Raw genomic sequence first — 41,748 nt, 5'->3', positions numbered from 1 at the left:
TCTGCGTGGGGTCGTCGCGGCGGATCCGGCGCACGATCAGCCGGGCGGTCACCGCGTGGCGGGTGCCGGCGAACGCGGTGTAGACGGTTTCGGCGATCTGCGCGTCGGAGATCCACCGCTGCTGGTCTTCGTCGAAGACGGCCCGCGGATACTTGATGTCGAGCCACTGATCGTCGCTGATGCTGTCGCACGCGGTACGGATCTTCGCGTCGATCCGGGTGGTGACCGAGAACCGCACGTCACGACGCCAGCAGGTGGTAATCACCGTTTTGGTGTAGAACGCCGAGTCCGCCCGGACCACGATCTCACCCGACGCGCCGCACGAGCGGGCGGTCGTGATCGCTTCGGCGATCATGCTGGCGGCGCCGCGGGCGGAGCCGGCGTTACCCGAACGTAGCCTCGTGGCGGCGATGACCGGCGCCGACAGCGGTGTGGAGATGGTGGTGATCAGCGGGTTGTATCCGCGTAGGTAGACGTTGTAGCCGCCGACCTTGGCGTGGCCGAACCCGATGCCCTGTTTCTGTTTGCCGTAGACGCGGCGCAGCATCGAGTCGATGTCCACAAAGCACAGCGTGTCGGCGCCGTCCAGTAGCGGCACCCGGCCGGCCAGGCCGATCAAGGTGTCGCGGGCGGCGGCCTGCAACTGCCGCACGTGGCCGTGGGTGAACGTGCGCAGGAACGATCCGAGCGTCGAGGGCGCGTACACGCTGGTGAACAGCGACCGCATGCCACCGTGTCGGGCGATGTCGAGGTCGTCGATGCTGTCCGCGCCGGCGAGCATCGCCGCGACGATCGTGGCGAGCTTGCCCGCGGGGTTCGACCCCTTGTCCGTCGGCAGCCGGACCCGGCCGGCGACCGCGTCGTGCAGGCCGACCTGATCGGCCAGGCGCATCACCGGCACGAGCCCGGCGCACGACACGAGATTCGGATCGTCGAACGTTGCGCGCACGACTGGCGTGTCTTGGCGTAATCTCACCTGCGAGGTGCCCTCTCGAACCGGTGGAATAGAAGCGTCGTAACTCCTATCCTCCCAGTTCAGAGGGCACTTTCTATATCGGCACGCCGCCACCCATCAACATTCATCGGTGGATCGAGGCTGAGTGAGTGGCTAGACCGGCTGGACAGCTGTCCGTTGACACCAGACCCTGGCCCAATCGCCCCTGCTCTGACCAGGTCGGATCAGATTGGATGTCAACGTAGGAAGCGCTCGCTGGCGTGGTCCGGGCGACAACCGCGGCCCACAAGCTGCCGACGACGGGCTCTTGACCAGCGGCGGTGCAACTTCGGTGGCAAGAAACGGCTGTGGAACATCTTCGGTGGCACGGAGGTCACCTGCTTTGGCGACGGACAACAGCGGGCTCGGGGATTCCAGCAATCCGGGGTCGAACTCCGCGAACATCGACATCTGCAAAATCTCGGTGATTCTCTGACCCAGCAATATTCGCGTCCTGAGTCGCGGACAAGGCCACGGCGCCTTGCCCCCTGGTCAACAGTGCGGGGTGCGCTCGTCGGCATCGACTTGGCGGGACTCACTTCGGTCGAGGCGCTGCACCTCCTCACAGGGCTCATGCTTGCCAAGACTTGTTGGCCAACATATCTTGGCTAAATGGCATCCCCATACCGGAAGCAGGTCACCGACCCGCAGGCCCTGCGTGCGCTCGCCCACCCGATCCGGCTCAAACTGCTCGAACTACTCACCGTCGATGGTCCAGCGACCGGCAAGACGCTGGCCGACCTGACCGGCGAATCGACGGCATCGGTCAGCTACCACGTCGGCCAGTTGGCGAAATGGGGCCTGGTGGAACCGGCCGTCGATCTGGCGCGCGGCCGGGAGCGGCCGTGGCAGGCCACCAGCCGGGGGATCACCTGGACCGCGACCGGGGACGGCTCGCCGGAGTTCACCGCCGCGTCCCGGGCGCTGCGGGAGCAGTTCATCGCCCGGCGGCTGGCCGCGCTCGACGAGTACCAGCGTCACGAAGACGAGTTCGACCTCACGTGGCAGGAGGCGGCCTGGCTCGGCGAGGACACGGGCTACCTCGATCCCGGCGAACTCACCGAGGCGACCGAGCGGATCAAGGCCGTCATCGCGGAGTACACAAACACCGCCCGGCCCCGCAAACAAGGCGCCCGCCGAGTCGCGTTCTTCGCCTACGCCGTACCCACCTACAACGGTCCGAACTGATGCTGCGCACGCCGGGCCTGCTCGCCCTGTTCACCGCGAAACTGCTGTCCACATTCGGGTCCTGGCTCACCCTGCTGGCATTGCCGTGGTTCGTGCTGGTCACCACCGGCTCGCCGGTGAAGATGAGCCTCGTCCTGACCGCCGAGTTCGCCGGCGTTGTGATCGTGGGACTGTCCAGCGGCAAGCTGGTCGCCAGACTCGGCACGCGGCGAACCATGCTGATCGGCGACGCGGCCAGGGCGCCGCTGATGGCGTCCATCCCGCTGCTACACCTGGCCGACGGACTGAACCTGCCGATCCTGCTCGCCGTGTCGTTCGGGCTCGGAGCGTTCACAACCCCGTACGTCTCCTCCCAGCGGCTGATCCTGCCCGAGCTGCTGGGCCCCGTGCGGGGCACCGACGAAAAGCTCGTCGGCCGCGCCAACAGCCTCATCGACGCCGCGACCAGGATCGCCGCGCTCGCCGGACCCGCCCTCGGCGGCGTCCTCATCGCGCTACTCGGCCCGGCCGAGATCCTCTGGATCGACGCCGGAACGTACTTCGTCTCGTTCCTGATCGTGCTCGCCTTCGTGCGACCGCCCGCAAACGCTCCTGCGACCCGCTTCACCGACCATCCTCCGAGAGGGGACGGCGTCCGTAACGTACTGAGCGACCCCCCGCTGCGGCTCTTCGGCGTCGCCCTCGTCCTGGTGACGCTCACGGTCCCTGCGATCTTTCTCTGCCTACCGGTGCTGGTTCTGCACGAACTCGGCGGAAACCCCCGCACGCTGGGCCTGCTCACTGCGGCAAACGGCGCCGGCCTCGCGCTCGGCAGCCTGGCCGCGGTCACCACGCTGAGCCGGATGGGCACCAACGCCCTAACCGCAGCCGCGATCCTTCTGTGCGCGCCGCTGTGGCTACTGCTCATCGAACGGCCGATCGTCATAGCCCTCGGCTTGTTCCTCACCGGGCTGGCCACGCCAGTGCTCGCAGCGACACTCATCACGCGCTTCACATTGCGCACCCCGCCAGAGCACAGGCCGCACGTCATGGCCGCGGTAACCACCACCGAAAACCTGGCCGCGTTCATCGGCTCCGTAACCGCGGGCCCGGCGCTGCAGTTCGCCGGCTCACGCCCGGTCTTCGCCACCATCGCGGTCCTCGCCAGCGCCGGGGCCGCAACGTTCGTCCTGGGGCTGCGAGTGACACCGAACGTCTCCTTCGCTTCCACGTAAGCCCCACCGCGTGCTCAGCAGACAACAGATGACCCTGTCCACGCGAACACGACGGACCCCCCGAACGCCATCACACGAGCCAGATCGGCAACATAGGCGCGGTGGTACCGACGCACCCGACCGACCGCGCCCGCAAGACCCTCGACCGCCATCCCAACTACATCCTCGCCGCGTACATGGCTTCCGGAACGTAGCGGTCCACGCGCGGCTTTGCCGAATTGAGGACGTTGTCACGCCCCGAGGATCCTCAGACCTGCTGCCGACGCGTGAACCTCAGTCGGCCCTGCTGCCCATTAGGCAACCGCTTGCCGTCGTAGGTGCGGATGAGATCCCGACCCAGGCGATCGCAATTGGCGATCACCTGCTCTCCGACGTTCGCCAGAACCACGCCGAAGCCGGTCCCGGGTGTCGTCCCGACGCCGAGATCGCCGTTCATGCCCTGGCCTGTTTCGTCCGTGACAAGCACATCCAAGCAGGTCAGTGGCCTAGAGGTACGCTGAGCGATCTCCGCGAGTGCCCACGCCTGCTCCACCGGGCTGTCGAACCCGTACCAATACACCAGCACCGACCCGGATTCGGACACCTGCCCTGCGAGTTGAACTGCCGACAGGCCACCTGGTTGAGCAGCGAACGGGTCGAACGGGTCGATATGGACGACACGACGACTACCGGCGCAAGTGTCGAGCCACTCGGCTACCGCGGTCATGCCGTCGCGCTCGACGACCTGACATCGCGACAGCTCGAGCTTCCGCCCCCAGCGTCGTAAGTCGTCCGCGCTTACCGGGTCCATGTCACAGAACAGATACTCGGAGGCATCACCGAGCAACGTCATCGCCTGGAGCGCTGATCCTGGGTAACGCGCTCGTCCGGTCGAGGTGAACCTGTGCAGCGCATGAGCGTATGCGGACGCGCCAAGTGTTTCGATTACCGAGGACACCTCGAGAAAGTGATCCACGCCGTAGTTCCGCTCATCGTCGTGCACGAGGTCGTAGGCGCCGCTGCCCGCATGGCTCTCGGCGTAGTGCGTCGGTTCGAGAGCCGCAAGCACCTCACACAACATGAGGTGCTTCCACACGTCGCCTGCCTTGCCGAAGTGTCGGTTGGCCATCCCGCGACAATGCCAGGCGCTTCCCGCGCTCACCACCTCATTCCCCGGCAAGACCGAAGTAGAGCGACTGTCAAGCCGAAACGTCTGAAAATGCCGCGATCCGCGCGCTACCCGGCGTCACGGCGAGGCGCGCGGCGACGCACGGACATAGCCGATGTCAGTGCATCCGTTGGGGTGAACGTTCCGCACCGCAACGCGGATTCATCGCGATTTCGGAATGCGCAACTCGGAGGTAGATGATCCGCCGTCTCGCCGTTTCTTGCTCGGTTGTCCGGCCGTGGCCGGACAACCGTCGCTTCGTCAAGCTCGGGTGCGCTGCCGCAGTCTGGTCGAGACGACCGTGCCGGCTGTTACGAGGACAGCGACGACCAGGGATGGCAGGGCGTCTGGCCGGTGCCACAGTTCACTCACCGAAGTGTCGTCCAGTTGGCCCGCCCGTAGCAGGCTGTACAGAATGTCCAGTTGATGCAGCGTGCCCAGCAGGAAGGTGGGGATGACCGCGACCAGCAGCCGCTGGTCGGCCGCGGCCACCCACAGGAAGGCGGCTGCCCCGCAGGTCACCATGGCGGCGGCAAGAATCCGAGAACTCATGTCGACGTTGCGGAAGCCTTCCACCGGGATCAGGTGCAGGGCGACCATGCCGGCGGTGACCAGGACGGCGTTGGCGCGGGGCGCGGGCGACACGTCCGCAGGACGCCATAGGCCTACCACGATGAGAGGTGCGGCCACGACCGGTGCCCACCATTGCGGCAGGCCGTTGGAGAACAGATACGTGGAGAACGCGGTCGGGACCACCGCCGCGGCCACCGTCAGGACGGCGGCGGTACGGGCGCGGCCCGCGACGAGCGCCACCAGTGCCGCGCCCACCATGACCTCGTGAATTCCCTGGTCCCGCAGGACGGCCAGGGGATCGGAGAATCCGCCGAACTGGAACGCCTCGACGAGGTCGTCCAGGCCGATGAGCGCACCGAGTGCCAGCACCGCCATGGCGCCCAGGTGGATTCCCTGCCAGAGCAGCACGGCGGTGGGCCGGGCCGCGGTGCTGCCGCCGTACACCCGCAGGGCACCGCGGATCAGCGAGGCCGCCTGCCGGAGGGTGGGCCATCGGCGGGTGGTCGGTTCGTCGCCGAGCAACGTGTCGATCAGTTCGTCGGCACGTTCGCGGCGGTACTCGGCCGGATAAGCGCGCAGCAGCATGCGGTAGCGCTTCTCCAGAACGTCGGAACTCATGCTGGTCTGATCCTCGCGGTAGAAGGGTTGCCTGTGCTTCCCTGCGGGAAGCCGTGGTGCGGCAGGCGGTCCATGACCACCCGGGCCGCGCGGGCGAGCCGGTCGGCTTCCTCGGCGAGTACGCGGTGCCCCTCGTCGGTGAGCCGGTAGTAGCGGCGGGCACGACCGTTGACGATCTCTTCACCGTCGGCGGTGATGAGTCCTTCGCCGAGCAGCCGGTCGATCACCGAGTACAGCGAGCCGGCGGCGAGTGTCACCCGCTCGTCGGACAGCTCGGCCACCCGCTTGATCACGGCATAGCCGTGCAGCGGCCCGTCGAGCAGGCCAGCAAGGACGAAGTACGACGGTTCCCGCAGCGCGGGACGCGAAGTCGGTCGCATGGCGCCGAATATACAAGTAGAGTAAGTATCTTGCCAAGGTGACCATGACTGATGGCCGGCTCACCTGACGGCCTCAGAAGGCATGCAGGCGCTGCGCGACTATCCCGTGTTGCCCGCCCGGGTGCGCGGTATGCCGATGAGCGCGTACGTGGCCTTGGCTGAGTGTGTCTGTCCGTCAGCTATCGGCACAGGCCGCAAGCCGCCGACGCACGCCGACCCGGCGTGCGGACAGGGGGCAAACGCACTCGAAGGGACAACCGCATGTCACGATTCCCCAGCATGGCGAGGACAGTGGTCATCACGACCGTGTTTCTGCTCGTCGGCGTATTCGTCGGCAGCACGCCCGCGTTCGCCGGCAGCTTCACGAACAACTACGACGGTCAGGACTCGTACATTGGTAGCGGCTCGACCGCGCTGAACTACTCCAACGGTCACGCCGCGTTCAACGAGACCATCTGGACCGACGCCGGAACGAACGTGGGCTCGCGGCCGAACTGGCCGTACACGATCCGCATGTACAACGTGTCCGGCACGCAGGTGTGGAGCGCCTCGAACCAGACATCCCGCACGTACTACACCGGCAGCAATGTCACGAAGATCGTGGTCGTGCCCAATGGCGGCTACGTCGGAGTTGCCGTCAACTGGCGAAGGGCGTAGGACCGCCCGGCCGGCGGTTGGCAGATCAATGGCGGCAGTTCAACTGCTCCTGAGGGCCTCCGGCGCCCCAGAACCCCGGGCACCTCTGGATAGGATTGGCCATCCTGTGCGGCCTGCCCTACGGGCACCGGAGGCCACCAGAGCCCGCCGACGGGCTCTACGAGTCGCTCCGCTGGCAGGGCTGGGCCGACCAGGTCGCAACGTGCCGACTCGACCACGCCATCAACGTGCTCCGTCCGCTCTGGACCCGGGATGGCAAGGACCTCGACGCGGCATCCCGCCGCCCGATCCCAATGTCCGAGGCGATACACCTGATCGACGTGTCTTCTGACGGGCTGCCCCCGTCATGAGGCTGTCGGCGATGCCTCGGTCGATAGCTGGTTGGATCGCTGATCGGGTGCCCGGTCATGCCGCGTTGAAGGGCGCCGGCGACCGAGGTCGTCATCACGTTCGGTAAAGAACCTGGATTGCCCGGCCGCGACGCTCACGGCACGGTGGCGACCCTGACTCCTGCGAGCGCTGGACGAGCACACGTTCAGCGACGGTGCACACCATCCCCGATCGCCCGGTCTCTCTCGCCGGTGCGGTCCGGGTAAGCCGGGCACAGCGCGCCGCCCGATCGCTGCGGGGCACGTGCAACAGGCGGTCCGGAAGCACGGGCGGCCCCGCGCCGCCGGACCGCCGTTATTTGATGCGCCGGGCTCAGCGCCAGCGCTGCCGGTTGTTGGCCGTGTTGCACGGCTGCATGCGGACGTACGCCGGGTTGCCGTTTGCTTGGAGGCAGAGGTGTAGTCCCTGATTGACCCAGGCACCCCAGCTCTTGAACACGAAGTAGGTCCCGCCGCTGTCCGGGACCTTGAACAGCTCCCAGTTCTCGTAGTTGCTGGCGCAGGGTTTCGTCCAGGCGGTCTCGCCGGCGGTCGAGCCACCGCTGCTGATGCATTGGTTCGTCAGGTAGCTCTTGAGCTTGATGATCGGCTTTTCGGACGGGCTCAACCCGGCGCCGATCGTATGCCAGCGCGCGTATTCGTAGCAGCCGGCGGCGCAGCTTTCGGACAGGAGGATGGTGCTGGACCGGCTCGCGTCGATGGAGCCGTAGTAGTAGGCGTCCTCGTAGCGGGCGCCCCATGGCGGCGGGTCGTCCGCCTGAGCCGGCGAGGCGAAACCCGCGACAATGGCGACCATCAGGAGTGCGGCGGCCAATGCCTTCCGCGCCCCCCTTCGAACCTTCAATGGCATAGCAGTCCTTACCGTTGATGGACCTCGGTCGAGGCCCGACGGAAACGCTATGTCGAAGATCGCGGCACGTGTGCCCCGCTTCACCTGTCCGATTAACCGGACATGACGTTGACTGTCCACAAGCGGCTGACGGCGGTCACGACTCGAGCGGACTGCGGGTGCGTAACCCGACCGAGTTTCCGTCATCTCACCCGAAGATCACGAACTTCCAGGCCACCCGGCGTGTCAAACCCATCGCCGACCCGCCACCCAAACTGCGGAAACTCAAGGGTGGCAAACGAGCAGCAGGTCGGGGCGGGGACGCGAGGGCTTCACGGCGGTTTCTCCTGGTGAGGTGAAGGGTGTGACAGGGCAGGTCAGAACAGGCGTAGTCGTAGGCCGTTGTTCGCCGGGACCATGCGGGTGGGGCGACGGTGATGGGCGGGATCGGTGCGCTGGAGGTTGTCGACGTGGACGCGGTAGCGCGGGCCGCCGTGCCGGCGCAGAGCTCCGGCGTCGACGTGACGGACGACGGCGGCAGCGCGGCTGGAACCGCGGTGCGAGCTCCAGCCGCCGGGTAGGGCGAGATTGTCAGAGCCGAGCCACGGCCTTTCTGCCCAGCTCGCGGCTTGCCGAGTCGCTGCGGCCCGGCTTGCTGAAGATCTCGGTCAGCACGCCGCCCTTGCGCACCAGCACGGTCTTGGCGATATTGCCGGCGCCGTGGTCGAAGACCACCAGAACCGAGTCGTCACCGGCGAAACCCTGGGCCGCGATGCGCACCGACTGCCCCGAGGCCGGCTCGCAGGCGGACACCCGTGTCCTGACATCGGCCAGATACTTCGTGACCTTGGCCTCGGTGGACAGGAGGGTGTGCTGGAGCACGAAGGTCTCGTCCTGCGGCTGGCCCTTGCGCAGCTCGCGCTCGCGCTCCGCGACCCGAGCCGGCCTGGCGCTCCGGGAGCAGCCGAGCGCCGAGAGGCCGAACTCGAAGGTCCAGTCGAAATCGAACGTGAAGTCGCCGCCCGACACGGTGTAGCCGGAACCGACGTCCCGCGGCTGCAACATCATCGCGGAGGTGAGGTCGGTGACCGTCGAGGTGGACGGGCTGGACGGGCTGGACGGGCTGGCAGGGCTGGACGGGGTGGACGGCGGAGGCGTCGGCGAGGCGGTGGCCGCAGGCGGCGTCACGGGCGGCTGGCGGTGCTGTGCCACGGCGACGCCGCCGGAGACGAGTGCCACGGCGACAACGCCGGCCACCACCGCGGCCTGGCCGATGGTGCGGCGGCGAGCGCGTGCGCGTACCTGGTTCATGGAGTCCCACCGGATGTTCTCGGTCTCGGCGAAGAGGGAGTGGAAGGCCTGTTCAGGCATGGGCATACTCCTCGGGTGCGTCCTCGTCGAGGAGGCCGGCGAGTGCCCGGCGACCGCGCGCCAGCCGGGTCTTGATCGTGTTGACCGGGACCCCGGTCTGTGCCGCCACCTCGGCGACGGAGAGGTCCATGAGGTGATGCATGGCGACGGCCTGACGCTCGGCCACGGAGAGCTGCTTGAGCGCGCTGATCAGCGCGACGGTGTTCTCGCTCGGTGGATCGGCGTCCGGACCGGTTCCGTGCCGGAGATAGGCGCCGATGCGGTTCCTCGCCTTGCGCCAGTGGTTCAGGCACAGGCGCTGTCCGACGGTGCGGACCCAGGCCTCGGGATTGTCGTAACTGGACACGGTGGACCAACGCTGCCAGGCCCGAACGTAGGCCTCCTGCGCGGCATCCTGCGCTTCCGCCCGGTCGCCGGTCATGGCGTACAGGTACATGATCAGCCGATGTCGCGTGCCGGTGTAGAACTCTTCGAAGCCGCTGTGTTCGGCCACGCCGTGTCCCCCTTCGGTGTTGTCACTGACAGACACCCGCCAGGGAGCCCCGGGGTTTCACCGACTCAGGATTGGCGCTCTGTTCTGCACCGGTTCGATGGAGTCATCGAAACCTGGGAGGAACACCATCGACAACGAGGCCGGGTCACGATCGCCGCCGCCGGCGGAGGCCCCCGATCCCACCGGGGGCCTCCGCCGTCAGTCGGGAACGCCGACCGACAACCTCAACCAGCCACGGTGAACGCCGCCACCGAGCCCGCGGCACAAGCCTCGTGCGGCGCGCTGACAAACGACGTACTCCTGTCCTCCGGCGCCGTGATCTGGAAGCCGGGCACCCGTACCGTCGTCTCGCAGGTCTTGGTGGCCGGTCGGACCGCGGCCCGGACGTGGTCGCCCGGCGCGAGCAGCATGGCCGGCGCTGCCGCGCCGGCGGGGGTGAACGCACCGGCCGCGGTCTTGACGCCGGGGTGTCCCCGCAGCGAGCAGGCGTGCCCGGTGATGTTCTCGAAGAGCAGGGATCCGGCGTCGCCGGTGATGCGAAGCTCGCCGGTGCGGCACCGCGAGGGTGGCTCGCCCGTTGCGGGATCCACATAGTCCGCGCCCTCGTCGGGCAGCACCAGCGTGTATGCCGTGGCGGAGACCGCCGCGAGGTCCAGCACCCCGGTGTTGCTCGCCGCGAAGGTGCCGGCCGTGGCCCCGGAGGGCGCCGCCGCGAGCGTGAGCCCCAGCGCGCCGGCCGCCAGCAGTGTTCCCCGACCGATGTTGCGCATCCGTTGCTCCCCGAGGTCGTGCTTCCGTGTCCTGGTAGACGCTAGGGGGGTCGACGATGACCTTGCTCCCCCTTCCGTGCCACATGGGCCGGCTTCGTCCTCATCGGACAGGATCCCGGTTTCGCCGTAGGTATGACGTGCCGCGGCGACAGCCCCGGCCCCACATTCACGCGGAGCGCGTGAATGTGGGGCCGCCTTGAGCGGGGCTGAAACCTGCGTGGTGCGGTGCGGTCAGCGAGCCGCCGCATCCGCAGGCCGCCGAACGGCCTGCGCCGGATGCTCGCGCGGGCCCAGGTGTCCCTGCTTGCCCAGAGCCGCGATCCCGGTCGCGCAGGCCAGGCCGGTCGCGACCAGTACGACCCAGGGCAGCCACGGCATGCCCTGGGCGCGGCCGGTGTCCAGGGCGAGCCCGGTGAGCAGGTTGCCCGCGGCGATGCCGATCCCGGCCAGGGTGTTGTAGAAGCCGTAGTAGGTGCCCACGGTCCGTTCGCCGGCGAGGCTGACGATGGTGGCCATCTCGAACGGGTACACGATCATGGTGGCGAGCGTCAGCAACGCGCCGCTGGCCAGCACCGGCGCGACGGCCAGCGCGGAGGACCACCATCGCCACGGCCCGGCTGCGGCAGGTGCGGCGGTGGAGGCCAAAGCCAATGGTACGAAGGCAGCCGCCATCACGAGCAGGCCTCTGGTGATGGCCTGGGCGGGTGTCCACCGTGCTGTCACCCAGCCGGTGAGGCGCACCTGACCCAGCACGGTCAGCAACCCGGAGACGGCGAACAGGATCGCCACGCCGGTCTCACCGCCGGTGACCCGCCGCACCTCGATGGGCAGCCCGAGATAGACCTGGAAGTTCAGCACGTAGGAGCCGATCATCGCCACCGAGAACAGCAGGAACGAGCGGTGGCCGAGCACCTGGCGCCAGTCGGCCAGCATGGACTGCGAGGGCCGGCCCCGGTCGTCGCCGCGGCGGGCGGGCAATGCCCGGGACTGCATGATCAGCAGCAGCAGGAACAGCACCGCGGCGACCAGGCACACCCACTGGAACGCGACGCCGAGCAGGGCCAGGCCGATCAGCGGGCCGACCAGGATCCCCGTCTGGTAGAAGACGTTGAACAGGGCGAACGCCTCGACCTTGCGCTCACCGGCCTCGGCGGCCAGATAGGCGCGTACCGCCGGGTTGAACAGCGCGCCGGCCAGTCCGGTCAGCGCCGAGGCGACGATCAGCCCGGGCAGGGAGTCGACCAGGCCCAGCATCGCGAAGCCGACGACCCGTAGCCCGAGGCCGGCCAGGATCATCGGCTTGTAGCCGATCCGGTCGGCGAGGCTGCCGCCGAGCAGGAACATGCCCTGCTGGCTGAGGTTGCGCATGCCCAGCACCAGCCCGACCATCCAGGCCGCCATCGCCAACTCGGCTGACAGATAGCCGGCCAGGTACGGCATCAGCATGTAGAAGCCGATGTTGATGGTGAGCTGGTTGATCAGTAGCAGCTGCACGGGCCGGTTGAACGAGGCGATCTGTGCGATGGTCGTTCTCATGCCGCCTCCCGCACGGGGGCCTCGGCTGTCGGGTCGACCACGGTCGTGCACCGCGTCCAGCGGGTCACCTCGCGCTGGCGTGGGTTGTCGATGCGGTCCGGTTCGCGGGCGGGTGGCCGGTCCAGCAGGTCACGCGGGCGGCAGTAGTCGTCGCTGTAGACCGTCTCGGCGTAGCGGTGCGGGCCGTCCGGGAACACCGTGGCGATACGGGTGTCGTCGGGCAGGGTGTCGGCCAGCCAGGACGACACCAGCGCGACCGCGCCGACGCTCCAGCCACCGCTGACGTAGCGGGCGGCGGCCAGTTGGCGGCACGCCCACACCGACTCGGCTGGTGCGACCCAGTGGACCTCGTCGAAGGCGTCGTAGTCGACGTTGCGCGGATGGATGCTGCTGCCCAGCCCGCGCATCACCCGGGTGCGGGCGGGTTGGCCGAAGATGGTCGAACCGATGGTGTCGACCCCGACCAGGCGCAGTCGTGGGAAGAACTCGCGCAGGACCCGTGACACGCCGGCGCTGTGCCCGCCGGTGCCGACGCTGCAGACCAGCACGTCGATGCGGCCGAGCTGTGCGGCGAGTTCCAGCGCCAGGCCCTGGTAGGCGTCGACGTTGTCCGGGTTGTTGTACTGATCCGGGCAGTACGCGCCGGGATGCTCGCGCAGCAACTCGGCGACCCGGTCGCGGCGGGCCTGCTGCCACCCACCGACCGGGTGCGGACTGTGCACCACGTCGACACGTGCGCCGTAGGCACGCAACAGGTTGAGCATCAACGGTTCCATGCCCGGATCGGTGACCAGGGTGACGGGATGCCCGTACGCCCGGCTGGCCAGGGCGAGGCCCAGGCCGAGGGTCCCGGAGGTGGACTCCACCACTGGTGCGCCCGGGGCGAGCTCGCCGCGTTCCCGGGCCCGGGTGATCAGGTGCAGGCCCGGGCGGTCCTTGATGCCGCCGGGGTTGTGGCCCTCGAGTTTGGCCCAGAATCCGCGCGGCGAGCCGCCGCGGATGTCCGGCGTCCACAGCACCGGGGTGTTACCGACAAGTTGATCGATGTCATGACAGGTGGAGCTGGAGATCAGCTGGCTGGGGGTGGGTAGGCCAGCGGGACGGGAGAAAGCAAGGTCGACCACGATGGGTCCTTTCCGCAACGTGACAAGGGCCCGCGCGACCCGCGCCCGGTGACAGGCGGCAGGGCCGGCCCGTCAGGGGCAGCGCCGGTGAGGTGCGCATCCCGTGCGCCGCCCTGCTGAGCGCAGGGGAGCGTGGAGGGAGCGCAGTCAGACATCGGGTCCAGGCCTCAGAGCAGCCTGGATCCGATCACGAAGCGTGGACCTGTCACGTACGGCTGACGCATTGCAGCAACAACAAGCTGCGTCCCGACCAGTAGGCCGGGGTGGCAATCGGCGGTTCACCGCGGCCGCCGTGGTCGGCGGGGGACGCCGTCTTGCTCAGGGCCGGAGCGGCGAGAGAGTGCGACTTGTCCGCAGCCCATGCCGTGCCGCACGCATGGTGCTCCGGCTGGTGAGTGTCCCGCGCCGCATGGTGGGTGCTCGACGGGGAGACCTCGTCGACAGCCACGCGGAAAGCGCCGTGGCCGGCTGTCACGCTGCCGACGCCCGAGGCCGTGTGGTGCGGGACGGACGTCACCGTCGACGCGGACTCGGCATCCTGCGCGTGCCATCCGTGCCCGAACACGCCGCAGACCAGCAGGGCCAGCACGAGGGTCGCTCTGACGAACGGCCAGCGCATCGCGGTCCTTTCGTCGGTCGTCCCTTGCCGGAGGGCGTGCCGACTGTATCCGGATCAATGACCTGAACCCAAGTCTTTGCGGATGAAAAGAACATGCGTATCAAGTGTTTCAATTGTATGGCCGGGCTGCGGGGCCGCGCCTCGCGTCGGCGGATATCGCGGACCCGCTCGGCTCGAGCCATTCTCGGCCAGGAGGGTCAGCCGATACCTGGGGAGCGGCGGCTCGCGCGCTGAGCAAGCTCGTCCTCGTCCACCAGGGTGAGCATCGGTTTGCCGGGTTCGCAGAGCATGGTGACGGTGTAACGCACCGCGATGTCGTCGCGATTGTTGCCGTCCTGGTAGTGGATGACATCGCCGCCCGGCTCCCAGAACGCCTCCCCGGCGCGGACGACGCGCGGCGGTGCGCCTTCGAGTTCGAATACCATCTCGCCGTCCAGCACATAGCCGAAGGCCGGGCCGGGGTGCCGGTGCGGTGGGGTGCCGGGGTCACCCGGAGGGAACTCGACGACGATTGTCGCCGCGTGTGCGCCTGCCGGGATGAAGGGAGGCTCGGCCTCCTGCACCATGGTGACCGCCGTCTGCCACGCGTTCGATTGTGGCTTCTGCCTGGTGGTCGTCGACTCGGCGTCCGACATCAGTGGCCTCCCTAGGAATGCGGATCCGGAGGATCCGCTCACCTTCAAGGACCGGACAACCGCGTGGACTGTGACAGTTTCCATCCCCTTGATTCCGCGCCTGGCCCACAGTCCGGCCGCACGTTCCAGGCTCTGACTCCGGTGCCGGTGGTGGAACCGGAGGACAGGACCACCGCTCCTGGAGACCTTGAGCCCGGCCTGCCCGGAACAGCTCGGGTGCGACGGGTCGTTGCCCGTCTGGCACCCGAGCCACGAGCCGCCCGAGTCGGCCCGGCTCTTCAGCTGGAAGTTCCTCCTGGCCGGACCCTGGCCCGCCGCGTCGCACCCGTCATCGTCATGTGGACCCCCAGTCGAGAGGACGCCACCTGCCGCACCCGCCCCGGCCCCCGATGCCTACCGTGCGGCTGCGCGCATCAGGAGTCTTCCGGGCACTGGCGGCCATGCGCATCACCACAACGGGGTAGTCGATCTTTCACCACTACCCCCGAACGGGTATCCACGATGGTGAGCACCTTCGATGGGGGTAACCTGCGCTGGTGACCACGCCTGATCATGAGACTGCGTCGGGTTTCGGGCCGTTCGTCGGGCGCGGAGAACTGCTGGGCACTGCCATCCGGATGCTCGACGACAGTGTGCGCTGGCTGACCCTGCACGGGCCCGGAGGTGTCGGCAAGACCAGCCTCGCGGCCCGGATCGCCGCCGTCTGGCAGAGGTCTTCCGGGGGCAGGGCGTGGACCATCAGCTTGGAGGCACTGAGCCACGAGTCCGGTGTGTTCAGCGAACACCTCTACGCCCTCGTGGCGAAGGCGGTCGGTCTGCGCAGCAACGGCACCATCACCGCCACGACGGTGCGCGACCACTTCGACCACCTGGAGCTCGCCGAGGTACTGCTGGTCTTCGACCGGTGCGACGACATCCTGCTCCCGCTGCGGCCGCTGCTGGCGGACCTGCTCAGGACCATCCCCCGGCTGAAGATCATCGCGACCTCGCGCGAACGGTTCCGCCGCGACACCTGCCACGTCCTGGACGTGACGCCGCTGACGTTGGGCGAGTCGGTAGCCCTGTTCAGCGCCCTGGTGACCCGGGCTGGCTCGGGTGACGCCCTGACCGACAAAGCCGCGGTCAAACAGCTGTGCGAGAAACTCGACGGTCTTCCCCTGGCCATCGAACTGGCCGCCAGGTGGGTGCCCGGCGGGTTGTCCGTCGAGGACCTGATCGAGCAGCTGGGGAAGGACCGGTTCCGCCTGCTGACCGATCCGGAGCAGGACGAGGAGTTCGACGCCTCCTCGGGCCACGGCCTCGCCGCGGAGCCGGCGCTGTCGTCCGGGCTGGAGCGGGCCGTCGCGTTCTCCTACGGCCGGTGTTCCGCCGAGGAACGCACGACGTGGCGGCAACTGACGGTCTTCCGGCACGGCTTCGACATGAAGGCCGTCGAGGCGGTCACCGGCCTCGACGGCATGGCCATCAGGGAGATGATCGCCGCACTGGCCTACAAGTCGATCATCAAGAAGGACCCCGACCCGAACACCGCGAGCACCCGGTGGCTGATGATGGACACTCTGCGCGACTACGGCCTGCGGGAACTCGGCCCCGCCGGCGCCGCCCAAGCCCGGCTGCTGCACCGCCACCACTTCGCTGGCATCGCCGAGCAGGCCGCCAGCAGCTGGTACGGCCCCCACGAGATCGACGTCATGCACAACCTCCATCAGCAGCTGAACGACGTCTTCGCCGCGATCGACTACTGCCTCGACGAAGGCGACATGGTCGGCGCCGCCATGATCGCCTTCAACGTCGTGCGGTCCCGCACCCCGCACTTCTACGGGGTACTGGACATGGTGGCGCAGGTGCTGCGGCGGGTGATCGAGGCCTTCGGGGTCCCGGACACCGACGAGAAGGCCACGGTGCTGGCCACCATCGCCGGCGCGCTGGGATGGGTGGTGGTCACCCAGGGCCGCGCCGACGAGGCGGCCGCCATGGCCCAGTTCGCCAAGGATCAACTCGCCCGCCGCGACATGCCCATCCCCGCGACGCTGATGTATCCCCTCGGCGCGATCGAAGCCCTGCGCAGCGGAAGCCGGGCCGCCATCGGTTTGCTGGCAGCCGCCCGCATGGCGACCCCGCTGGTGCCGGCGACGATGGGTGACCGGCACATGATGACGATGGTCGAGACCATGAGCAGGTCATGGTCCGACACCCCCGACGAGGCCCTGGCGATCGCCGCCGAGTACCTGCGCCAGGCAAAGGAATCCGGGGGGCCGTGGTCGATCGCTTGGGCGCTGTGGGGCAGCGCCCTGGCCGCCCGGCACGCCGGACAACTCGAGCATGCCAGGCAGTGCATGCTCCAGTGCCTACGGCTGGAGCAGGACATCAACGACACCTGGGGAATCGTCTGGTCCGTCGAGCTGTATGCCTGGATCATGGCGGCGATGCTCGACACCGCGGCGGACTCCCGCGCCGCGGCGGAACTCGCCGCCTGGCTGCTCGGCGCCTCCGAAGCCCTGCGCACCTCGATGGGTGTGGACATCAACGGGCTCGGTCCGCTGGCCGCGGCCCGCGCGCAGGCCGAGGACCAGATCCGCCGGCACCTGTCGGCCGCCGAATACGCCAGGCCCTACGAAATGGGCCGCCACCGGTACGTCGACGCCATCCCGGTAGCCCTCGGCGAGACCACCCCACGGCGCGTCGCGTCCTCGAGCGTCAGCCAGCAGGCGGGCACCCTGTCCGCCCTGTACGGCCTGTCCGAGCGGGAAGAGAAAGTCGCTCACCTGGTCGCCGAAGGCCTCAAGAACGCGGAGATCGCCGCCCTGATGACGGTCAGCCCCGAGACGGTCAAAAAGCAGGTCAGCAGCATCTTGCGAAAACTGGGCGTCAAGACCCGCACCGCGGTCGCCAGCCGCGTCGCTCACGCCCGCGTAGACGCCGCACAACGAACCGCACGGTCAGTGGGACACGCTGCCCAGATCTCGTGACCGGCCTCGCCGGGCCGACAGAGTTTAGGCCGCCGTTGGAGTCACCGGTCCATGAACCTGTAGTAGATGGGCTGACCGGCCGAGTCGAACGCCTTGGGCTCGCCGAGCTGGGCGCGGTCGACCACGGCGAGTACGTAGTTCTCTTTCGACCCGAGCAGGCGGCGCACCGTCAGCCGGGTGTCGGGCCGGTGGCCCGGGCCGGCCAGCCGCAGCTCGGTGATGGCCTCGGGCAGCACCGAGACCACCAGGACCCGGTCCGATCCGGGGAACGTGACGCGCAGCAGCGACGGCGGACCGATCGGCACGACCTGGTGCTCGGGTAGCGGGCCGTGCCACAGGTTGACGGACTCGGCCCAGTGCCGGTCGCACATCCGCGCCCGCCGGGCGCCGTTGACCCGCACCTGAAGGCAGGCCGTGCCGCCGGACTGCTGGGCCAGCACGGCCCACCGTGACCCGCCGACCTGGGCCCGGTCGATCAGCACGAGCGGGCCGGGGTCACCAGCAGGCCAGAATGCCCACGCAGCCGCCGTCAGCGCGAGGACGGCCAGCACGCTCCACGCCGCGCGCCGCCGATGCCGCTCAGACAGTGGCAATTTCGTTCCCCGCCGTATCGAAGATCTGGAACCGCTCGAACGCCGGCGCACCGTCCACCGCCCGCAGGTCGACCGGTATCGCGATCCTGGTCAGATGGATCCAGAACGCCGGGTGGTCGAGGTCGTCGCGGTGCCGCACGGCGGGTTCGACGATCTCGCCCCCGGGAAGGGTGTACCGCACCGTCTTGGTCTCGTCCGGCACCATCCCGTAGGCGACCAGTTCGACGACGTGCCGCTTCGCCGGGTCCAGGACCAGTAATTCGCGGGTCTGCGGTGCCCACTCCGCGACACCCTCCGGCCGCTGCCAGCCGCAGTCCCGCTGGGTGACGGTGCCCGCGCGTGCGCCCAGCGCTCGCCGGTATTTCAGACAGCCGTCGTCCGGGCGCAGGGTGACCTTCTGGCCATTCTCCTTGTATTCCAGCAGGGGATCGACCACCGCCTCGAAAACGTTGAGCGCGAGCGGAACCAGGACGAGAGTCAGGGCCAGGGCGTAGATGAATGCGTTCAGCGACAGCAGTCGACGGGCCGGCGACCTGCGGCGGCCGTTGGGCGTGGCCGGGGGCGATGACTCGGGCACTGTTTCACGATAGAAGCGTCGGACCACAGGACCTATAGCTGGCCCGGCTGCGGCCGGCACGGCCGTTGCGGCTGCCAAGGTCCACTGTGGCTGATGATTGCGCTCGTGTGACGAGATCCGTACGATCAGGTAACAGACCTAACTGAAACGTTTCACCTCCTGCGTCACCCTGCGGCTGAATATCGGCATGCCGGCCGCGGGCGGCAGTCGCACTGCCGCCGACGGCCGGCCCGGAATCCCTAAGAATCCCTTCTCGATCGGACTCCGCCATGGGCCCGCGCCACCGCGTCGCACTCGTTGTCGCCCTCGTCCTCGCAATCACCGATCTAGCTGTGCCGGCAGCCGCAGCCCCGGCCGCCGTCGCCCGGCTTGTCGGCAGCTCCGGCATCCACATCCCGGGATACGACGTCGAAGCCTTCGCACACCCGACCGATCAGAAGCCGGCCGTGCTCTGGTTCTGGAACCGGGTGCAGAGCGAGGCGCAGGTCGACCGGACGCTGCAGAACATGCACGATGCCGGGTTTACCGAGACCGTCATCTTCCGGATGGACGCCGAGCCGTTCTTCAGCCCAGCCTGGTTCGACCGGGTCGAGGACGTCCTGGAGAAGTCGCGGGAACTCGGCATGAAGGTCTGGCTCGACAACGACTCGCAGTTCCCGAGCGGCGCGGCGGGGGGCCTGATCGTCAACGGCGGCACTGTCGGCGACAAGACCTACAAACCGCGACCCGACCTCGGCGTCAAGACCGCCGTTCGCACCGGCGACGTCGTCGTGGCCGGCGGCCACCGGGTCGACCTCGCCGGCCTGTTCTCCTCCAGCGTCCGCATCGTGGGCGGCGAGGTCGTCGCGGACGCCGCGGTCTTCCCGGGCATCACGCTGCTCAAGGACGGTACGAACTGGTCGGACTACACCGTCCAGGCGGACTTCACCATCGAGTCGGGCACGGCCGGGTTCATGCTGCGGTCGCCCGACAAGCGCAACGGCTACCTCGTCGACGTCCGCAAGGCGGGCTACGTCGACTTCTGGAAGCAGGTCGACGGCAGCTTCTCCCTGCTCCGGCTGGGCTCGACCACACCCACCGGGTGGAATCCCGACGGCCGGCACACGATCAGCATCCGCGCCGCCGGCAACCAGATCTCCGCGACCCTCGACGGGATGCAGGTCGCCCCGGTCACCGACCCGACGTTCGCGACCGGCCGGGTTGGCATGCGCGTCGACGGGCCGCAGAAGTGGCGCCTCGACGACCTCGAAGTCGCCCAGTCCCTCGGCGGAACGCCGCTCTACAGCAACGACTTCACCGACCCAGCGTCCGTCAACGACTTCGACGTCGCCGTCACGCCGCTCGAGAACGTCATCGCCGTCACCGCCCGCCCCGCGGCGGGTGCCGGCGCGACCGACCTCGACCGGGTCGTCGACCTCACCGACCACGCCAACGGGGACGGGAAGTGGGACGCGCCCGCCGGTGACTGGCGCGTCGAGGCGTTCACCTACCGCTTCCGCGGCGACAACTACGCCGACACCCTCGACGCCGAGGCGATGGCGCTCTACGACAAGATCGTCATGGGTGAGTACCACGACCGCTTCGCCTGGGCCTTCGGCACGGTGCTGCTGGGCTTCGCCGACGACGAGCCGTCGCTGAGCGACCGGCCGAACTCCAACGCCGTGCCGTGGACACCGACCCTCGCCGACCGCGTCGAGGCCGGCGGCACCACCGTGGCGCGGGCGATGGTGTCGGTCTTCAACGACATGGGCCGCCCCGGGGCCTCGGCAAAGGGCCGCTTCTACCGAGCGGCCTCCGACCAGTGGGTGGAGACCTACTGGAAGCCGAAGTACGAGTGGACCGAGGCTCACGGCGTCTCGATCATCTCGAACCCGTTGTGGGACGAGCATGGCCCGCTAGAGGAGTTGCGGCACTCGGGCAACCTTCTGACGGCGCATCAGTGGGCGCAGATTCCCGGCACGGACCTGATCTTCAACGATGTCGGCAACGGCGCTGCCCGCTTCCTGCCGCGCACCGCGGCCAGCGTCGCACACCAGATGGGCAAGCCGCTGGTCTACGACGAGCTCATGGGGGCGACCGGCTGGGAGAAGTCGCTCGACGACCTGCGCGAAGGCGCCGCCACCTCGGCGCTGCGGGGGATCAACAAGGCGCTGTTCCACACCACGTACGACGCGATCGAGGGCATCCCGTACCCGCCGGTGTTCATGAAGGAGAACACCTGGTGGCCGTGGATGGACGAGGTCAACGCCTGGACCGGCCGGCTGATGGAGTTCGGCCGCCACACCACCGCCGCCCCGACCGCGTTGCTGCAGACACAGCGCTCCAACGAGGCCGCGCAACGCTCCGTGGCCGGCTTCGGGCCGGACCAGGACTGGATCGCCACGATGAGCTCGCTCGAGGACTCGCAGGTCGACTTCGACCAGCTCGACGAGGGCGCTCTCACCGGCGACCCGCAGGTGCTCACCCCGGCGTCCGTCGTCGGCGGGACGCTCCGGGTCGGCAAGATGACCTACACGACCGTCGTCGTACCCAAGACGCCCTATCTGTCGCTCGAGGCGGCCACGACGCTGCGTGCCTTCGTCGCCTCGGGTGGCCAGGTCATTTTCGCCGGACCCGCCCCGACCATGGAGGTCTCCGGGCGGGACAGCAGGCTCGGCGCGCTGGTCGCGGAGATCCGCCGGCTCGGCGGACGCCGGGTGGTCACCGTCGCCGCATCCGATCAGGCCGGCCCGGCCGCGGCGGGCCTCGGCCAGGCGGCCGTCCGGCTGTCGACGCCCAACCCCGGTATCCGCGCGCTGCGGTTCGCCGAGAGGGGAACCGCCGGCTACCTACTGCTCAACGAGGGCGGCGCACCGGTCACCGTCGACGTGACCTTCCCCTCCAAGGGTGTGCCGGCCGTCTGGAACCCCGAGACCGGTGACGTCACCAAGGCGACGACGTACCGCTCGACGGGCGAGGGGACCGTGGTGCCGATGACGCTCGACCCACGGGCACCGCTCGGCGTCACCCTGAGCGGCACGCCGGGAGCGCACGTCACCAAGGTCGTCGGACCGGGGCGGGTGACCTCGGCGGGCGTCGTCAACGGGGTCCTCACCGCGCGGGTCCGCACCGGGCAGTCCGGCGTTACCGTGCTGCGGGGCGTCAACGGCGCGAACGGGCTCCTCGCGGGTAGGAGCGCGCCCGCGCAGGTGCCGGACGTTCGCGAGCTCGACGGTGACTGGACGATGGCGCTGGCGAACGGCGCCGCGCCGGTCACCCGGCCGCTGCAGGGCTGGACCGATGTGGCCCCGAACTACTCCGGCAGCGCCACCTACACGACCCGGGTCACTCTCGACGCCGGGCAACTGACCGGTACCGACTGGACCCTCGACCTGGGCCGGGTCGCCGACGTGGCCGAGGTCACCGTCAACGGCACCCGGGTGGCCGACCGGATCTGGGCGCCGTACACCGTCGACCTCGGCGACGCGCTCCACAAGGGCGTCAACACCATCGAGGTCCGGGTCACCAACACCCAGGGCAACGAGAAGAACCATCAGCCGTACGACTCGGGGCTCTACGGCCCGGTGACCCTGGTGCCCTCGGTGACGGTGCCCGTGGTTCTGAAGCCGGCGACCGTGTCGGCGGGACCCGTCGCCGCCACCATGGCCGGCACCGGTGCGGACGTCCGGCTGACCGTCGTCAACCACGGCGCCAAGCCGGTCACCGGCGTCGTCACCGTGGCTGGTCCGGAGGGCTGGACGACCAGGCGCTCCACCCCGGTCACCGTGCCGGCCCGCGGCAGGGCCGTCAGGGTCGCTCGGATCTTCCCGGGCGGCTTCGAACCAGACGGCGCGGTGCCGGTGAGTGCGGCGTTCGTCGTCGGCGGCACCCCCGTCGACAGCGCGGCCACGACACTGGACTGGTCCTTTCCGACCCCGCCGACCGGGGCGACCGATCACGTCGACCTCGGCGACGGCACATCCGAGAACGCGCACCGGCTGACGGCGTCGCCGACCAGCGGCACGAACACCGAGGCCGGACTGACCCGCCGCTACGGCGGGTACCGGGTACCGGACGCCTGGTACGAATTCGACCTCGCCGTCACGCCCGGAACGGGCTTCACGCTGCAGGGTCTGGAGACCTACGACAGCAACCCACAGCAGAAGAGCTACCGGATCTTCGTCGACGGCGAGCTCGTCGCGACCCGGCTCAACGTCCGGCCGCTGCGCCGGGAGGGCATCGCGGCGTATCGGTTGCACGTGCCCGCCCGGTTCGTCAAAACCGGCACGGTCCGGATGCGATTGCAGAGCCGATCCGACCCCGACTTCGCCGACCCGTCACTCGCCGACATCTGGGCGCTGCCGGCGACCGCGGCGGTGACGAAGAACGACGACTAGCCCGTGTTTCGTAAGGGGGTCGACGGCGAGGCGGAGTCCAGGGGTCGGCTGGGTGTGCGACGGGATCGTCCGGATACCGGTGTTGTATCTGGGCGGTCCCGGCGTGCGGCCAGGCGGCGCCTGGGCCCGGCGCAGCCCGGCCCACTTACGAAACACGGGCTAGCCTCGACGAGTCACAGATCCGGCCGAGATCTGTCTGGTCGGGGAGCGTCGACTGCCCACTCGTCGCGCCCCGACACGACCTCGCAAAGTCACAGAGCCCTACCGCTCGCCGCACGAGGTGCGGGGGATCAGCGTGGGTTCGAAGACGAGCGCGACCGACTCGTCCGGGCGTTCGACGACGAGTTTCGCGGCCTCCCGGCCCATCTCGTACGAGGGTTGGGCGACGACGGTGATGCCGAGCGCGGTCGCCCACGGAAAGTCGTCCATCGTGACGAAGGCGATGTCGTCGGGGATCGTCAGGCCGCGGGCGGTCAACGCGGAATGGACGGCGACGGTCAGCCGGCCGGTGGTGCAGACGATCGCGTCCACCGGCGCCTGCCGCTCGGGTGCGCGGGCGAAGAGCGCGTCGATCGCGGCACCCACCTCCGTCTCGCTTTCCGCGACGGCCACCGCTTCCGGTGGCAACGGCAGGCCCCGCTCGGCGAGCGCCAGCCGCAACCCCAGCGTCCGCTCGACCTGCGAGGGCCGGCGCCCCGAGGTGACGACGCCGACCGCTGATCGCCCGTACGCCGCCAGGTGCGCGGCCATCAGCCGGCCGGCCTCGATGTTGTTCAGGCTGATCGAGTGCAGGCCGGGCGGCGCGTCCGGCACGGTGCGCGCGACGATCACGCACGGCACGCCGCTTTCGGCCATCCGGCGGGTGCGGCCGTCGGCCGACTCGCCGGTCGTCATGATCAGCCCGCGTACCCGGTGCTCGTCCATCGTCCGCACGTGCGCGACCTCGCGGTCGGCGTCCCGGAAGGTGTTGGCGAACATGACGAGACTGTCGTCGGCGGTGGCCACCTCGTCGACGCCGCGGATCAGGTCGAGATAGAAGGGGCTGCTCAGGTCCCGGATGACGACGCCGATCGTGCGGGAGCGCCCGGCGAAGATGCTCTTGGTCAGCGCGTTGGGGGTGTATTCGAGAGCGCCGGCCGCCGCCCACACCTTGGCGGCGGTCGTCGCGGTGACGGCGCCGCCGTTGAGCACCCGGGAGACGGTCGCCGTGGACACCCCGGCGTGCGCGGCGACGTCACCGATAGTGGCTCTCTTCACCGACGCGCCTCCCGTCCCGGACCACGATGTCACCACCGATCATGACGGTTCCGACCCGGTGGAGCCGCGCGGGGTCCGTCAGCACCAGGTCGGCGATCGCGCCCGGCACCACGCGGCCGCGCCGGGGTGCCACTCCCGGGATGGCGTCGGCGACGTTGGCGGTCGCCATGGCGACCGCCGCCGGCAGCCGCACCACGCCGGCCTTGGTGGACCGGTCGATCGCCAGCAGGATCGGGTCGTGGTGGCCGCCGGCATAGTCGGTCGAGATCGTGTCGACCACCCCCGCGGCGAACATCGCGTAGAGCAACTCGGGACCCGTGGTGAGCCGCTGCGCGCCGAAGGTGTCCAGGGTCGACACGTCCACGACCGCACCCAGCTCCTTGAGTCGTTCGGCGTGCTCGACGGCCTCGCGCAGCTCGAAGCTCGAATGGTTGGAGTGCCCGGCGATCAGCGTCACGCCGGTCTTCGCGATGGCGGCGACCTGGGTCATCGACGCCGCGGCGTTGTGCACCAGCACCGGGACACCCACCGCGCGGGCCTGATCGGCTGCCTCGGCGAGGCCGTGCAGAGCGACGTCGAAGGCGGGCAGCACGATGTCCGAGACGATCGCCCGGGCGTCCTCGACCGTCAGGCTGCCGAGCAGCCCCGCGTCCGCCAACGCCACCTCGACCGCGGCCGGATCGAACGCCGACACCGCGATGTGCCGGCCCAACACCGCGATCTTCAGCGCGTTCGCCTGCCGGGGAGTGATGGTCTGGCCCGTACGCCGCTGGACCTCGGCCGGGATATACATGTAGCTCGTACCGCCACCGCCGAGGGTGTGCCCCGCACCGATCTCGCCGAGCGCGACCGCGCCGGCCGCCACCGCGTGCCGCGCGGTGAAGGCCCGGTTGGCCGCGGCGAGGCCGCCGCCGTCGGCGATGGTCGCCGCCCGCAGGCAGGACGGGGTGTTGCACGAGGCGAGCTTGACGTTGACCGGGTGCGCGCCGTCCGTGTCGGCCAGTGCCTCGGCGGTGACGAAGCCGTCCACGCAGAGCACCGTCGTCGTACCCTCCAGCAGGTGCCGGTCGAGGTTGGCCAGCACCTGCCGGTGCGGCAGTCCCGCATGGCCGCTCGGAAACAGCGGCCCGTACGCGGTGCCGTGGGTGTGGTTGTTGATCAGGCCGGGAATCACCAGGGTGCCGACCGCGTCGACGATCTCGTCGACCGTGCCGTAGGCGTCGGCGGGCCGCGAGGGGACGATCTCGCGGACGGCGTCTCCCTCGATGACGATGTCGACGCCGTGCCGCGGATCGGTGCCCTGGCCGTCGATCAGGGTGCCACCGTGCAGGATGGTCGTCCTCACCGTTGGGCCTCCCGCGGCCGTTCGCCGGCCAGTCGTTCCCACCGGAAGGCGGCCAGCGCGTCGTTGCGGTCCTTGCCGAGCGCCTCGGCCGCGACCAGGTCGCCGGCGTGCAGGCTCAGGGTCGCCCCGCTGTGCGACACGGCGAAGTGGAAGTTGGGCAGCGCGGCCACCCGGCCCAGGACCGGCAGCCCGTCGCCGGGGATGGGCCGCTCACCCACCCGTACGCTCTCCACCATGGCTCCCCGCAGCCCCGGGTAGAGCGTGCAGGCCGCCCGGACCACCTTCTCGACCGCCGACCGGTCGACGCTGATCTCCCCGCTTTCGGACACGTGTGCCGCGCTGTCGCTCTCCTGGGAGTGCACCAGGATCCGCCCGGCGCCGTCCGGACGCAGATGGACCTCGGGAGCATGGATCACCCGAGAGATCGAGACCGGGACCGGCGTGCTGTAGACCAGAACGCCGCGGGTGTTGCGCATCGGCAGGATCAGCCCGGCGAGCTCGGCCACCTCGGCGGCGCGCGGCCCCGCGCAATTCACCACGGCATCCGCGGGGAGCCGGCGCCCCGAGGCGAGCCACACCGCGCGAACCAGGCCGCCGCGCAACTCCATCGCGATGACGGCATCGGCGCTCACCACCTCGGCGCCCCGGGCGACCGCGGTGCTGAGCAGGTGGCCGATCAGTCGGGTCGGCTCGACCCAGCCCTCGCGCGGGAAGAAAGCGATCTCGTGCGGCGGCAACTGGGCGGGATCGAGGTCCGGCTCGAGGCGCACCGCGTCGGCCCGGCTGAGCCACCGCGCCTCGTATCCATAGTCGAGCACGCCGGCGACCTTCTCGCGCAGCCTGGCCTGGCCGGCGTCGTCGGCCGCCCATTCCAGGTTGCCGCCCTCGTGATACCAGTCGCTGCCGGTCACCGCGGCCGCCAGCTCCCGGTGTGCCCGCATGCCGGCGACGTTCAGGTCGTGGTAGGCCCGTGGCTGCTTGCCGCACGAGTTGGTCCACGAGAACGTCGCGCCGGAGGTGCCGGCGGCCGGCATCCCGGCGTCCACCACGGTGACGCGAGCGCCGCGTCGGGCCAGCGAGGCCGTTACCGCCGCGCCGTAGACGCCGGCACCGATGACCACTATCCGATCCACCATGCTGCTCCGCCTCTCCGGGGGGATGTAACTAGTTTCACGATAGGCCGGGAGGCTACTTCTTGTCGATGGGGTTTGAGCCAGCACAGCGGTGTCGCTTCGGACCAGCAGCCCCAGAGCACCGACGAGCCGGATCATCATCAGGTACGGCAGTCGAATCGAAGCACTGCCGTAACCACCGAAGGGACCGGCGCGGAGTTGGGTCACGAGGGCTCCCGCAAAGATCAAATTCGGGGTGTGGGCAGAATCCGCCCGTGACCACTGGCGCCCGCTACGTCTCCACCGCTCGGCGTTCCGAGGGTCAGGCATCAGAGCACGGCTTCAGTCCTAGAGGACGGCGAAGAACTGCACCATCTTGGTGACCGCCTGATCGACGTACTCGGGCGTGTCGTACATGGCGATGTGAGTCGCACCGTCCACGACGAGGTACTCCTTCGGTCCGTTGGACAGCTCATAGGCCATGTCGCTCCACAACTTGGTGTCCGCCTTGCTGCCGGCGATGAGGAGCATGGGCTGGGTCAGAAAGCTCGGAATCTGGTCGAACACCGAGAAGGCGAGCATCCGGTCCATGCTGGTCAGCAGGAACCGGCCCTTCGAGTTGGGGTGCGCGCCTCGGGGAGTCCGGTAGTAGTCGTATCCCTCGCGCAGCATGTCCGGCGTGTTCTCGTCGATGTCCTCGAACTTCTCCGGCACGAAGGGGGCGTAGAGAGGCGCTGCTCCACCTGCTTCCGCGGTGCGTTGCTTGCCGACCATTTCCAGCGTGGCGATGTGCTCGGAGACCGGGACTTGATATCCCATGAAGGCTCGCGAGCTCTCGCCCATCGGGGCCGCGCTGACGGTAGCCACGGCCTTGAAGCGATGCTCGGTCTGTGCCACGCCGATGGCGTAGCCGCCTCCGGCGCAGATGCCGTAGACGCCCATCCGCTCGGTGTCGACGAACGGGAGCGTGGTGAGAAAGTCCGCCGCGCAGCGGGCGTCTTCCACCCTGGTCGCCGGCTCTTCCAGCAGACGCGGCTCGCCGCCGCTTGCGCCCTGGTAGGACGAGTCGTAGACCACGACGACGTATCCATGCTTGGCGAGCCTCGCGGCGTAGAGGCCGATGGTCTGTTCCTTCACTCCGCCGGCCGGGTGCACACCGACGAGAGCCGGATACTGCTCGTCTTCGCTGAAGTTGTCCGGCAGATGAAGATGTCCCGCGATCTCTACTGCCTTGTTCCTGAACGAAACGGTCTTGACCATGGTTTCTGCCCCTTCTGGGCGTCGCTTCTGGCCTCGGCCCAGCGGCCGGAGCCCGCCAGGAAGATTTCATGCTGGACGAGAACTAACCAGGGAGGAACCTGTCCCCCCTTCCGCTGGTGGCGGGCAAGGCGGGTAAGCCGGTTCAGAAGATCATCGACAGTTAAACCCTTGTGCCACCCTGGTGCCCTACACGCCAACCCCGATCGCCGGGCTGTCTCAGGACAGCCCAATGATCTACCCCGTACGCTTGTCGCACTCGAGGCCCGCTACCTCCAGCCGCCGGTCCCTCCGCGGCCATGACGGTCCTCACCACCTCGGCCGACGGAGGGCGAGCATGATGGGTACGCAGCGCGTTCTGGTCGTCGATGACGAACCCAAGATCCGCATGACCGTGCGCGGCTACCTGGAGGCGGACGGGTTCCACGTCGTCGAAGCCGCTGACGGACCGTCTGCCCTGCGGGCAGTCACCGGTGACCGGCCGGACCTGGTGGTGCTCGATGTGATGCTCCCCGGGCTGGACGGATTCCAGGTTCTGCGCCGCATCCGGGAGGCGAGCCAGATCCCGGTCATTCTGCTCACCGCCCGGGATGAGGAGGTCGATCGGCTGATCGGCTTCACCACCGGCAGCGACGACTACGTCACCAAGCCGTTCAGTCCCCGCGAGCTGGCACTGCGGGTGCGCGCCATCCTGCGGCGCACCGACAGTCGTCCCGACGGGGCGGCCCGCGAGGACGGCGTGCTGCGCTTCGACGAGCTGACTGTCGATCCCGTGACGCGGACCGTGCTGGTCGATGCCGACCAACCGGTGGAGCTGTCGGCTCTCGACTTCGATCTGCTGTTCGCGATGGCCCGGGTCCCTGGGCGGGTCTTCACCCGGCGCGGACTGCTGACCCAGGTGTGGGGCCAGGACTTCTTCGGCGACGAGCGCGTCGTGGACGTGCACATCCGCACCCTGCGGCGTGCGCTCGGCGACGACGCGAACGCACCCCGGTTCGTCGGCACTGTCCGCACCATCGGCTACCGGTTTGTCGGGCGTCCCGGCTAGCGGGAGCGGAAGGACACCCACCCATGCCATCCTCCCGCTTCCGGGCCTGCCACAGGTGTCGTGCGCGGCTGCGCCGAACCCAGGAGCGTCTGTCGCTGCGCAACCGGCTGGTGCTCTCGCACGTCATGGTGCTCCTGCTGGCACTGCTGGCCATGGCGGCGACCAGCGCGCTGATCGAGGTGTGGCTGGGGCTTGACGACGTCGAAGGCGACGTGGTCCTGCAAGTCGGCCTCTGGATCGGATTGGCCGCGGCTGTCCCGGCGTCTGTCGCCCTGTCCCGGTTTCTGCTGCGTCCCCTCGACAAGGTACGCGCGGCCACCCGCCGGCTCGCCGAGGGACACTACGACGACATCCTCGACCTCCCCGGCGAGCCGGGCCTGGCGGCGCTGGTCGACAACGTCAACACGCTGGCGGCAGCCCTCGCCGACACCGAACGCCGCCGCGCCCGGCTGATCTCCGAGGTTGCCCACGAGATGCGAACCCCCATCACCCTCCTGCGCGGCCAGATCGAGGGCCTGGCCGACGGCATCTTCGTCCCCGACGAAGTGATGTTCGCATCGCTCACCGATGACCTGGACCGGCTGCAGCGCCTGACAGGCGACCTCTCCAGCCTGTCCCGGTCGGAGGAGGGTGCCTTCGATCTGCACCGCGAACTCACCGACTTGGCCATGGTGGCACGGACCACAGCCGAGCGACTGCGCCCCCAGTACGACGACCAGACGGTGACCCTCGTCGTTGACCCAGACCCACCGGTCGGCGCTTTCTGCGACCCGGACCGGATCACTCAGGTCCTGGTGAACCTGCTCGGCAACGCACTGGCCGCATGCGATCCGCACGGGCGTGTGGCGCTGTCCGTGCACACCGAAGCGTCTCCCGTACCCCAATTGATCGTCCGCGTCATCGATGACGGCGTCGGCATCGCCGACCACGACCTCGAACGCATCTTCCACCGCTTCGAACGCCTCGAGCGTCCCGGCCGACCCACTGCCGCCGGCGGCAGTGGTATCGGCCTGGCCATCGCCCGGGGCATCGCCCGAGCCCATGGTGGAGACATCACCGCGGAATCCGCTGGGCTGGGCAAGGGAGCGACGTTCACCTTGCGCCTACCGCAGGAACCCGCCCCGGGAGTCGGCATCCGAGGTGGTACTCCGCTATCGCGAGGTCCAGGCGCGGCTCAGCGCTAGCCGGCGCGGCGGATCCGTGCCCGCAGCTTCGGGAACTGGGCTAGGGCGTTGTTCCGCTCGAGTGCGATCCGCTGGCGCGGGCCGTAGACGTCATCGACGGGCGGTTCGGGGTCGCCTGCGCGGAGCACCGGCAGTTTGCCCTTGAGGAAGGGCATGGTCGTGACGTTGTCGGCCGCGTAGAGGTGACGGGTTGCCGGCCAGTCGCTGCCGAACATGATGTGGTCGGCGGGCACGAGCGACAACAGCGGCTGCAACTGCGCGGCGGTGAACGCCTGTGCGTCATCGAAGTACATCTGCGAGATGTACTTGAGCGGGCCTTCCGGCAGCACCTCATTGAACGGCGGGAAGGCCGAGTGCCGGGTGGCGAGCCGGTAGGACAGGAACGGCAATGCCCCACCGCAGTGCGTGAAGTGCCAGCGGATGTTCGGATAGTCCCGCAGGACGCCGTTGTAGATCAGGCTCGTCATGGAACGGGTCGCGTCGAACGTGTACTCGAAGACGTTGTTCCCGGCCGGGATGTCGGGGCCGAAGAAGAGCTTCGGAGCCGGGTTCGCCTCCGGACCTGTCGGGTGGACGTAGACGTAGGCGTGGTGTTTGTTGAGGACCTCGTACAGCGGCGTGAACGAGGGATCCCCGAGGTAGGTGCCTCGGTAGTTGGTGAGCAGGCAGATGCCGTCGAGATCCAGGTCGCCGAGCGCGCGGTCCACCTCGGCTACCGAGCCCTCGACGTCGGGCATCGGGGTGACCGCGAAGGCCCCGAACCGGTCGCCACGGGTCCGCACGAGGTTGTAGGCGTAGTCGTTGACCGCGCGGGCGGTGGTGCGCCGGTCGCTGACCGGGCCGAGAGTGATCTGGATGTCGCCGAACGACAGGACGCTGGCCTGGATCCGGTACTGGTCCATGAAGGTCAGGTGCCGATCGACCGACCACGGACCGTATGCCGCGGTGATGGCGCCGAGGACGCCGTAGCGCTGCAGGTAGTCGTTGTACACGTCGGGCGAGTAGTGCGCGTGGGTGTCGATGCGCCAGTTGCCCTTCGGTAGCCCCGAGCCGGACGACGCCGCCCCCGCGGCAGCCGCGGCAGCCGACACCGGGGCCACCGTCGCGGCAATCGCCGCGGCCGAGGTCGTTCCGATCAGGGTTCGACGCGAGATATTCCGTCGCAGGTTCACCTGCAGTTCCCCTCTTCGTTTCTGTGCGAGTCAGGTCGTATGTGCGTGCGGCACGTCGCCGCGCCGACCGGTAGCCGGCTGTGCCGCACAGCAAGGTGATCAACGCTGTCCACCGGCGAGACGAGGAGTACGTGCATGACCGACAGACAACAGCCGCCTCATAAAGCACGTACCACTCAGCGCATGAAGCTTCCATGAAGCCAGGCGCCGGACTGGCGCCCGCTCCCCGCGGCGGTCTCCTGCTGTTTCGAGATCCCGGTCAGCCGCGGTGAACGACCGGGTTCGCCTCGCGTGACTTAGGGGTCCGCAGGGCCGGCGTACTGCGGTTGCGGTACAGGGGGTGTCTCTGGCTGGACGATGCGGCCGCACCCCTCCGCAAGAGATCTTTAGCCCGTGAGAACAGTCGGCGGAGGTGCCACATGATCGAGGTAGAGAGTCTCAGTAAGCGGTACGGCGACAAGCTCGCGGTGGATTCGCTGAGTTTCGCCGTACGGTCCGGGGTGGTGACTGGGTTCCTTGGTCCCAACGGGGCGGGCAAGTCGACGACCATGCGGATGATCATGGACTTGGATCATCCCTCGGCGGGCAAGGTACGGATCAACGGCCGCCCGTACGCACAGCACAAGGCGCCGCTGCACGAGATCGGGGCGCTGCTGGAGGCCAAGGCGATCCACCCCGGGCGCTCCGCCTACGACCACCTGCGGGCCCTGGCCGCGAGCAACGGCATCGGCAAGCGGCGGGTGCACGAGGTCATCGACATGGTCGGTTTGACCGAGGTGGCCCGCAAACGGGCGGGTGGTTTCTCCCTGGGTATGGGGCAGCGGCTGGGCATCGCCTCGGCGCTGCTGGGTGACCCGCGGATCGTCATGCTCGACGAGCCGGTCAACGGGCTGGACCCCGAGGGCGTGCTGTGGATCCGCAACCTGCTCAAGAGCCTCGCCGCGCAGGGCCGCACGGTGTTCGTCTCCTCGCACCTGATGAGCGAGATGGCGCTGATCGCCGAGGACCTCATCGTGATCGGACGGGGCCGGCTGCTGTCCGCCGGACCGCTGGCCGACTTCATCGCGCAGGCGTCGAACAGCAGCGTCCGGGTGCGCTCACCGCAGGCCGCCCGGCTCCGCGACCTGCTGCTGGGTGACGGCGTCACGGTCACCGGCGGCGAACCCGGCCTGCTCGACGTCAAGGGGCTGGAAGCGGCCGAGATCGGGGAACGGGCCGCCGCCGCGGGAGTGGTGCTGCACGAACTGGCGCTGCAGGAGGCCTCGCTGGAGGAGGCGTTCATGGAACTGACCCACGACGCCGTCGAATACCACGCCAGCACCGAGCCGGCCGGCCCGGAACTGGCCGGCACGGGAAGGACGAACCGATGAGCATCGGCACCCTGGAAGCGGGCCGTCAGCGGGTCACCTTGCCGCGCGTGGTCCACATGGAGTGGATCAAGTTCTGGACGTTGCGGTCCACCGTCTACACCCTGGCTATCACCGTGCTGCTGCTCGTCGGCTTCGGGGCGATCATCTCCTCCGTGATCGGGTCCGGCGAGGGCCCCGACGCCAACGACTTCGGCGACCCGGTCTCGATCAGCCTGGGCGGGGTCACCTTCGCCTCGCTGGCCGTCGCCACGCTCGGGGTGTTGATGAGCGCCGGCGAGTACGCCACCGGCACCATCCGGGCCACCCTGGCCGCGGTGCCGGCCCGGCTGCCGGTGCTCTGGGCCAAGGCGATGGTCTTCGCCGCCGCGACCTACGGGTTCATGCTCGCCGCGGTCCTCGGCGCCTTCCTGACCGGTCAGGCGATCCTGTCCTCGCGCGGTCTGGACACCGTCGCGCTGTCGGATGCGGGGGTGTTGCGGGCGGTGGCTGGCTCGGCGGTCTACCTGACCGGTGCCGGGCTGATCGGCCTGGCCGTGGGTGCGCTGTTGCGCAACACCGCCGCGGCGATCACGACCGTGGTGGCCGCCCTGTTCCTGGTGCCTGGATTGTTCCAGCTGCTGCCGCAGAGCTGGAACGACAACGTCGCCCCGTACCTGCCCTCGAACGCGGCCACCGCGTTCACCTCGGTGACCAGCACCGGTAGCACCCTGTCGACCTGGTCGGGGTTCGCGGTGTTCGCCGGCTACATCGCGGTCCTGCTCGTTGCCGCGGCCGGCCTGCTCAAACGGCGCGATGCCTGAGTGCATCCGCCGCCGGCAGGTCGAGCGCCCGCCCGTACGCCACCGCCAGGTGTCCGGGCGGGTTCCGGCGTCACCGACATGCGCGCGACGAACCGCCCTGCGGTGAGGTCATGATCGGTCCGGCCTGGCCGCACCGGGTGACCCGGGCCCATCCGTGGCTGCTCGACGTCGTCCCCGCCACGCTGGTCAGCCTGGTCAGCCTGGTGCCACTGGTGTTCGGGCTCGAACCCGACGGCCGCGAGCCGTCCGGCGTCGACGCGGTCGCCGCGGTGGTCGCGTTCGCACTGCTGCTGGTGCGCCGCCGGGCCCCAGCGGCCGTCCTCGGGCTGACCTTGCTCAGCGCGATCGTGTTCGTCGCCGTCGGCGCGAACCGGCCGGGCGTGCTGGTGGCCACGGCGATGATCGCGGTCTATACCGTCGCCCGGACCGCCGGCCGCCGGCTGGCCATCGCCGTCGCGGCCACGGCGGCGGTCACCCAGTTCGCGATCAGTGCGGCGGCGATGGGTTCGCCCGCCAGCCCAGAGAACTTCGCCGTGCTCGCCTGGACCGGCATGATCGCCGCCATCGGCGGTACCGTGCGCACCTGGCGCGACTACCTCGCCGCCACCGAGGAACGTGTCACCCGCGCCGAGGCCAGTAAGGAACTCGAGGCGCAGCGCCGGGTCGCCGAGGAGCGGCTGCGTATCGCCCGGGAACTGCACGACGTGATCGCACACCACATCGCCCTGATCAACGTGCAGGCCGGCATCGCGAGCCACCTGCTGCGCACCGACCCCGACCAGGCCGACGTCGTGCTCGGCCAGATGCGTGAGTCCGGCCGCACCGTCCTCGACGAGCTCAGTTCGGTCCTGTACGTGCTGCGCCAGCCCGGCGACGAAGGGCAACCCACCGAACCGGTCCCCGACCTGTCCCGCCTCGGGCAACTCCTCGACGCGCTGACCGCCGCCGGGTTGAGAATCCACCACCGGCGCTCCGGCACCCCACGTCCGCTGCCCACGGCCACCGACCTGGCCGCCTACCGCATCATCCAGGAAGGGCTCACCAACGCGCAGAAGCACGGTACCGGCGGCACCCACCTCCTGATCGATTACCGCCCGGCGGCGCTGCACATCCAGATCCGCAACCCGATGCGCATCCACCCGCCGGCGGCACCCCTCGGCACCGGACACGGACTGACCGGCATGCGCGAACGCGCCCACGCCGTCGGCGGCAGCCTGCACGCCGGCCCGCAACCCGACGGCACCTACGGCCTGGACGCCCGGCTGCCGGCACCTGAGGCGGAGATCGCCGGATGACCATCCGCATCGTGCTCGCCGACGACCAGGCTCTGATGCGTGCCGGGTTCCGCATGCTCATCCAGACCGCGCCGGACCTCGAGGTGGTCGGTGAGGCGGCCACCGGCCGGGAAGCGGTCCGGTTGGCCCTCGACACCCGTGCCGACCTGGTCCTGATGGACATAAGGATGCCGGACATGGACGGCCTCGCCGCGACGCGGGCGATCACCGCCGACGAGCGGCTCGCCGGCGTCCGGGTGCTGATCCTGACGACGTTCGAGGCCGACGAGTACGTCTTCCAGGCGCTGCGCAACGGCGCCAGCGGATTCCTCGGCAAGGGTGTCGAACCCGTGGACCTGATCGACGCCATCCGCCTGGTCGCGGCCGGCGAGGCGCTGCTGTCGCCCAAGGCCACCAAGGCACTCATCGCCCGGTATCTCGCCCCACCCGATACCGCCAACGCGTTCCCACCCGAACTGGACAGGCTCACCGAACGCGAGCGAGAGGTTCTCACCCTGGTCGCCGGCGGGCTGTCCAACGACGCCATCGCCAAACGCCTCTACGTCACGCCGTTGACCGCGAAGACGCACGTGAACCGCATCATGGCCAAACTCGGCGTCCGCGACCGCGCCCAACTCGTCGTCATCGCCTACCAGACAGGCTTCGCCCGCCCCCACAACCGGTAGACCGGGCAGCCCACGCCCGCCTGTTGACCTTGAACGTGCTGTTCGCAGGTAGCGGGGGTCGGGATCTCAGGCTCGCTTGTTGGCCGGCACCTTTTCGACGATGGCAGCGGCTCGGTCGGCCTGCTCCTGTCCGACCCGGGCTCGCAGCACCGATACCAGTGCGTCAGCGCGGCTTTCCGGCGTCCGGATCCCGATCAGCGGTCGAGTTCGCCTGCCAGGAACCGAGGATGCGCAGTCGGTCGTAGGAGGGCGTGCCGGGCTCGGCGGTCCAGACGCCGAGCTCCTGGTCGGTGCCGCACGGGAATGCGTCCCAGTCGAGGGTGAGGGTGCCGGCGACCGGATGGTGGAACGCCTTGCCGCCGACGATGCGGTACGGCGGGTGGGGCCCTCCCCACCATTGCCGGAACTGGGTGTCCCGCATCGACAGTTCACCGACGAGGGCCGCCAACCGGGGATCGTCCGGGCGCTTGACGGCTTGCGTTCGCAGTTGGGCGACGCAGCCGCGAGCGGAGGTCTCCCAATCCCCGCACAGCGTCCTCATGCCGGGATCGGTGAAAAGGATCCGGACGAGGTTGCGTTTCTTGTCGGGGATGGCCGCGAAATCGGTGAGCAGAGCGGCAGCGAGCGGATTCCACGCCAGGACGTCCATGCTGCGGCCCAACACCAGGGCGGGAGCCATGGTGAGTTCGTCGAGCAACCGACGTAACTGTGGCCGTACCTTCTGCACCGTGCGATGGCGCGGCCGCCTAGTTTCCGTTGCGGCCAGCGCGAAGAGCTGATCCCGCTGGGCGTCGCCCAGGTGCAGGACGCGGGCGAGCGTGGTGAGCGTGGACGCGGACGGCTGGATACGGCCCTGCTCGAGCCGGGTGTAGTACTCGGTGCTGACCTTGGCGAGCAGAGCGACCTCTTCTCGGCGCAGCCCGGCCACCCGGCGCGGCGTGCCGTTGTCGGGTAGCCCGACCGTGCGGAGGCTGAGTTCGGCGCGCCGAGCCTTGAGGAATTCTCCCAGCTCGTTGCGATGCTCGTCGCTGGTCACACGCCCAGTCTGGCAGTGCCCATCGGTGACAAGGGGAGAGAGTTTTATCCCTGGTTGAGCGGGCCTGCGCCGGTGCCGGCAGGGGCCCGATCGCGCGGCCGCGCCCGGCTGCTGGCCTCGTCTTGAACGAGTGCCCGGGCCGGCGAGGTCAGCCCGCGTTCGCACCGGTCACGCGGGCGGCGGCGATGTCGGCGGCCCACGAGCTGAGCAGCCGCAGGCCGTCGCTGGACGGACTGTGGGCTTCAGCGGTCCAGACGATGATCTGCAGGCCCGGGTCGGCGGCCCAGGTGACCGCGTTCCAGTCGAGGGCGAGGTCGCCGACCACCGGGTGGTGCAGGTGTTTGGTGCCGGTGCCACGGGTGGCCACCTCGTGGTCGGCCCACCAGCGCCGGAACAGGGGAAACCCGGCACTCAACTCATCGACGAGAGCGGCGAGTGGGGGATCACCGGGGTTCGCGGCGTTGTGCATGCGCATCTGGGCGATGGCCAGGCGCGTGACGCCCTCCCAGTCCGCGTAGAGGTCCCGCATGGCCGGATCCGTGAACAGCATCCGGATGTAGTACCGCTCGCCCGGCAGCTGGGAGAAGTCGGTGATCAGTGCGGCGCCCATGGCGTTCCATGCGACGACCTCGGTGCGGGGGCCGATGACGAACGCGGGCGTGTGCGTCATGTCGTCGAGCATCCGCTGCAACTGCGGATCGGCGTGGTGACTCGCGGGACGGCGAGGGAGACGGTGGCCATGCCGGTCGGCGAGTTCGTGGAGGTAGGCGCGCTGGTCGTCGTCGAGGCGCAAGACCTGGGAGAGCGAGTTCAGCACCGACGGAGATGCCTGGATGCGGCCTTGTTCGAGTCGGGTGTAGTAGTCGGTGCTGATGGCGGCCAGCAGGGCGACCTCCTCCCGGCGCAGGCCGGCCACCCGCCGGGCCTGGCCGCTCGTGGGCAGGCCGAGGTCGGCGGGGTTCAGCTCGTTGCGGCGAGCCTTGAGGAACTCGCCCAGGTCGTTGCGGTTCGGTTCGCGGGTCATGGCTACCAGCCTCGTACCGGAGTTGTGCGCTGTGCGGGGAGGTGATCTCACGACACGCTACCTCTCGGCGGGCCTGTGGGGGACGGCTCGGCGGCCCCGGGCATGCGCCCAGGGCCGCCGAACGGTCGTCGAATCCCGGCTGTCAGCCCAGGGCCTTGACGATCTCGTGGGCCAGCGGCACGGCCGAGGCCGGGTTCTGACCGGTGAACAAGGTCCGGTCCACCTCGACGTGTGGCTGGTACGGCTCACCCTCGCGGTAGTCCACGCCCAGCTCGACCAGCCGGTCCTGCAGCAGCCACTTCGCCCGGTCGGCCAGGCCGTTCTGGATCTCCTCGGCGTTGCTCAGGCCGGTCAGCCGGTACCCGGCGAACGGGGACTTGCCGTCCGCGTCGACGGTCGCCAACAGCGCCGCGGGCCCGTGGCAGACCAGGGCCAACAACTTGCCGGAGGCGAGCCGCTCGATCAGCAGCTTGCCGGACTCGGCGTTGTCGGGCAGATCCTCCATCGGCCCCCACCCGCCGGGGTAGAAGACCGCGTCGTAGTCGTCGATCTCGGCGTCTTCGATGCGCATCGGGTGCGCCAGTTCGGTTGCCGCACGCAGAGCGGTCTTCATCCGTTCGGCGCCTTCGGGACCGCCGTTGAAGTCGGGGGTGAGGCTCAGCGCGTCGGCCGTGGGTGGCACCCCGCCCGGGGTCGCGGCGGCGATCTCGTAGCCGGCCTCCTTGAATACCTGGTACGGGCCGATCGCCTCCTCAGCCCAGAACCCGGCCGGATGTTTCGTACCGTCGGCCAAGGTCCAGTGGTCAGCAGCGGTGATCACGAAGAGGATCTTCGTCACGGGTGTTCTCCTTGAGGTGGAGGGGCGAGGCGCGGGAACAGGCGGTGGGCATTGGCGGTGGTCAGGGTTCGCCAGGTGCTGCCCGCCAGTGGGATCTCGGCGGCGTCGATGGCGCCGATGTGGGTGTCGACGACCGGGGGTGGGGTCCAGCAGTAGTCGCTGCCGAACAGCAGGCGGTCGGGATCGACGAGGCCGAGCAGGGCGGGGATCTGGCGCGGGAAGGCGGTACCGGCGATGTCGTAGTGCAGCCGGCTCAGCTGCTGCACCGCGTCGGTCGGTGCGGACTGGTGCGGCGGCAGGAAGAGCTTCGTGAACTCGTTGATGCGGTCGGCCAGTATGGGCAGCGCGCCGCCGCCGTGCGGGACGATGACCCGCAGGTCGCGGTGACGGTCGAGGACGCCCGCCATCAGCAGGTCGGCCACCGTCCGGGCAGTGTCGAAGATGTACTCCACCATGGCCGCAGGCCGGCCCAGCGCCGTCTGCTCCCAGCCCGGCGCTGTGGTGGGGTGCAGGACGACGACGGCGTGCCGGCGGTCGAGTTCGGCGAACAAGGGTTCGAGGCGCGGGTCGCCGAGATACACGCCGCCGGCGTTGGTCATCAGGGTCACACCGTCGACGCCCAGGTGGTCGAAGGCGTACGCGATCTCGTCGAGCGCGCCGTCGACGTCCGGCAGCGGGAGGATCGCGAAGGAGCCGAACCGGCCCGGATGGTCTCGGCCCAGCGTCGCGGCGTATTCGTTGACTTGGCGGGCGAGGCGGCGCGCGGCAGCGTCGTCACCGAAGTGCACGCCTGGTGACGACAGCGACAGCAATGCTGTCGCGATGCCGTGCTGGTCCATCAGGTCCAGATGGGCTTTCGGGGACCAGACCGGCCAGGTGGCCATGCCGTCGGGTCGGCCATGTCCGGCGGCGGTCGCCTGCCGGACATAGGAATCAGTGACGAAATGGGCATGGACGTCAACGAAACCTGATGGCACAGCCGCCTCCGGAGGTTACGGGTAACAAAGGTTCGGGATGGACTTCGCCGGCGCGCCGCCGCATCCCCTCGCTGAGTCGTGCTGTGTCCAGGGCGCCCATGAAGGAGCGTTTCAGCCGAGGCGTGATCCAGCCAGGGACAAAACTGTCCCTCCCACCGGGGTCGCGCCCGACCGCATGCTGCACGGACATGATCGCCACCGTCGAGGAGACTGACATGTCCGACTCTGCCACCATCGCCGTCGTCCGCCGCTTCTACGACTCCAAGGGCGACCCGGCCGTCACCGCGGAGGTCATGGCGGCGGACATCGTCTGGGACATCACCCCGGGTTTCCCGGGCGGCGGGGTCTACTACGGCCTCGACAGTGTGGTGAACGACTTCTTCGGCCCGCTGTTCGGCCGGTTCGACACCTTCTACGCGGTCGGTGAGGAGTTCTACGGCGACGGCGACCACGTCACCGCCCTCGGGCATTACCAGGGAACGACCAAGACGGGCACCAGCGTCCAGGTGCGGTTCATCCACCTGTGGACCCTGCGCGACGGCAAGCTCGCCCGGTTGCGGCAGGCTGCCGACAGTCTCGTCATCGACCGCGTCCTCAACGGCTGACCCGGGTGCCCGCGCAGGAGAAACGCGTCACCTGGGCCGAGTTGTTCTTCGATCTGGTGTTCGTCGTCGCGGTCACGCAGGTGTCCGGCCTGCTGCACGACGACCACTCCTGGCCGGGGGCAGCGCGGGCGCTGGTGGTGTTCGTTCCGATCTACTGGGCGTGGGTGGGCACGACCATGCACGCCAACCTGCACGACGTCGACCGGACCCGAGCCCGGCTGGGCGTGTTCGCCGTCGGATTGTGCGGCCTGTTCATGGCCCTGGCACTGCCGGAGGCGTACGAGTCACACGGTCTGTTGTTCGGGGCCAGCTACTGGGCCGCACGGCTGTTGCTGTTCGCGATGATGCGGCGCAGCTACCGCGGCGTCGGGTTCAACCCGTTCACTGCGGCGGCCTTCGTCACCGGCCCGCTGCTCACGCTCGGCGGTCTGGCCGACGGCGACGTACGGGTGGCGCTGTGGGCACTCGCGGCCGGTGTGGACCTGCTCGTCCCGTTCCTGGCCCGGCGGCGCATGGCCCGGATCGCGTACGAGCCGTCACACCTGCCCGAGCGATTCGGGCTGTTCCTGATCATCGCGCTCGGCGAGTCGGTCGCCGAGGCCTGCAAGGTCGCCGCCGAGCAGCCGGCGACCCCGGCCCGGCTCGCGGCGGTCGCGGTGGCCTTCGCGGTGGCCTGCGCGCTGTGGTGGGTGTACTTCGTGTTCGCGGCCGGTGCGATCCGATACGCGCTGCGCACCGCCGAGGTCGCCATGGAGGTGATCCGGCCGGTCCTGCCGTACGGGCACCTCGGGTTCATCGGCGGCATCATCGCGGTCGCGGCCGCCACCGGCGAAGTGATCCTGCACCCGCTTGAGCATCCGCGCGCCGACACCGCGGCCCTGCTGTTCGGCGGCACCGCGCTCTACCTGGCCACCTTCGGCTACACCCGGTGGCAGATGTTCCACACCGTCTCCACCACCCGACTCAGCGCCGCCGCCCTGTGCCTGGCCCTGCTGCCGCTGGCTACCTACGTACCGGCGCTCGCCGCGATGGCGGCGCTCGCCGCCGTGCTGGTCGCCCTCAACGCGTGGGAGGCCCGGACCGCGCACCGATACGAAGACCCTGAGCGGGACTTCCCCTACCCGAATGTCGAAAGGCGCACCGCATGAGCAGCAAGATCGTCCAGACCAGGTTCGGCGGGCCCGAGGTCCTCGAACTGGTGGAACAGCCGTCACCAGCACCGGACGCGCTGACCGCCGACGAGGTCCTCGTCCGCGTGGCCTTCGCCGGGGTCAACCCGATCGACGTGATGACCCGCACCGGCGGTGCGATGGCCGCGGCCGGCCTGATCACGCTGCCGTTCACCCCGGGCTGGGATCTCGCCGGCACGGTCGAAGCCGTCGGCAGCCAGGTGAGAAGCCTGGCCGTCGGCGACCGCGTGTTCGGCATGGCCCGCTTCCCCCACGCGGGCGCCGCGTATGCCCAGTACGCCGTCGTCCCGGCCGTCGACCTAGCACTCACCCCGGACACGCTCACCGATGCCGCCGCGGCGGCGCTGCCACTGGCCGCGATGACCGCATGGCAGGCGTTCGCCGACACCACCCACGTCACCAACGGCCAGCGCGTCCTCATCGCCGGTGCCGGCGGCGGCGTCGGTCACTTCGCCGTGCAGATCGCCCACCATCTCGGTGCCACGGTCACGGCGGTGGCGGGCGCGGGCAAGCACGACTGG

General features: G+C 69.3%; 39 protein-coding genes (1 of these 39 cut by a window edge). 16 read left to right on the top strand and 23 right to left on the bottom strand.

Annotation, left to right across the window (positions count from 1 at the left end):
- Positions 1 to 949: IS1380 family transposase (locus DMB66_RS21790; protein WP_233624750.1), on the bottom strand; the 949-nt coding region annotated here is incomplete at its 3' end.
- Positions 950 to 1,606: 657 nt separating this feature from the next.
- On the opposite strand from DMB66_RS21790, the gene DMB66_RS21785 reads away from it, so the two are divergent.
- On the top strand, positions 1,607 to 2,182 hold the full coding sequence (locus DMB66_RS21785) for a helix-turn-helix transcriptional regulator (RefSeq protein ID WP_125805958.1): 576 nt from the start codon (positions 1,607 to 1,609) through the stop codon (positions 2,180 to 2,182).
- Positions 2,182 to 3,396: an MFS transporter gene (locus DMB66_RS21780; protein ID WP_158647318.1), complete on the top strand. Its 1,215-nt coding sequence runs from the start codon at positions 2,182 to 2,184 to the stop codon at positions 3,394 to 3,396. Before DMB66_RS21785 ends, DMB66_RS21780 begins: the two co-directional genes overlap by 1 nt.
- A 247-nt stretch (positions 3,397 to 3,643) precedes the next feature.
- On the opposite strand, the gene rlmJ is transcribed toward DMB66_RS21780, so the two are convergent.
- The 3 genes from rlmJ to DMB66_RS21765 all read right to left on the bottom strand — a co-directional run bounded on the left by rlmJ (position 3,644) and on the right by DMB66_RS21765 (position 6,114).
- Positions 3,644 to 4,504 (bottom strand): 23S rRNA (adenine(2030)-N(6))-methyltransferase RlmJ, encoded by an 861-nt coding sequence (gene rlmJ / locus DMB66_RS21775; protein ID WP_125805956.1) that lies wholly within the window; start codon positions 4,502 to 4,504, stop codon positions 3,644 to 3,646.
- A 300-nt stretch (positions 4,505 to 4,804) separates the two neighbouring features.
- On the bottom strand, positions 4,805 to 5,734 hold the full coding sequence (locus tag DMB66_RS21770) for a hypothetical protein (protein WP_125805955.1): 930 nt from the start codon (positions 5,732 to 5,734) through the stop codon (positions 4,805 to 4,807).
- Complete coding sequence (locus tag DMB66_RS21765; RefSeq protein WP_125805954.1) at positions 5,731 to 6,114, bottom strand: PadR family transcriptional regulator; 384 nt, start codon at positions 6,112 to 6,114, stop codon at positions 5,731 to 5,733. Before DMB66_RS21765 ends, DMB66_RS21770 begins: the two co-directional genes overlap by 4 nt.
- 279 nt (positions 6,115 to 6,393) lie before the next feature.
- Here DMB66_RS21765 and DMB66_RS21760 point away from each other — a divergent pair, with 279 nt between their 5' ends.
- Positions 6,394 to 6,771: a hypothetical protein gene (locus DMB66_RS21760; protein WP_125805953.1), complete on the top strand. Its 378-nt coding sequence runs from the start codon at positions 6,394 to 6,396 to the stop codon at positions 6,769 to 6,771.
- A gap of 95 nt (positions 6,772 to 6,866) precedes the next feature.
- Positions 6,867 to 7,121, top strand: coding sequence for a DUF2625 family protein (locus DMB66_RS65970; RefSeq protein ID WP_158647317.1), 255 nt, complete (start codon positions 6,867 to 6,869; stop codon positions 7,119 to 7,121).
- A gap of 352 nt (positions 7,122 to 7,473) precedes the next feature.
- Here DMB66_RS65970 and DMB66_RS21750 read toward each other — a convergent pair whose 3' ends face one another.
- A complete protein-coding gene (locus DMB66_RS21750) occupies positions 7,474 to 7,974 on the bottom strand; it encodes a hypothetical protein (RefSeq protein ID WP_125805952.1) in 501 nt (166 codons plus the stop codon).
- A 452-nt stretch (positions 7,975 to 8,426) separates the two neighbouring features.
- On the opposite strand from DMB66_RS21750, the gene DMB66_RS61290 reads away from it, so the two are divergent.
- Entirely contained in the window at positions 8,427 to 8,570 is a 144-nt protein-coding gene (locus tag DMB66_RS61290) for a hypothetical protein (protein ID WP_158647316.1), read from the top strand.
- Between the two features lie 10 nt (positions 8,571 to 8,580).
- On the opposite strand, the gene DMB66_RS21745 is transcribed toward DMB66_RS61290, so the two are convergent.
- The 7 genes from DMB66_RS21745 to DMB66_RS21715 all read right to left on the bottom strand — a co-directional run bounded on the left by DMB66_RS21745 (position 8,581) and on the right by DMB66_RS21715 (position 14,537).
- Entirely contained in the window at positions 8,581 to 9,360 is a 780-nt protein-coding gene (locus DMB66_RS21745) for a hypothetical protein (protein ID WP_125805951.1), read from the bottom strand.
- On the bottom strand, positions 9,353 to 9,853 hold the full coding sequence (locus tag DMB66_RS21740; protein ID WP_125805950.1) for a sigma-70 family RNA polymerase sigma factor: 501 nt from the start codon (positions 9,851 to 9,853) through the stop codon (positions 9,353 to 9,355). Before DMB66_RS21740 ends, DMB66_RS21745 begins: the two co-directional genes overlap by 8 nt.
- A gap of 224 nt (positions 9,854 to 10,077) precedes the next feature.
- Positions 10,078 to 10,623 (bottom strand): DUF4232 domain-containing protein, encoded by a 546-nt coding sequence (locus tag DMB66_RS21735; protein ID WP_125805949.1) that lies wholly within the window; start codon positions 10,621 to 10,623, stop codon positions 10,078 to 10,080.
- A 231-nt stretch (positions 10,624 to 10,854) separates the two neighbouring features.
- The gene (locus tag DMB66_RS21730) at positions 10,855 to 12,159 is read right to left on the bottom strand and encodes an MFS transporter (RefSeq protein ID WP_125805948.1); all 1,305 of its coding nucleotides are present in this window, start codon (positions 12,157 to 12,159) and stop codon (positions 10,855 to 10,857) included.
- Complete coding sequence (locus DMB66_RS21725; protein WP_125805947.1) at positions 12,156 to 13,283, bottom strand: PLP-dependent cysteine synthase family protein; 1,128 nt, start codon at positions 13,281 to 13,283, stop codon at positions 12,156 to 12,158. The genes DMB66_RS21730 and DMB66_RS21725 overlap by 4 nt, the downstream gene beginning before the upstream one ends.
- A gap of 205 nt (positions 13,284 to 13,488) precedes the next feature.
- On the bottom strand, positions 13,489 to 13,902 hold the full coding sequence (locus tag DMB66_RS21720; protein ID WP_125805946.1) for a hypothetical protein: 414 nt from the start codon (positions 13,900 to 13,902) through the stop codon (positions 13,489 to 13,491).
- 197 nt (positions 13,903 to 14,099) lie between these two features.
- A complete protein-coding gene (locus DMB66_RS21715) occupies positions 14,100 to 14,537 on the bottom strand; it encodes a cupin domain-containing protein (protein ID WP_125805945.1) in 438 nt (145 codons plus the stop codon).
- A 536-nt stretch (positions 14,538 to 15,073) separates the two neighbouring features.
- On the opposite strand from DMB66_RS21715, the gene DMB66_RS21710 reads away from it, so the two are divergent.
- Positions 15,074 to 17,506: a LuxR C-terminal-related transcriptional regulator gene (locus DMB66_RS21710; protein ID WP_125805944.1), complete on the top strand. Its 2,433-nt coding sequence runs from the start codon at positions 15,074 to 15,076 to the stop codon at positions 17,504 to 17,506.
- 41 nt (positions 17,507 to 17,547) lie between these two features.
- On the opposite strand, the gene DMB66_RS21705 is transcribed toward DMB66_RS21710, so the two are convergent.
- Complete coding sequence (locus DMB66_RS21705) at positions 17,548 to 18,099, bottom strand: hypothetical protein (RefSeq protein WP_125805943.1); 552 nt, start codon at positions 18,097 to 18,099, stop codon at positions 17,548 to 17,550.
- A complete protein-coding gene (locus DMB66_RS21700; RefSeq protein ID WP_125805942.1) occupies positions 18,086 to 18,676 on the bottom strand; it encodes a hypothetical protein in 591 nt (196 codons plus the stop codon). Before DMB66_RS21700 ends, DMB66_RS21705 begins: the two co-directional genes overlap by 14 nt.
- Positions 18,677 to 19,008: 332 nt before the next feature.
- On the opposite strand from DMB66_RS21700, the gene DMB66_RS21695 reads away from it, so the two are divergent.
- Positions 19,009 to 23,052 carry a glycosyl hydrolase gene (locus DMB66_RS21695; protein ID WP_158647315.1) on the top strand — a complete coding sequence of 1,348 codons (4,044 nt, stop codon included), beginning with the start codon at positions 19,009 to 19,011 and terminating at the stop codon, positions 23,050 to 23,052.
- A gap of 261 nt (positions 23,053 to 23,313) precedes the next feature.
- Here DMB66_RS21695 and DMB66_RS21690 read toward each other — a convergent pair whose 3' ends face one another.
- From DMB66_RS21690 to DMB66_RS21675, 4 genes are all read right to left on the bottom strand, one after another.
- Complete coding sequence (locus DMB66_RS21690) at positions 23,314 to 24,309, bottom strand: LacI family DNA-binding transcriptional regulator (protein ID WP_125805940.1); 996 nt, start codon at positions 24,307 to 24,309, stop codon at positions 23,314 to 23,316.
- Positions 24,287 to 25,654: an amidohydrolase family protein gene (locus DMB66_RS21685; protein WP_125805939.1), complete on the bottom strand. Its 1,368-nt coding sequence runs from the start codon at positions 25,652 to 25,654 to the stop codon at positions 24,287 to 24,289. The genes DMB66_RS21690 and DMB66_RS21685 overlap by 23 nt, the downstream gene beginning before the upstream one ends.
- Positions 25,651 to 26,790 (bottom strand): FAD-binding oxidoreductase, encoded by a 1,140-nt coding sequence (locus tag DMB66_RS21680; RefSeq protein ID WP_125805938.1) that lies wholly within the window; start codon positions 26,788 to 26,790, stop codon positions 25,651 to 25,653. Before DMB66_RS21680 ends, DMB66_RS21685 begins: the two co-directional genes overlap by 4 nt.
- A gap of 324 nt (positions 26,791 to 27,114) precedes the next feature.
- Complete coding sequence (locus DMB66_RS21675; protein ID WP_125805937.1) at positions 27,115 to 28,026, bottom strand: alpha/beta hydrolase; 912 nt, start codon at positions 28,024 to 28,026, stop codon at positions 27,115 to 27,117.
- A 337-nt stretch (positions 28,027 to 28,363) separates the two neighbouring features.
- Between DMB66_RS21675 and DMB66_RS21670 the strand changes: the two genes are divergently transcribed.
- Together DMB66_RS21670 and DMB66_RS21665 are read left to right on the top strand one after the other, a co-directional pair.
- Positions 28,364 to 29,071: a response regulator gene (locus DMB66_RS21670; RefSeq protein WP_125805965.1), complete on the top strand. Its 708-nt coding sequence runs from the start codon at positions 28,364 to 28,366 to the stop codon at positions 29,069 to 29,071.
- Positions 29,072 to 29,094: 23 nt separating this feature from the next.
- Positions 29,095 to 30,255, top strand: coding sequence for a cell wall metabolism sensor histidine kinase WalK (locus tag DMB66_RS21665; RefSeq protein ID WP_199752552.1), 1,161 nt, complete (start codon positions 29,095 to 29,097; stop codon positions 30,253 to 30,255).
- Here the strand turns inward: DMB66_RS21665 and DMB66_RS21660 are convergent.
- A complete protein-coding gene (locus tag DMB66_RS21660; protein ID WP_158647314.1) occupies positions 30,252 to 31,346 on the bottom strand; it encodes an amidohydrolase family protein in 1,095 nt (364 codons plus the stop codon). The two genes, DMB66_RS21665 and DMB66_RS21660, sit on opposite strands and share 4 nt — an antisense overlap.
- Before the next feature lie 500 nt (positions 31,347 to 31,846).
- Between DMB66_RS21660 and DMB66_RS21655 the strand changes: the two genes are divergently transcribed.
- From DMB66_RS21655 to DMB66_RS21640, 4 genes are all read left to right on the top strand, one after another.
- Positions 31,847 to 32,797, top strand: a complete 951-nt coding sequence (locus DMB66_RS21655; protein WP_125805935.1) for an ABC transporter ATP-binding protein — start codon at positions 31,847 to 31,849, stop codon at positions 32,795 to 32,797.
- Positions 32,794 to 33,597, top strand: coding sequence for an ABC transporter permease subunit (locus DMB66_RS21650; RefSeq protein WP_125805934.1), 804 nt, complete (start codon positions 32,794 to 32,796; stop codon positions 33,595 to 33,597). The genes DMB66_RS21655 and DMB66_RS21650 overlap by 4 nt, the downstream gene beginning before the upstream one ends.
- 110 nt (positions 33,598 to 33,707) lie before the next feature.
- Positions 33,708 to 34,892: a sensor histidine kinase gene (locus DMB66_RS21645; RefSeq protein WP_125805933.1), complete on the top strand. Its 1,185-nt coding sequence runs from the start codon at positions 33,708 to 33,710 to the stop codon at positions 34,890 to 34,892.
- A complete protein-coding gene (locus tag DMB66_RS21640; protein ID WP_125805932.1) occupies positions 34,889 to 35,557 on the top strand; it encodes a response regulator transcription factor in 669 nt (222 codons plus the stop codon). Before DMB66_RS21645 ends, DMB66_RS21640 begins: the two co-directional genes overlap by 4 nt.
- Positions 35,558 to 35,720: 163 nt before the next feature.
- Here the strand turns inward: DMB66_RS21640 and DMB66_RS21635 are convergent, their stop codons facing one another.
- From DMB66_RS21635 to DMB66_RS21620, 4 genes are all read right to left on the bottom strand, one after another.
- Positions 35,721 to 36,593, bottom strand: coding sequence for a helix-turn-helix domain-containing protein (locus DMB66_RS21635; RefSeq protein WP_125805931.1), 873 nt, complete (start codon positions 36,591 to 36,593; stop codon positions 35,721 to 35,723).
- Between the two features lie 148 nt (positions 36,594 to 36,741).
- Positions 36,742 to 37,617 carry a helix-turn-helix domain-containing protein gene (locus tag DMB66_RS21630; RefSeq protein WP_125805930.1) on the bottom strand — a complete coding sequence of 292 codons (876 nt, stop codon included), beginning with the start codon at positions 37,615 to 37,617 and terminating at the stop codon, positions 36,742 to 36,744.
- 142 nt (positions 37,618 to 37,759) lie between these two features.
- The gene (locus tag DMB66_RS21625; protein WP_125805929.1) at positions 37,760 to 38,455 is read right to left on the bottom strand and encodes a type 1 glutamine amidotransferase domain-containing protein; all 696 of its coding nucleotides are present in this window, start codon (positions 38,453 to 38,455) and stop codon (positions 37,760 to 37,762) included.
- The gene (locus tag DMB66_RS21620; RefSeq protein WP_125805928.1) at positions 38,452 to 39,432 is read right to left on the bottom strand and encodes an amidohydrolase family protein; all 981 of its coding nucleotides are present in this window, start codon (positions 39,430 to 39,432) and stop codon (positions 38,452 to 38,454) included. The genes DMB66_RS21625 and DMB66_RS21620 overlap by 4 nt, the downstream gene beginning before the upstream one ends.
- Positions 39,433 to 39,647: 215 nt before the next feature.
- Here DMB66_RS21620 and DMB66_RS21615 point away from each other — a divergent pair, with 215 nt between their 5' ends.
- The 3 genes in view from DMB66_RS21615 to DMB66_RS21605 are tightly spaced (at most 5 nt apart) and all read left to right on the top strand, a layout consistent with a single transcriptional unit that may run on beyond the window.
- Positions 39,648 to 40,037, top strand: coding sequence for a nuclear transport factor 2 family protein (locus DMB66_RS21615; protein ID WP_125805927.1), 390 nt, complete (start codon positions 39,648 to 39,650; stop codon positions 40,035 to 40,037).
- A gap of 5 nt (positions 40,038 to 40,042) precedes the next feature.
- Positions 40,043 to 41,185, top strand: a complete 1,143-nt coding sequence (locus tag DMB66_RS21610; protein ID WP_125805926.1) for a low temperature requirement protein A — start codon at positions 40,043 to 40,045, stop codon at positions 41,183 to 41,185.
- Positions 41,182 to 41,748, top strand: the 5' portion of a protein-coding gene (locus DMB66_RS21605; protein WP_125805925.1) for an NADP-dependent oxidoreductase. It continues 390 nt past the right edge of the window; the window shows 567 of its 957 coding nt (coding positions 1–567); it begins with the start codon at positions 41,182 to 41,184; the stop codon falls past the right edge of the window. The genes DMB66_RS21610 and DMB66_RS21605 overlap by 4 nt, the downstream gene beginning before the upstream one ends.

It is taken from the genome of Actinoplanes sp. ATCC 53533 (assembly GCF_003947245.1).
This window is presented reverse-complemented; position numbering and strand designations above follow the sequence as displayed.

What these genes read in the sequence shown, in the direction of transcription:
- DMB66_RS21785 (WP_125805958.1), top strand. Translation starts at nt 1,607, where the DNA reads ATGGCATCCCCATACCGGAAGCAGGTCACCGACCCGCAGGCCCTGCGT.
- DMB66_RS21780 (WP_158647318.1), top strand. Translation starts at nt 2,182, where the DNA reads ATGCTGCGCACGCCGGGCCTGCTCGCCCTGTTCACCGCGAAACTGCTG.
- rlmJ (WP_125805956.1), bottom strand. Translation starts at nt 4,504, where the DNA reads ATGGCCAACCGACACTTCGGCAAGGCAGGCGACGTGTGGAAGCACCTC.
- DMB66_RS21770 (WP_125805955.1), bottom strand. Translation starts at nt 5,734, where the DNA reads ATGAGTTCCGACGTTCTGGAGAAGCGCTACCGCATGCTGCTGCGCGCT.
- DMB66_RS21765 (WP_125805954.1), bottom strand. Translation starts at nt 6,114, where the DNA reads ATGCGACCGACTTCGCGTCCCGCGCTGCGGGAACCGTCGTACTTCGTC.
- DMB66_RS21760 (WP_125805953.1), top strand. Translation starts at nt 6,394, where the DNA reads ATGGCGAGGACAGTGGTCATCACGACCGTGTTTCTGCTCGTCGGCGTA.
- DMB66_RS61290 (WP_158647316.1), top strand. Translation starts at nt 8,427, where the DNA reads ATGGGCGGGATCGGTGCGCTGGAGGTTGTCGACGTGGACGCGGTAGCG.
- DMB66_RS21745 (WP_125805951.1), bottom strand. Translation starts at nt 9,360, where the DNA reads ATGCCTGAACAGGCCTTCCACTCCCTCTTCGCCGAGACCGAGAACATC.
- DMB66_RS21735 (WP_125805949.1), bottom strand. Translation starts at nt 10,623, where the DNA reads ATGCGCAACATCGGTCGGGGAACACTGCTGGCGGCCGGCGCGCTGGGG.
- DMB66_RS21730 (WP_125805948.1), bottom strand. Translation starts at nt 12,159, where the DNA reads ATGAGAACGACCATCGCACAGATCGCCTCGTTCAACCGGCCCGTGCAG.
- DMB66_RS21720 (WP_125805946.1), bottom strand. Translation starts at nt 13,902, where the DNA reads ATGCGCTGGCCGTTCGTCAGAGCGACCCTCGTGCTGGCCCTGCTGGTC.
- DMB66_RS21715 (WP_125805945.1), bottom strand. Translation starts at nt 14,537, where the DNA reads ATGTCGGACGCCGAGTCGACGACCACCAGGCAGAAGCCACAATCGAAC.
- DMB66_RS21680 (WP_125805938.1), bottom strand. Translation starts at nt 26,790, where the DNA reads ATGGTGGATCGGATAGTGGTCATCGGTGCCGGCGTCTACGGCGCGGCG.
- DMB66_RS21675 (WP_125805937.1), bottom strand. Translation starts at nt 28,026, where the DNA reads ATGGTCAAGACCGTTTCGTTCAGGAACAAGGCAGTAGAGATCGCGGGA.
- DMB66_RS21670 (WP_125805965.1), top strand. Translation starts at nt 28,364, where the DNA reads ATGGGTACGCAGCGCGTTCTGGTCGTCGATGACGAACCCAAGATCCGC.
- DMB66_RS21665 (WP_199752552.1), top strand. Translation starts at nt 29,095, where the DNA reads ATGCCATCCTCCCGCTTCCGGGCCTGCCACAGGTGTCGTGCGCGGCTG.
- DMB66_RS21655 (WP_125805935.1), top strand. Translation starts at nt 31,847, where the DNA reads ATGATCGAGGTAGAGAGTCTCAGTAAGCGGTACGGCGACAAGCTCGCG.
- DMB66_RS21650 (WP_125805934.1), top strand. Translation starts at nt 32,794, where the DNA reads ATGAGCATCGGCACCCTGGAAGCGGGCCGTCAGCGGGTCACCTTGCCG.
- DMB66_RS21645 (WP_125805933.1), top strand. Translation starts at nt 33,708, where the DNA reads ATGATCGGTCCGGCCTGGCCGCACCGGGTGACCCGGGCCCATCCGTGG.
- DMB66_RS21640 (WP_125805932.1), top strand. Translation starts at nt 34,889, where the DNA reads ATGACCATCCGCATCGTGCTCGCCGACGACCAGGCTCTGATGCGTGCC.
- DMB66_RS21630 (WP_125805930.1), bottom strand. Translation starts at nt 37,617, where the DNA reads ATGACCCGCGAACCGAACCGCAACGACCTGGGCGAGTTCCTCAAGGCT.
- DMB66_RS21615 (WP_125805927.1), top strand. Translation starts at nt 39,648, where the DNA reads ATGTCCGACTCTGCCACCATCGCCGTCGTCCGCCGCTTCTACGACTCC.